Source organism: Streptomyces milbemycinicus (genome assembly GCF_002154605.1).
Classification (GTDB): Bacteria; Actinomycetota; Actinomycetes; order Streptomycetales; family Streptomycetaceae; genus Streptomyces; species Streptomyces milbemycinicus.
Genome location: NZ_MUNE01000036.1, coordinates 1 through 51,526, shown reverse-complemented (window position 1 = coordinate 51,526; position 51,526 = coordinate 1). Strand labels below are relative to the sequence as shown.

The following is a 51,526-nucleotide window of genomic DNA, read 5'->3' as shown; positions in this document are numbered from 1 at the left end:
GATCCGGGCGGGGGTGCCGCTGCTCGAACCACCTGGCTGGGCCGTGGCCCAGCGCGCCTTGTTCGACCTGCTCGACCACGCCTGGCGGCGCTTCGCCCGCGACTTCACCGGCCCGGACGGACGGCTGAACTACACGGGCCGGCTGACCACCCGTGACGGTGTGGACGACTTCTACGAGGTGTTCTTCAACTGGCCCCAGCTGTATCTCCTCGGTGGCGCCGACGATCTGCTGCCGGCCAGTGAGAAGCACTGGGAAGGCGTGACCCGGCAGCTCACCGAACTGGACATGCTGCGCGACGAGTTCGAACGCGGCTACGACTGGTTCCACCAGGGCGAGAGCCTGCTCCTGCTCTACTTCCTGTGCATGACCGCCCCCGACCGCTGGTCCGAACGCGCCCTGCGCTTCGCCGATTTGTACGTCGACCCCGCCAAGGGCAACTACGACCCCGAGCACCGCGTCATCACCCGTCCGCACAACGGCAGCGACCCCGACCGCCGGGGCCTGTTCGACGGCGACGTCTATCCCTGGCTGCCCAAGGAAGCGCAGACGTACGGATTCCCGCTCGACTGGATACCCGAGGCGGACGGCGGCCCGTACCCGCTCTCCTCGGACCCGCGGCTCGGAGCCCAGATGCGCGACCGGATGGGCGCCGGCGACACCGCCGTGAACCTCGCGGCGGCCGGTCTGGTGCTCAACGCCTGGATCCTCTCCGGCGAGGACCGCTACCGCGACTGGATCGTCGAGTACGTGGGCGCGTGGCGAGAGCGCACACAGACACACAACGATCTCATTCCGGACAACGTGGGGCCGGACGGGGTCGTCGGCAGCCTGCTGGAAGGCCGCTGGTACGGCGGCCACTACGGCTGGTCCTGGCCGCACGGCTGGCACAGCGTGGGCCACGCGGCCTGCGTGGCGGCGCTCGCGGCGGCGACCGTCACCGGGGACGACGACTACCTCTCCATGGTCGCGACCTCTCTCGACACCCTCATCGGCCACGGCAAGGTGATGCCCTTCACCGACTCGGACTCCAGTCTCCCCTCCAAGTGGGTGGCCGAACTCGGCCCGGACATCCACACGCCCACCCTCCACCTTCCGTTCCGCCACAACGACTCGGGCTGGTTCGACTACAACCCGGTCACCCCGCCCGTACCGGTGGCGCTGTGGCACCACACGGCCTCCGCCGCCGACCGCACCCGGCTGGAGCGGCTGCGCGAAGCCGACGGCATCGACTGGCGCACGGTCCGGCCGTTCCGGGCCAAGGAGGAGTCCGGACACGAAAAGGCGTGGTTCGCCTTCCTCGCCGGTGACGACCCCGGCTATCCCGAGCGAATCCTCGCCGCCGCCCAGGCCCAGGTCCGCCACCGCCTGCGCCGCATCGACCGCTACCGCGACCTGGACGTGCCGGAGGCCGACATCCACGTGTGGCAGCAGTGCAACCCCGTGGTCACCGAAGCCCTCGTCCAGCTGACCTGGGGCGGGCCCCAGGTGCTGTACAACGGCGGCCTCCAGCAGGCCCGGCTGCGCTACCACGATGCCGACGCCCGCCGCGCCGGACTGCCGCCGGATGTGGCCGCGCTGGTCACCTCCATCGACCCCGAGGCGACGACGGTCGAACTGGTGAACCTTTCCCCCGAGGCAGACCGCACGGTGATCGTTCAGGCCGGCGCCTTCGCCGAGCACACCATCACCACCGTCCGTTACACGGTCTGCGAGGACGACGGCTGGATCGGGGACATGTACGACTACGGCCACACCGAGCCGGCCGCCACAGAGACGGAGGAGTCCTGCGACAGCGTCTTCCTGACGGTCCGGCTGCCCGCGTCCACCCGTATTCGGCTCACCCTCCGCCTCCAGCTGCGCACCAACGCCCCCAGCTACCGCACACCGTTCGACACCCCGGCCCAGGGAGCCGCCGCATGAACGCCTGCCCGACCGCCCGAACCAGCACGAGGAACAGCCGATGAAGCCAGTCACCTCCACCGTCCGCACGTTGTCGGCAGCGCTTGCGATGACGGTCGCCGCTGTGCCGCTGACATCCCTCACGGCACCGACCCCGGCCTCGGCCGCGACTCAGGCGACGTACTACGTCGCCCCCGACGGTGACGACGCCAACCCCGGCACGATCACGGCGCCGTTCAAGACCCTGCGGCACGCGCGGGACGTCGTGCGCACGGTCAACAACAACATGAACGGAGACATCCACGTATATCTCCGCGGCGGAAACTACCCGGTGAGCAGCACGATCAACTTCACACCGGCCGATTCCGGAACCAACGGCCACCGTGTCGTGTACGCCGCCTACCGGGGCGAGAAGCCGGTCCTGAACGGAGGCGTTCAGGTGACCGGCTGGACTCAGCACAGCGGGAACATCTGGCAGGCTCGGCTGAACCGCGACGACAAGCTCCGCGCGCTCTACGTCAACGGCAAGCGGGCCCACATGGCTTCGAAGACGGTCAGCTCGGCCGGATGCTACGGCACCTACACCGTCACGGCCGGCCAGGCTCCCTGGGCCTGGGAGTCCGGTTCGCAGTGCGACGGAGCCAAGTACAGCCTCTCGGATCTGCCTGCCGTCGCCCTCAACCAGGACGACGTCGAAATCAAGTCCGCGACGACCTGGACCACGGCCATCGTGGGAGTCCGCAAGATCACCACGAGCTCGGACGGCGCCAATCGCGTGGCTCTCTTCCAGCAGCCGGGCGCGGCCATCGCCCAGGGCCCGCCGAACGGCCACTTCAAAGCCGACGGCACCCACACCTTCATGAACGCGTACGAGTTCCTGGACCAGCCGGGCGAGTTCTACTTCGACAAGACGAATCACCGGCTGTACTACTACAAGTCCGACTCCGAGGACATGACGACCGCGCAGGTCTTCTCGCCGAACAAGCTGTCCACTCTCATCAGGATCGCAGGAACGTCCACCACCGACCACGCGCGGAACATCACCTTCTCCGGGCTCACCGTCGAGCACTCCGACTGGAACCTGGTCAACGTGGCGGGCTCCGTGTTCAGACAGGGCCAGCAGGGAAACGCGAGCTCACTCGTGTACGCGAAGGAGAACTTCCACGCCTACTCCTACCGCAACGTCGACCTGCCGCCGGGGATCATACAGATCGAGAACGCCGACGGGATCATCCTGCGACGCAACACGGTGCAGCACACCGGCGCTGACGGAATCAACATGGTCAACGACGTGACGGACACGCAGTTGATCGGCAACCACACCAACGACATAGCCGGATCCGCCGTCACCGTGGGGCATCCCCAGCATGTGTACATCGGGGACCACACCTCGGCAAACGGCGAGAAGTACCCGGCAAACGTCGAGGGAGTCTGCAAGAACATCTCGATAACGGACAACTACCTCTACGACAGTGCGGTGCTGTTCCAGGGGTCCAGCGCCGTATCGGCATACTTCGCCGATTCCCTGTCCGTGCGGCACAACCAGATCGAGAAGACACCCTGGGCGGGCATCACGCTCGGCTGGGGATGGTGGAACTTCGACGGTTCGGCAAACTCGGTCCGCCCCGGCGTGCCGACCACCACGTCGAAGAACAACACCATCAGCCACAACCAGATCATCGACACGATGCAGGTGCTCGGCGACTCCGCTCCCATCTACACGTTGGGCAGCCAGCCGGGAACCGAGATCAACAACAACTACATCCAGGGCGTTCCGGCCGGCCACAAGTACGGACTCCACCCCGATGAAGGCTCCGCCTACATCAATTACCACGACAACGTGCTCCACCTGGACCCGAATGTCAACTACGCCATCAACTCCGGCACGTGGGGCCGGCAGCACGACCTGAGCATCACCAACACCTACGGCACGATCAACAAGATCGCCGACAAGAACGTCCCGAACAGCACCATCCAGGACGTGCGCGCGTACGCGGACAACGTGTGGCCGTCACAGGCGTACAGCATCGCCGTGAACGCAGGCCTGGAGGACGCCTACAAGGACATCGTCCCCCGGAGCAGACTGGCCCTGCAGGACTACGTCCTGCCGGCCAGCACGTTTGTCGGCAAGGGCGTGTCGTCCATTCCCGTCCGAAGCGCCGGTGACGGGAGCAAAACTCTCTGGCTGGCTCCTTCCGGTACGACGACGTTCGCCGTCGGCCCCACCATGACCAAGGCGAGGGGAACCGCGACGACCATCAAGGTTCCGCCATCGGTCGGTGACTATCACCTCTACATCGTGGACGCGCAGGGACACGCCTCCGCCGAGTCGAAGTCGCTCGTACGGCAGCGATGAACCCACGTCGACGGCGCCCTCGCCCAGTCGGGTATCGATGCACATGCCTCGACGGTGACGTGAGGCGGACAGGCTGAGAGCGGCGAGGGACCTGCGGGACGGCGCCGGCGGCGGGAGCCGGCGCCGTCCCGCGGCCGTCCCGGGCGGGTGATGACCATGTGATGAACGTCGAACTCCTCGTCAGTGAGCTCATCGGAAACGTGGTGCGCCACGCGCGGGGTCCCGTCTCGCTGCGCCTGCAGCTCGGGAGCAACCTGACTGTGACGCAGCGCCGCCCCACACGGACCCGGGCCGGCCCCGAGTCGGCGAGCACCGTCTGCCCGGCGGCGGGCCGCGCGGACCCGGACGCACGGCCCCCTCCCTCTTGCGGATTTCGCGAACATGACATATCGCGCGAAGCCGAGCTGCAACAAGTGCCCAGCGGATGCCGCGAGGCACAGAAATCAAGGCGTTCGACATCTCGAACCAAGACCGAACTATCGGACAACGATGGATGGTAGAGCAGCACTGAAGAGTGTCAATACCTCGCACCGGACTCGCGTAGCAATCGCGACGAAACCGCCGACCGGAGTTGCTCCCACAGGGCGGACTCGTCAACGTGATGTGATGTTTGACCTCCTCTGCCGCCGCCACACCGCAGGATTGTTGTCCCGAATGACGCGACAAACCCCTGCATCACTCGACGTCAAGCCCCTTGACAGCTTCCAAGGTCCCATGGGACCCCTAGAGAGGTCATGGGATGTATCGGCGCCTCTTGCCGCCCTCCCGTTTTTGCGCTCCCCGCCCCAACATGCCGTCGGAAGGTCATGTCATGACGATCAACAGGCGCGTCTTCCCGGCCGGCCACGCCTCGCCGACCGCGCGATATTTCGTTTACCAGGTCACCGGGCCGGGGGCCGGATTGGGCGCGCCAAGGTATTGACGCTCCCTGGAGGCCACCTGTCACCGCTTCCTGTCTGAATATCGAGTACCCCCTGCAGATCGCCCACGACAGCACCCGCACCATCCGTACCGGTAAGGCCCCCACGCGTTGCCGCCATGCTGGTTTCCGAGGACACACGCGACATTCATGTGACGGGCCTCCGGCCGACCCCATGGAGCTTTCATGCATCCAGGACGCCGACCGCGCTCGCGATACGTTCGCGCTGCCGTAACTCTGCTGCTCGGGCTGGCGATGGCGCTGTTCGCCTCCCCTTCCGGAGCCACCCCCGCTTCCGGAGCCACCCCCGCATCGCGGACCCCCGCAGCCGGCATTCAGGCGCTACCCAACAGTTTCCAGTGGTCCTCCAGCGGCCAGTTGATCGCCCCCAAGCCCGACGCGAGCCATAACGTCGTCGCGGTCAAGGACCCGTCGGTGGTGTACGCGAACAGCAAGTGGCACGTCTTCATGACGACCGCGAACAAATCGGGTGGCTGGAGTATGGCCTACACGAGCTTCTCCGACTGGTCGCAGGCTTCCTCGGCGCCGCTCACCTACCTTGACACCAACCCCAATATCGGCACCGGCTACCGCGCCGCACCGCAGGTGTTCTACTTCGCGCCGAAGAACCAGTGGTATCTCGTCTACCAGACCGGCCGCCCGTCGTACTCCACCAGCAACGACCCAGGAAACCCGTGGAGTTGGTCCGCATCCAAGGACTTCCAGACCAGCGACTTCGGCGGTGGGCTCGACTACTGGGTCATCTGCGACAACAGCATGTGCTACCTGTTCTCCTCGGGCGACGACGGCAAGCTGTACCGGTCGGAGACCACCGTCGGCAACTTCCCGAACGGCTTCGGCAACAACAAGGTCGTCCTACAGGACTCGCAGTTCGCCCTGTTCGAGGGTGAAGCCGTCTACCGCGTACAGGACACCAACACCTACCTGCTGATGATGGAAGCCATCGGCAGCGACGGAAACCGCTACTACCGCTCCTTCACCGCAGGCGGCCTCAACGGCCAGTGGCAGCCGCTCGCGGCCGGCGAATCCAATCCCTTCGCCCGTGCCAACAACGTGACCTTCCCCTCCGGCGTCTGGACCAAGGACATCAGCCACGGAGAACTGATCCGCACCGGCAACGACCAGACCATGACCATCAACGGGTGCCGCCTGCAGTTCCTCTACCAGGGCAGGGATCCCTCTTCGAGCGGCGACTACTCCCAGCTCCCCTATCGCCTGGGCCTGCTCACCCAGACCAACAACAGCTGCTGAGCGTCCCGGCCCCTCTTTCATGGGGCCGGGGACCGAGCTGACGGCCCGGCCCCATGAAAACAACACCGCGGGACCCACCACGCTGATGCACCGCGTCTGTGCGGCCCGCCTCACCCCCACAGCAACAAGGAGTCATCAATGTCAGTGCGACGGCGTACCTTACTGGGCCTCGGCGCGGCAGCGGCGACGGGCGTGGGCATGTCCCTGCTCGGCAGCAGCGCGGCCGCCGGCACCCTGCTGACACCCCGGATGTCCTCACCGCGGCAAGGGCCCACCGCGCAGTTCGCCATCGGCGTGCGCCAGTTCAACTGGTCCCGCGGCGGACGCCAGCTCCTCACCAAGATCTTCTACCCGGCCGCCACCGGCAACCCGGGCGGCAACCCCATCCCGAACGCGCCCATCGCAGGCGGCGTCTTCCCCATCGCCGAGTGGAGCCACGGCATGGGGTGCAACTCCGACTGCTACTCCTCGCAGACCCACGACCTGGCCGCCGCTGGCTTCATCTGCCCCGCTCCCTCGTTCTCCGACAACACCAACATCGGCAGCGTCTACAACGGCAACTGGTCGAAAGACGTCTCCGAGGTCCTCACCCGGACACTGGCGCTGAACAACACCACGGGCGACCCGTTCGCCGGGCACATCGACACCCGAGCCGGTGTCGGCGTATCCGGCCACTCGATGGGCGGTATGACCACCCACGGCCTGCTCACCGCCTGGCCGGACAACCGCATCGTCGCCGCCGTTCCGGTCGCCTGCGTGGACATGGGCAACCCGGCAGGCCTGGCCGCCAAGGTGCTGTTCATCCACGGCAGCAACGACGGGACCTGCGACATCAACTCGGCGCGCGCGGCGTACAACGAACTCCGCGCGCCGAAGGCGTTCCTCACTCACGTCGGGGCGGACCACGGCCAGTACCTGGTCCCGGACTACCGGTACTACGCCCAGACGAAGAACACCTTCCTGGACTGGTTCCGCTGGAGCCTGTACGGCGACACCGCCGCTCGCGACCGCCTGCAAAGCGACGCCACTAGCAACGGCACCTCCTGGCAAGCGGCCCTCACCTAGGCGATTTCGCCTTGGACCAGTCATTCGTCGGTCCGGGGGGTGCGGTTGCTCCCGGACCGGAGGCCGAAGCGGGGCGGCCGGTGGCGGGACCACCGGCAGATGATCCACGCTGATGGCCCAGGCGGATGCCGTGCCGACAAGGGCAGGGCCCCGGTCGTGGCCCCGGCGATCCGTGCCGCGACCGGGGCCCGACCACTCCGGCTACTCGCTCGCGTCGGCTCCAGGGTCGGCCGGCGGCACGGCTTCCTCGACGCACACCCGCACGTCCCACGGGCCCAGAGGCAAGGTGTCGCCGGCCGCGTACCGCCGGCCGGTGAGGACATCGCGGACCGGGCTCGGCAGCGGGAAGGCGGTCTGGTCCCATGACCAGTTGTGCACGAAGCGCAGCCGGCTGCCGTCCCTGGCGGTGGCCCCGGTGGAGGTGATCGACGGGTGGCCGGGGCGCCACGGGTCCGTGCCGGTGGCGGCCCACTGGAACAGCGCGCGGGCCAGGCTCTGGTCCGGGACGGTGCCCACGCAGGTGATCCGCCCGGCTCCGTAACGGTGGGTGGTCACCGCGGGCCACCGGGCGAAGTGCGGGTGTTCGTAAGCGGCCAGTACCTCGGCCTCGGTGGGGGACAACGCGTCGGCCCAGGCCGTCGCGCGCGCGGCCGACGGCAGCGGCATCGCATCCGTACCGGTGACCGGCAGCGCCGACGCCAGGTTGGAGAACTCCTCGTAAGCAACGCCGGCCGCTGCGGCCAGGCGTGCGGGCTGGACGTCGGTACGCGCCCTGGCCTCGTGGTCGGCGTAGCCGGTGCGCGGACCGAGCAGGAGATGGCCGCCGGCTTGCGCGTACGCCAGCAGCCGGTCCAGGACCTGATCCTCGGCGATGTAGTAGCCGGACGCGACCAGCAGCGGCGGCAGGTCGGCGGTCTCCAGCTGGTCCGGGTGGACGATGCGTGCCTGCAGCCCCGCGTCGAAGGCGCCGCGGTAGAAGGCGCCGAACAGGCGCCCGTAGGAGCCGGTGTCGGGACCGCCGTCGGGGGTGGAAAGCGGCGGCTGGTGCTGCAGCGCCCACATGCTGGGGTGGTCGAAGAGGAAGGCCGCGTCGGCGTCCGGGCGCAGGCCCGCGACGAGACCGCCGGCCGTCTCCAGCTCCTCCCCCAGCCGGGCCAGTTCCCGGTAGCTGCGGCCCGGGCGGCCGCTGTGCGGGAGGATCCCGCCCCAGAAGGTCTCGGTGCCGAAGTGCAGGGTGTGCCAGTGCCAGTACTCGATCATGGACGCGCCGCGGGAGATCAGTGCCCACGCCGCCTGGCGCCACTGGCCGTCGTAGGCCGGGTAGTTCATCTCCGGGCCGCCGATGGCCTGGGCGTCGGTCTCGGTGACCAGGAACGGCTCCTGCCGGGAGGCGTACATCCGATCGGCGCTCTGGTACAGGGCCCAGGTCCCGCGGCTCGCCCACCCCTGGGGGGCGGTGTCCCGGTCCGGCAGCGCCAGACCGTCCTGCATGGCGTAGTACGGGTTCCCGGCAGTGACATCCAGCGCCTTCGTCAGTTCGGCGTCCTCGGCCGCCACCCGGTCGTAGGAGATGCATGTGGTGACGAACTGCCCCGGCCTGGCGTACTCCCGTACGAGGTCGGCCTGCCAGGCGATGAATTCGGTGGTCTGGCGGGCCTGGAAGCGCCGCCACGCCAGGTCGTACTGCGGCTGTGCGTTGCCGTCGGGGCGCCACAGGTCAGCCCAGTCACTGAGCCGGTGCGACCAGTAGACCAGGCCCCACTCCCGGTTGAGCGTCTCGACATCCTGGTAGCGGTGGCGCAGGTCGTCGACGAACCTCTGGAAGACCCCGTGGTTGTGCAGAAGCGCCACGCCCGGCTCATTGTCGACCTGGAAGCCGACGACCGCGGGGTGGTCGGCGTAGTGCTCCACGATCTTGCGGATGACTCGCTCGGCGTGGAAGCGGAACGCCGGGTGGGTGAAGTCGACCTCCTGCCGGTGGCCCCACGGGATCCGCTCCCCGGTGCGCCGCTCCCCCGCGATCTCGGGGTACTGCCTGGCCAGCCACGGCGGAACCGCATAGGTGGGAGTGCCGATGATCACCCCTATCCCACGCTCGTGCGCGCCGTCCAGCACCGGGCGCAGCCACTCCAGCGCGAACCGGCCGTTCTCCGGTTCCCAGGTCGACCACACGGACTCCCCGACCCGGATCACCGAGAACCGGGCCTCGGCCATCAGGTCCAGGTCCTCCTTGAGCCGGTCGTGCGGCTGGTACTCGTGGTAATAAGCGGCGCCGAAAAGGACCCGCTCGGCGGGCTCGTACATGTGTTTCTCCACTTCTGTCCGTATGGGGGCCACAGGACGAAGACCGCGACGGTCGGCAGGACGGCGAGCACGGAACCGGCCATCACCAGGTCGTACTGGCGGCGGTGAAGACCGGCGGCGAGGCGAGTCCGGGCGCTTGCGTTCCCGCGGTGCTTCTAGGGCGGGGACGCCTCGAAGGGGGCCGAACTCCTCGTCCTGCGCCACGAAAACGCCGTGCTACGACACCGATGCAAGGGCCGCCATGAAGAAGTTCATGGCGGCCCGAGCACGGTGGCCGGGGGTGGCGATCTCGACCGTCGGGTCCAACCGCACCGCTTCCGGAGTGAGAGGTCCCGTAGTCGGGTCTGTGGTGCTCTTGGGTGGTCGGTGCCGTCACCAGCCCATCGACAGACCGGCGATGAACGACGTGAGCCGGTCGGAGATGAGTCGGTCGTCGTGCGCCGAGTAGTGCCAGTCGCAGCCCAGGAAGTCCAGCCCTGAGTCGTCGAGGAACCAGTAGCGTACCCGGCTGTCACCTGCGTCGTTGCGTGCCTTGACCACCTGCTGGACATGGCCGGCGAACTGGCCGGTGCCGACCGCCACGATGGTGGTCGTGGCCCCGTAGCGCGTCCGCAGCTTCTGGAGGAAGTCGCCGTAGGCGGTGCGGTAGGCGGCCGCCAGGCTGTCGGGCGTCCACGGCTCACCAGGGTTGATGGCGGTCGAGAAGTCGTTGGTGCCAAGGTTGACCACCACGAGCTGAGGGCGCCAGGTGCCCGGGTTCTGCCAGACGTCGCCGGACACGTTCAACAGGGCACGGTCGTAGAAGGTCCGGTAGGTGACGTCCGGAGAGCCTCCGTTGTAGTTGCGCACCATGCCGAGGCCCGAATAGCCGTTGATCTGGTAGTCGGCGTTCAGTTGCCGGGCGGTCAGGGCGCCGTAGCTCACGTCGGCGTTGGTGGTCCGCCTGACCCGGTCCCAGGTGCAGTCGCGCGAGGTCGAGAGGTTGCCGTAGCCCACCGTGAGGGAATCCCCGATGAACTCGATCTGGCGGTTGCGGGCCGCCGGTTTGCTCAGCACGGCACCGCCCGGCGCGGCGACGAAGCCTCCGAACGTGCTGGTGTCCCCTGGGCTGTCGTTGCGCTTGACGAGCCGGACGGTGTGCGCGCGGTCCTGCAGACCGTTGATCCAGTGCGTGGTCCGGCCGGGCGTGACGAGCGTGGCGACGGTGGCTCCGTCGACCTGGACGTCGTAGTCGGCGGCCGAATCGTTGAGCACGATGCCCACGCCGGTGCCCCTGACGGTGCCCTCGAAGTACACGCCGGGCCAGCTGTACTGCACCGTGTTTCCGGCGTCCTTCACCCGCCCGGCGGTGTGCACCTGAGCCAGCACTCCCGTCGTGGGGACCAGTTGCCACTGCTGGTTGGCCCCGCCCCAGTCAGTGAACTGCACGACCTTGGCGCCGTCAGCGGTGGAGGCGTTGTCGACCTCGACGGCCTTGCCGCTGTTGCGGTTGATCAGCCGGACGTAACCATCCGGCGAGTCGGCCAGCCGGAACTGCTGGTTGGTGCCGCCCGCGTCGCTCCACTGCACGATATCCGCGTGGTCGGCGGTGGAGTAGTTCAGGACGTCCAGCACCTTGCCGGAGTGCTGCGCCTTCAGCCGGTAGTAGCCGTTGCCCGAGTCGACGAACTGGAACCGCTGGTTGGCGCTGTCGGTGCGGGTCCACTGCGAGAGGCTCGCCCCGTCGGAGGTGCTCGCACCCGACACGTCGAGCGCCTCGCCGCTGCCACGGTTGACCAGCACGTACCACGCGTTCGGATCCACGGTGGCCGCCCGTGCCGTCGCGGCGGCGCCCAATCCGGCCAGGAGCGCCACCCAAAGGGCGGTCACCACGGTGAGCACCGTCGTTCGCGTCAGAGCCGTCGTCCGCCCGATGGGTGTCCCGGGCGGACGGCCCCGGCCGTCCTCGCTACGCCGGGCTGGAAAGTTTCGTTGATGAACCAGCTCTTGAGCACTGTCCGGTCCACGACGAGCGAGGCGTCGTCCTTGAGACCGAGGTAGCAGCCTGTGTCGGCGTCGCGGGGCCGGATCACGGAACGGCAGCCGGACGGCAGCGGAAGGGAACGGAGTGGCCACGAATCAGATCCCTCTGCAGGCGAATATGGATGACGGCTTGAGCGTGAGTTTGTCGAAGCGCATCGACGCTGCCAGTGCTCGCACGGGCTGTCAATGGACCGGAAAGAGAAACTTTCTTTCCACTTGAGCTCTTGTTTCGTACGAAACAAGCCCGCTAACTTCCAGTGCCAAGTGAAGCGCTTCGACAGCTCCAGGGGAAGGGCCCCGACCATGACGCACGCGTTGAACCGCGATGGCGGACAGCAGAAGACAGGCACCGATCCCGGGTTCAAGGACGCCGGCACACCATCATGGTGACCATCGCCGACGTGGCGAGACACGCGGGTGTCTCGCCCAGCACGGTCAGCTACGTCCTGAACGGCTCCCACCAGATCTCCGAGACGACCCGCGGCCGTGTCCTGCGCTCCGTGGCGGAACTCGGCTTCCACCCCAACGCCGGAGCCAGGACGCTGGCCGGCCGCCGCTCGCGCATCATCGCGCTGGTGATGCCGCTGCGGACGGACATGTACGTCCCGGTCATGATGGAGATCGCCATCTCGGTCACGACCGAGGCACGGCGGCACGGGTACGACGTCCTGCTCGTCACCGACGAGGAGGGCCCCGAGGGCGTGCGGCGCGTCGCGGCGAGCGGGCTGGCCGACGGCGTGATCCTCATGGACGTCGAACTGGGCGACCCCCGCATCCCCGCGCTGCGCGCCCGGGGCACGCAGGCCGTGCTGATCGGCCTACCGGACGACCCGCACCAACTGTCCTGCGTCGACCACGACTTCACCGCCGCCGGCGCCCTGTGCGCGGACCACCTGGCGGACCTCGGTCACCGGGACGTGGGCTTCATCGGCTACGGCTCCGGCGTCTACAAGCGGCACGCCGGATACGCCGAACGAACCCTCGCCGGATTCCGCGAACGGGCGGAGCAGCGGAGGGTGCGCTTCCTGCACCGGCCCTGCGAGGGCACGTACGAATCCACCGCCTGGACCCTGACCCGGATCCTCGCCGACCGACCCGGCACCACGGGCTTCGTGGTGCAGAACGAGGCGGCGATCGGCCCGCTGCTAGGCCTGCTGAAGGCCGCTGGACGGTCCGTTCCCGAGGACACCTCGGTGGTCGCCCTCTGCCCGGAGCAGCTGGCCGAGCAGCACACACCCGCCCTCACCACCGTGTCCGGCCCCGGACAGGAACTGGGCCGCGTGGCGGTCGGCCAGATGATCCGGCGGCTGACCGCCGCACAGCGGGGCGAGCCGCCGACAGACGAACGGGTCCTTCTGCAGCCGACTCTGACCGTCCGCCAGAGCACTAATGGCCAACCCTCTCCGCCCAAAGAGCCGTCATGACAGCAGTGCGCATCAAGGCCCGACCGACCGAGAAGGACGACGTATGAAGGACATACGGCACCCCGCGCACTACCGCAGTCGGGGCCCGGGACGCCTGGCGGCCCTGCTGCTGACGCTGGTCGTCATGCTGGGGCTGACCGGCGGCACGGCACTGGCCTCGCCCAACGGCACGAGGGAAGCGTCACCGTCGGCGGTCAGGGTCCCGGCTTCCGCCATGGACGCCGTCGCGGCGATGCAGCCCAGCTGGAACCTGGGCAACACCCTGGACGCCATTCCCGACGAGACGTCCTGGGGCAACCCGCTGACCACCAGAAAGCTGCTCGCCACCATCCGCGCGCAGGGCTTCCGCAGCGTCCGCATCCCGGTGACCTGGACCGACCACCACTCGGCCACCGCCCCCTACGCCATCGACGCCGCGTACATGAACCGCGTCGAGCAGGTTGTCGACTGGGCGCTCGCCGAGGGCCTGTACGTCGTGATCAACATCCACCACGACTCATGGCAGTGGATCTCGAAGATGTCCACCGACCATGACGAGGTACTGGCCCGCTTCAACTCCCTGTGGACCCAGATAGCCGAGAGATTCCGGGACGCGCCGCGCGCACTGCTCTTCGAGAGCGTCAACGAACCGGTCTTCGACAACGCCACGGACACCCAGAAGACCCAGCTCCTGAACGAGCTCAACACCTCCTTCCACAAGGTCGTCCGCTCCTCCGGCGGCGGGAACACCGACCGTCTGCTCGTCCTGCCCACGGTGGGCTGCACGCCCTCCCAGACCCTCATGGACGACCTGTCCACCACCATCGGCGCACTGCACGACAGCAACCTCATCGCCACCGTGCACTACTACAGCTGGTACCCGTTCAGCGTGAACATCGCGGGCGGCACCCACTACGACGACAACGCCCAGAAGGACCTCGACGACGCCTTCGCCCGTATGCACGACACGTTCGTCGCCAAGGGCATCCCCGTCTACCTCGGCGAGTACGGCCTGCTCAGCTGGCCGGACCACAACCATCCGGACCGCGTCGAGCGCGGCGAGGCGCTGAAGTACTTCGAACACCTCGGATACAAGGCGCGTGTCGCCGACGTCACCACGGCGCTGTGGGACCCCTTCGCCTACCTGAACCGCGACACCCTGCAATGGCGGGACCCCGCCCTGTTCGCCTGGATCAAGTCCAGCTGGACCACCCGCTCGGGAACCACCTCCTTCGACAAGATCTTCCTGCCGAAGTCCAGCCCCATCACCGCCCAGTCGCTCACCCTGAACCGGAACGGCACCAGCTTCCGCGGCCTGTGGCACGGCCGCACCAAGCTGGTCGCGGGACGCGACTACACCGTCTCCGGAAACCGGCTCGCCCTCACGGCCAAGGCCCTGACCCGGCTCGCCGGCGATCGTGCCTACGGGGTCAACGCAACGCTCCGAGCGCGGTTCTCCCGCGGGCTGCCGTGGCAGATCGACGTGGTCACCCACGACACGCCGGTCCTGACGGACGCCACCGGGACGACGAGCTCGTTCACCATCCCCACGCAGTACCGGGGTGACGTACTGGCGACCATGCACGCCACGTACGCCGACGGCAGCAACGCCGGCCAGACCAGCTGGACTCCGTACCAGGAGTTCAACAAGGCCTTCTCACCGGACTACTCGGGCGGCAAGATCATCCTGACCCCCGAATTCCTGAACGCACTCCGCGACACCGAGCCGGTGACGCTGACCTTCCACTTCTACAGCGGAGCCACCGTCACCTACCACGTCACCAAGTCCGGACCCTCGGTCACCGGCACGGCCTCCTGACCGACCCCTCCTCGCTCCCTGGCCGCCCGCTCCCCCGGGCGGCCAGGACACAGCGGTCGTTCCCCTCGGGCTCACTCCTCCTTCGGCACAGCCGTGCTCTCCCGGACCGTGAGGGTGGTCACGATCTCCAGCCCCACCTGGGGCACCGCCTCACCCCGGCCGAGCGCGAGGGCCAGCTCGGTGGCGGCCGTCGCCATCTCGGCCAGCGGCTGATGGACAGTGGTCAGAGGCGGATCCATCCAGGCCACGGCCGGCACGTCGTCGAAACCCACCACGCTCAGGTCATGCGGGATACCCAGGCCCAGCTCCCGCGCGGCCTGATAGACACCGAGCGCCTGCATGTCGTTGGCGGTGAACACGGCGGTGGGACGATCGGGTCGGGACAGCAGCCCCCGCGCCGCCACGTACCCGTGTTCACGCGAGAGCTGCGTCTTCACCACCAGACCGGGGTCCGTCGGCAGGCCCGCCTCCGCGAGGGCGGAGACGTAACCGGAGAGCCGAGCGCGGCAGAAGTCGTGGTCCGGCCCGCTGATCATGGCGATGCGCCGGTGCCCCAATTCGACCAGATGCCGGGTCGCCGCCTGACCACCTCTCCAGTTCGTCGCTCCCACGAACGGCACTCCGTCCGGCAACTCGTCGATCGGGTCAAAGACAACGAAGGGGATGCCCTTGGCGGTCAGTTGCTCCCGCTCCGTCTCAAGGAGCTGGGCCACCGACAGTACGGCCTGCGGTCGCCGCCCCACCGTGTCGCCGATGGTCCTTCCGTCCGCGTCCGACAGCCCGAACTCCGACACCAGCAACCCGACCCCGTTCCTGCGGGCCACGCGCTCGACTCCGCGGATGATCTCCACGGACCACATGTGCTCCAGCTCGCGGAACACCAGCTCCACCAGATTGCTCCGGCTCTGGGGAGGTTTGCGGTAACCGTACTCATGGATCAGCTGCTCGACCCGGGCCCGGGTCTCGTCCGACACTCCGGACCTGCCGTTGAGCACTTTCGACACGGTGGGAATCGAGACGCCCGCGGACTCGGCGATGTACGCGATCGTCACCGACGCGGGTCCCGCGCCACGCTCCCTGTGTTCGTCCGCCGAAGGTCTTCCCGATCGGTTGTCCGGCACGGTCGCCTTTCCCCATCCCCTCGACTGCTGCAACCGCCATTCTGACACCTTCGATCAGCCCTGCGTCCCGCCTCGCCTGCCCGTTGCACCCCGGCGCCGGCTCCGGCGTCGAGTCGGCTTCCCGCGCCCGAGGCTCCGCCACGCTGCTTCCCTTCCTGCCCCTCGTCACAAGGACCACCATGGCTCTGTCTGATCAAAATCCTGACGACCTCCTCGCCTACCGGCCGGAGGTGTCCGTGCCGGAGGACTTCGATGCCTTCTGGCAGCGGACCCTGGCCGAAGCCCGCGCCCGAGGCGGAGCGGTGAAGGCTGAGCGGGTCACCGACCGCCACCTGCTGAGCACGGTCGAGGTGGACGACGTACGCTTCCCCGGCTGGAACGGCGAACCCGTGGCCGCCTGGCTGCTGCGCCCGCGCGGCGCCGAGGAGCCGCTGCCGGTCGTCGTCACCTACATCGGGTACTCCGGCGGCCGCGGGCTGCCCACCGACCACCTGCTGTGGTCCGCGGCCGGTTACGCCCAACTCGTCGTCGACAGCCGCGGACAGGGCCACGACACCCCGGACCACGGCGAGGGCGACGGTACGCAATGGGCCGAAGGCTTCATGACCCGCGGCGTCGACTCACCTGACAACTACTACTATCGCCGCCTCATGACGGACTGTGTACGCGCCGTGGACGCGATCGTCGAACTGCCCGGACTGGATGCCGGGCGGGTGGTTGTGGCGGGCGGCAGCCAGGGTGGCGGCCTGGCTCTCGCGGTCGCCGGACTCGCCCCGGACCGGGTGGCGGCAGTGGTTCCGGACCTCCCGTTTCTGTGCCACTTCCGCCAGGCGGCGCAGATCAGCGGGGAGGGCCCGTACCTGGAACTCACCAGATATCTGCGCTGGCACAGTCCGCATCGCGTCGAGACGACCTTCGCCACACTCGACTACTTCGACGGTGTCCACTTCGCCCGTCGGGCGACCGCCCCGGCACTGTTCAGCGTCGGCCTCATGGACCCGATCTGCCCGCCCTCCACCGTCTACGCCGCCTTCAACCACTACGCGGGGGCGGACCGGACCATGACCGTCTGGCCCTTCGCCGACCACGGCGGCGGCTTCGGCCGGAACACCGCGGTGCAGCTGAAATGGCTGCGCCAACGCGGTCTGGCCCCGCAGCAGTAGGCGAAGGCGTCCGGGCCACAGCCGTCAGGCGCTGAAGCGGATGACCAGGCGGGTGGGCAGGATCAGCGGGGTGGGGTCCTGTCCGCTGATGAGCGCGACGAGCATGCGCGCCATCTCCCGTCCCAAAGCCGCTATGGGCTGATGGACGGTGGTGAGCGGCGGATCGGCGATCTGGGCGACGGCCAGGTCGTCGAAGCCGACCACTGCGACATCGGCGGGGACCAGTCGGCCGGCCTCGCGCAACGTGCGCAGCGCTCCCGCACCCATGTTGTCGTTGGCGGCGAACACCCCGTCCAGGTCGGGGTGGTTCACCAGCAGTGCGGCCATGGCGGCGGCTCCGCTGGGCTCGGTGAAGTCCCCCTCCTGCGGCGGGAACGGATCGAGGCGGGCGGCCAGCATGGCGTCCCGGTAGCCGCGGTACCGGGCGCGTCCGGCCTCGGTGTCCAGTCGCCCGCAGATCGCGGCTACGCGCGTCCGGCCGCGCGAGACCAGGAACTCGGTCGCCTCGCGCGCTCCACCGACGTTGTCGACGTCCACGTACCACCGGGGAGCCGAACCGACCGGGCGTCCGCCGAACACGACGGGCATCACCGCCTCCTCGGCCATACGGGCCAGCGGATCGTTCTCACGCAGCGCCATCAGCATGACGCCGTCGGCGCCCTTGGAGCGAAGGAGCTCCTCCACCCGCTTGCGGCCCCGGTCGGAAGCGGCCAGGCACAGCATCAGATGCAGGTCGGCCTCCTCCAGTGCGGCCGACGCCCCCACGATCACCTGGGCGAAGAACGGATCCGCGAAGATCGACGGATCCTCTCCCGAGACGACCAGGGCGGCCGCTCCTGTCTGGCGGGTGGCCAGAGCGCGGGCGGTCGGATTGGGTACGTAACCGAGTTGCCGGACGGCCCGCTCGACCGCCTCGCGTTTGGCGCGGCTGACGTGCGGTGCGTTGTTGAGGGCGCGGGAAGCCACGGAGCGGGAGACGCCGGCGAGTTCGGTCACCTCGTCGAGCGTCGGCTGCCGACGCGGCGCATCTTCTGCCATGAGCCTATGAGCCTTTCCCGCTCGGCCGGACGGGAAGCGTCTCACCCCGGCCCATGCCGCCGCCACCGCCCGGTTGGGAGACAGGACAGGTACGGAGCCTCAGGGACCGGAGGGGGCTGGGAGCGCTTCCAGTTGTGGACTGTAGAGCCTCGTCCTCGCCATGTGAAGGGCGGGTTGTTACGTCGACCCTTGACAGCTTGACCAGCCCGCAACACGATACCGACCACACCCCAAAGGCCTCGGCGCTGTTGGGACCGCTCCCAATGGGAGCGCTCCCAGTGCTCTCTGCCGACCTTCGGAGATGTCGTCCCTGCTGGAGAGTCGCCAGCACAACGGGACGCCGTACCACCGCACTTCCTCAGCAGGTCGCACGCTCGGGACCAGAGCGTGCGACGCATCCCTGTCAGGAAACCGAGGTACAGTCATGCGCCGCAGACTCCGCGTCCTGGTGGCAGCGCTCTTCACGCTGCCGCTTGCACTCGCCGTCGCACCGTCCGCCCACGCGGCCGACCCGACCACCATGACCAACGGGTTCTACGCGGACCCCGACTCCAGCGCGAAGAGGTGGGTCGCCGCCAACCCCGGCGACGGCCGGGCGCCCGCGATCAACGCCTCCCTCGCCAATACCCCGATGGCCCGCTGGTTCGGCTCCTGGAGCGGCACCATCGGCACCGCCACCGGCGCGTACGCGGGCGCCGCGGACTCCAGGGACAAACTGCCCATCCTCGTCGCCTACAACGTCTACAACCGCGACTACTGCGGCGGGCACTCCGCGGGCGGAGCCGCTTCGCCGTCCGCCTACGCGACCTGGATCGCCCAGTTCGCCGGGGGGATCGCCAACCGCCCGGCCGTCGTCATCCTCGAACCGGACTCGCTCGGGGACTACGGTTGCATGACCCAGGCTCAGATCGACGAACGCGAGGGCATGCTCACCGGCGCCCTCACCCAGTTCAGCCGCCAGGCCCCCAACACCTGGGTCTACCTCGACGCCGGCAACCCCGGTTGGGCGGACGCGGCGACCATGGCCCGGCGCCTCCACGAAGCCGGCCTCCGCCAGGCCCACGGCTTCTCCCTCAACGTCTCCAACTACTTCACCACGGCCGAGAACACCGCCTACGGCAACGCCGTCAACAGTGAACTCAACGCCCGCTACGGCTACACCAAGCCGTTCGTCGTGGACACCAGCCGCAACGGCAACGGCTCCAACGGCCAGTGGTGCAACCCCTCAGGCCGCCGTATCGGCACCCCCACCCAGCTGGGCGGAGGCGCCGAGATGCTCTTGTGGATCAAGGCCCCGGGCGAGTCCGACGGCAACTGCGGCGTCGGAGGCGGCTCCTCGGCCGGACAGTTCCTCCCCGAGGTCGCCTACAAGATGATCTACGGCTACTGATTCACATCCATCCAGCGACCAGGAGCAGCCATGCCACCACGCAGCCCACGGCGCCGCGCGGCCGCTGTGAGCGCGGCACTCACCGCGTGCGCCGCCCTCACCGCGACGCAGGCGCAGGCGCAGGCCACACCCGCGCAGGATGTGATCACCCCGGCCACGAAGTTCTACGTGGACCCGCACAGCAAGGCCGCGAAGCAGGCGCTCGTGGACCTCGGGAACGGTGACATCGAGAACGCCACGAACATGGCCAGGCTCGCGAGCTGGCCGCAGGCCGAGTGGTTCACCAAAGGCACGCCCGACGAGCTGCGCCCCGAGGTGAACAAGCTCGTCCACCGGGCCAGGGCCGTCAACCGGACCCCTGTCCTGGTCGCTTACAACGTCCCGGGCCGGGACTGCACCCGGTGAGTCCGACGGCAACTGCACGCGCAACACCGGCGGCACGATCGGCCCCGAGTACGGCATCGTCGACCCGCCCGCCGGCACCTGGTGGCCCGACCAGGCTCACACACTGGCCCGCAACGCGGCACCGCGCCTGACGTTCAACCGCTGAGCTCTGCCGGGCACCCTGGACATGTCCAGCCACGAGTTGCCGTTCACCCGTGGCTGGACGCTTCCGGCCGGGCCGCTCGGGTGCGGTTTCCGTACCGGGTCAAGCGCGGGAGCTTTCCTCCAGCTTCTCGAAGAAGAACTCGTGCTTGAGAAAGGAGACGTCGTACTCGTGGCCGGACTGCGGCGGCAGCAGTTGGGAGGCCTGGAAGAGGCGCCACCCGTCGTGCAGCGCGGCAAGCCCGGTGGGGTAGGGCGGCTCGTCGCTGTCACCGGTTGTCGGATGGGTTCGGCCGGTCCCGTCGTATCGGGACCAGCCCACGACGTCGGAGTCGAGCGCCGACGTCGCGAGGTAGAGGACCAGAATGTGCTGTCTCATGAGTGGCTCCCCAAGGTCGGCCGGTTGCTGACGCGCGTGACCCAGTAATCGATGTCGAACGAGTGGTCGCCGGTCAGGGCCCGCCACAGGAGGACCCGGTTGTAGATCTCCAGTCGGGCGGTGGCCTGCTCGTACCAGGGGAAGTACGTGTTGAGTTCCGCGGTCACGGCCGGGTCGTGCAGGTCGGAGGTGTCCCACAGGCGCACCTGCGGCACGGTCGGATTGAGACGGAGTTTGTACATGTGGCGACGGCGCGCGGTGTCGTTGCGGCGGCCACCGTGCCAGATGCCGTGGTGGACGAGGACGACCGTGCCTGCCGGGCAGGTCAGCCGCGTCTGTCCCCTGAGGTTCTGGACGCGGCCGACGTCCGTCTCGTTGATCCTTCGCAGATGGCTTCCGGGCACGCTGAGCGTGCCGCCCATCTCGGTGGTCACCTCGTGCGGGTAGTACATGAGCTGGATGTCGAACGCGTCCGGCCGCACGTCGATGATCGCGTCTCCGTGGAGCGGCTGTGCCTGTCCCTCGTGCGGCTCGCGCACATGCACCGCATGGTGGTCCACGGTCGGCTCAGGGCCGACCAGGCTCTCCACGGCGCCGGCGATGACCGGCAGAGCGAGCAGCTCGTGGACAAAGGTGTTCTGCGCGAACGCCTTGCCCAGCGGAGTGCCATAGGGCACATCTGGTATGCCCTCGGTCAATGTTGCGACGGCCCGTTCATTGATCTCCTGCGGCACCACTCCGTCCAAGCGCAGAAATCCCTGCGCCACGAAGCGTGCCACCTGAACCGACGTCAGGAGTTGCTTGCTGGTTGACATGCGACGAACGTACGTGCTCCGTCCGGCTGAGTGGTGGCCTGAAATCCTCCACTGCTGGTAAATTTCCGTCCTCGTGAAGCTCGTAACACTACGGCTCGAGGAGCCGCCCACCGTGGTCGATGCCGGCATCGGGGTACACGGCGTCTCCACCGCGCACGACGTCTTCCGGCTGCCCGACCTGTGGCAGCTGCACCTGTACAACTACGCGGGCGAGCTCTCCCTCGGGCAGTCGGTCCACGCCATCCGGCCCGGTCATGTCAGCCTGGTACCGCCGAACACGGAGGTGCATTTTCACTACCGGGGCAGATCGGAGCATTTCTACGTTCATCTACGGCTTCACGATGGCGGAACCGCGCGGGTGGTACCGGTGATGCAGGACGCCGCGGCCGAGAGCACGCGCCTGGCCGATCTGCTCCGACACGCCGTGACGGCCATACCGGCTTCTCCCTCCCGGGCCTCCGCCGGGGTCTGGGCCGCCCTGTGGCGCATCGCCGAGTTGCCGAGGAGCGATGGAGCCGGGCGCCACCACCCCTTCGTCGCCGCCGCACAGGCCTACATCGAGGAGCACCTGGCCGGCCCGCTGTCCGTACCGGACGTGGCTCGCACCGTCGGAATCTCCCACACGCACCTGACGCGCGTGTTCCGTGCCGAGACCGGCCTCACGGTCGTGTCGTACATCCGGCGCCGACGCCTGCAACGCGCCCGCCACCTCCTGTTGTCGTCCACCCTGTCCATCACCGCCATCGCCGGGGCCGTGGGCATTGCCGACCTCCAGGCCTTCAACAAGGCCTGCCGCCGCGAGCTCGGAGCGAGCCCTCGTCACATACGTGCGGCCGGACACGAGAGAGCCGGCGACGAGGTACTCGCAACCTCCGTCGAATGAGCCACCACCGACGGCGCGCTGCGGACCGAGGTCGAGCCGCGCCTGGAAAGGACGCGGACCGACCTCGGCCCGGATGTTCAATCAGCCACCGTTGATGGTCAGGTTGTTGGTGTTGAAGTTGAGTCCGCCGGACGACGAGGTGATCTCATAGCCGAACTGGACGTCGCCGATGGTCTCGTTGCCAGGCATCCAGCCCTTGGTGTACGCGATCCAGTTGAGGATCGGCTTGACGTCCACGGTGCCGGAGTTGGAGTTGGACGTTCGCAGGAACGAGAACACCTGGTTCGACCCGTTGGTGCCCTTGTAGACGTTCCAGTTGTGGCCGCCGAGGGTGACGTTGGCCTGCCAGGTGCCGATCGGGCCGACGGATCCGTTGTGGTTGACCCAGAGCATGATCTCGTACTGGTGGTCGGTGTCCCAGATGTCGTACGACGTGTTGTACGCGCCGGACGACGGGACGCTGACGTTGTAGTCGCTGGTGAGCCAGCCGAGGGAGTCGATCGTCTTGTTGATCGTCTTGGTTGAGTTGGGGTAGGACTTGATGCCGCCGGTGTTGGGGTGGTCGGCCCACACGCCCCAGCCGGTCCCGGAGTTGGCCCAGGTGCACTGGCTGCCCGCGCCGGAGCCCCAGATGTTGTTGAAGAGCTTGTAGCCGTCGAGGCTGGTGCTGCCCCACTGGTCGCAGGAGTTCCAGACTGCCGCAGCCGAAGCGGGGGCGGAGGCGAGGCCGACGGTGGCGCCGAGAGCCATCGTCGGCGCAAGCACCGCCATGGTGATCTTGCGTGTTCTGCTTTTAACCATGGTGTCCCTTCCACGGGTGGGGGGATTTGTGGGGGGGTGCTACCACGCCCCCATGCTGAGGGCGTGGTCCTCTCCGGCGACGAGATCGATCAGCTCCGCGTCGCCGGAAGGAGTTCTGACTTCGATTCGGACGGTGCGAGTCGGCCTCAGGACCGCCGTCGCCCCGTCGGGCCCCCAGGTCAGTTCGGCCTCGGCGCCGAATCGCGTGCGCACCCCCGTGAGTCGGCCCGCCGGGAGAGCGGGCGGCAGCGCGGGCAGGAGGGCCAGTCGGTGGGGGGTCGACTGGAGCAACATCTCGATCAGTACGGCGGGCAGGGTGTGCGCGGCGTCCGCGTTGTAGACGTGGCGGTTCGGGTAGTGGGCGCTCATCAGGGAGGCGTGGAAGAAGTCGCCGTCCAGGACCTGGCCGAGGGCGTGGGCGACGCGTTCGCCGTCCCGGAGCCGGACGGCGATGAGCGCGTGGTGGAGGTGGCCGTGCGCGGAGTCGTTCTCGGCGCCGCGCAGCTCGAGGGCGCGGTGGGCGGCGGCCGCGAGGTCGGGGGTGTCGTAGGGGGTGATCTCGTCGAGCGGCCAGACGCCGTAGAGGTGGCTGAGGTGACGGTGGTCGTAGGAGTCCAGGAGGCCGGGCCAGGCCCATTCGGCGAGGGCGCCGTCCTCGTTGATCCGATGCGGCGGGAGCCGCTCGGCGAGAGCTTGCCAGCGGTCGGCCTCCGGGGTGTCCGGGTGGTAGTCGGCCGCGGTGAGCAGGGCGTGGCGGGCCGCTGAGAGGTCCATGGCGGCGTTGATCGTGCCCCAGCTCGCGTTGGCGGGGCGATTCTCGGGTGAGTAGGAGGGAACGACGACGAGGTGGCCGTCGTCATCGGTGCGGGTGAGGAAGTCCTCGTAGAACAAGGCGACTTCGGCGAGGGCGGACGCGGTGCGCGGGTCGCGGGTTCCGTGGGTCTCGTCGTGGTCGACGAGCGGCTTGAGCAGCCAGTCGGCGCCCGCGGTCCACAGGTGCAGGGGGTACTCGCGGTTGAAGTGGTACGAGTGGCCCGACTCGCCGTCGGTGTGGGCGGGGGCGACTACGCCCCGGGCGCCGAAGACCGCGCGGGCGTTGTCGCGCCAGTCGGGGAGCTGGCGGTGAATCAGCGCGGCATGGGCCTCGGTGACCTCGGGGAGGGCGGCGGCCGCGGCGGAGGCGGTCTGGAGGTTGAGGTTGGCGTCGTTGGTGAACGCGCCCGACCAGGCGGTGTTCCAGTCGCCGGTCCACAGGCCGGTCAGGCGGGGCGGGAAGAGGCCGCCGGCAGACAGCAGGTGGTAGCGGCCGGCCGCGAAGAGGCGCTCCAGCAGGGCGGCGTCCCGCGGTCTCTTCAGCAACTCCGAACCTGGCAGGGCCCGTGCGGCCGCACCGGCGGCGAGATCGAGGGTGACTCGCTGGTAGGCGGTGCGGTGGAGGGCGACGTGGCGTTCGAGGAGCTCGTCGTACACCGTCGGCAGGTCGCGCAGGGCCCGGCCTTCCACGGTCACGTCGAGTTCGCCGGTGTGCCGCCGAACCCGGGTGAGGAGCAGTACGGACCGGGCGCCCTCGACGTGCGCGTGAGGCGGGGCGAGGGTCGTCGTGCCGCCGGTGACGACGACCAGGGTGACGCCGGTGAAGGCGCGGTCACTGTCGGGGTAGCGGGCGCGCAGGCTCAGCAGAGCGCCCTCGGGGATGACGACGGCTCCGTGGCCGACAGCCAGGTGGGCGGGGGCGCCGGGGAGGCGGTGGTCCAGGGAGATGTCGAGGGCGAGGCCGGGCGCCGTGATGTGCTGGACGATCACGTCGTCGGCGCGGGAGACGAAGACCCGGCTTCTCCAGCCGGCGCAGGTCGCCCGTACGACGCCCGTCGTGAAGTCGACGTCGCGGCGGTAGTCGTGGCAGCCGGCGACGGGGCGGGCCAGACGGACCTGGAAGGCGGGGTGGAAGGGCCGTACCCACTGCATCGGACGGCCGTCGGTGAAGCCCTCCGCGGCGGTGCGGTCGCCGGCCAGGAGGCGGTCCTGCAGTGCGGGCAGTTCGGCGGCGAGCCGGGGAGGACGGCGGTGCTCGCCGTCGCCGCCCGGCCGTACCAGGGTGTGATGCGTGACGACGACCCGCTCGGCGTCCGGTTCCCCGAACACAAGGGCGCCGTGATGGCCGTTGCCGCTCAGGAAGCCGTCCTCCCAGCGGGCGGCCGGGTGCGGCTCCCAGGTGCCGTGGACGGGTCCGTTGATCGCAGTCATGGCCGGAGCACCGCCACGCCATAGCGGCCGAGGGTCACCCGGTCGGTGGCGGCCTCCCCCGTCAGCAGGTCGTGGTGGGTGCCGGGCACCTCGACGGTCACCGGCTCGCGGCCGTGGTTGAGCACGAACAGCACCTCGCCCCGGCGTACGCACTCGACCTGCTCGGGGAGGCCGTCGAGGACCGGCCGGACGCCTGCGCCGGAGGCGATCCGGGCCAGCAGGTCGCGCAGCGCCTCCGGCTCCGGGAGCGTGGAGACGTACCAGGCCCGGCCCTTGCGCAGGACGGCGGGCAGTCCGTCGAGTTCACCGCCTTTGTACGGCACGCTCTCCTCGGCGGTGCCGTCGGCCTCCAGCTCCTCGGACCACAGGGACGCCCGGAAGCCCTCGCAGCTGACGGTCTCCCCGGCGCCCAGCGGCCACCACTCGTGCAGGGTCCGGATGCCGAACAGCTCGCGCAGCCGGGCGTCCATGCCGCCGCGGCGGACCCGGTCGTCCTCGTCGGCGACGCCGGTCTGGAAACCGCACACGAGGGTGCCGCCGCCGCGGACGTAGGCGAGGAGGTTGTCGATCGCCGCGTCGGTGAGCGCGTACAGCTGCGCCGCGACGACCACCGGGTACGGCGTCAGGTCGTGCTCGGGGTGGGCGAAGTCGGTGGTGAGGTGCGCCTGCCAGAGGGCTCGGTGCCAGGCGCGCAGGACGTCCGGGTAGTCCGCCTGGGTGGACAGGCGGCCGTCCTGGGCGCCGGCCCACCAGGAGTTCCAGTCGTGCAGGACGGCGACGTCGGCGGTGCCGTGCAGGCCCGAGACGTCCGGGGCGATCCGCGCGAGGTCCGCGCCGAGCTGCTTGACCTCCTGGTAGGTCCGGCCGTCCTCCCCGGCGTGGCTGACCATGCCGGAGTGGAACTTCTCCGCGCCCTGCCGGGACTGCCGCCACTGGAAGTAGCAGACGGCGTCGGCGCCCCGGGCCACGGCCTGGAGGGACCAGAGCCGGTTGAGGCCGCGTGGCTTGGGGTGGTTCACACCCCGCCAGTTGACGGGCCCGGCCGCCTGTTCCATGAGCATCCACGGCCCGCGTGCCTGGGAGCGGGTCATGTCCTGGACGAGGGCGCCGTTCTGGGCGCCCAGCGGGTCGCGCGGGTCGGGGTAGATGTCGACGGAGACGACGTCCTCCTCCTCCGCCCAGCGCCAGGCGTCCTGGCCGAACCACAGCGGCATGAAGTTGCTGGTGACCGGCAGGTGCGGGGTGTGGCGGCGGACGATGTCCCGCTCGGCGACGTAGCACTCCAGGAGCATGTCGGAGGTGAAGCGCCTGAAGTCCAGCACCTGGCCGGGGTTGCGCATGTAGTGCGGCAGGCGGGGCGGCAGGATACCGTCCCAGGTGTCGTAGCCCTGGCTCCAGAAGGCGGTGCCCCAGGCCTCGTTGAGGGCGTCGAGCGAGCCGTACTTCTCGCGCAGCCAGCGGCGGAAGGCGGCCGCGGCCTGGTCGCCGTAGTCGAAGGTGCAGTACTCGTTGTTGATGTGCCACATGGTGAGGGCGGGGTGGTCGCCGTAGCGGGCGGCGAGGTCCTCGGTGATGGCGGCGGCGTAGCGCCGGTAGGTGGCGCTGGAGTGCGAGAAGTGCTGTCGGCCGCCCCACCACTCGGTGCGGCCGTCCTCGGTGACGGGCAGGGTGTCCGGGTGCAGCCGGCCCATCCAGGGCGGGGGTGAGGAGGTGGGAGTGGCGAGGACGACGCCGATGCCGTTGTCGTGCATCAGGTCCATCAGCGTGTCCAGCCAGCCGAACTCCCGGGCCCCGGGCTCCGGTTCCAGCGTCGACCAGGAGAAGACGCCGAGGGTGACCGAGTTGACCCCGGCCGCCTTCATCAGCCGGACGTCCTCGTGCCAGGTCTCCTCGGGCCACTGCTCGGGGTTGTAGTCGCCGCCGAAGAGCAGGCGGCCTCGTGTCACGTCACTCAGGTCGGGCATCAGGCGGGCTCCCCGTACTGCCCGCCGCGCTCGTTGGTGGCGAGGTACTCCCGGTTCGGGTGGACCGGGTCGACGGCCATGGCCTCGACGCCGAGGAGGTTCCAGTCGTCCCAGCCGAGGTGGTCGGTCAGCGGGGTCCAGCGGTCGGCCCGGTCGTCCCAGCGGTAGGCGCCCCCGATGTCGGTCCGGGCGTAGGCGAGCCCGCGCACGGACGGGTGGAACAACACCCCGGTGACGAACCCGGTGCCGCCCATGACGGCGTTGCGCCACCGGTAGCCGCTCTTCGCGACGGCCGCCGATGCAGCCGCCTGCGCCTGCCCCGAAGCCGTAGGCAGGGAGCCGACCGCGGCGGCGGCAGCGGAACCGGCAGGAACGGAACGTCTGCTGAGACAAAACGTGCTCATGACATACCTCGGTCGTGACGAAAGGGGAGGTTGAGCAAGGGCCAGGGGCTCCGGGACCTGCGCGACCAGCCACGGCAGAGCCGCGGGCGGCACACGACGGCCGGACCTACGGCGGGACTTTGAGCCCGGGGGGCTCAGCCCTTGATGGCCCCGGTGAGCATGCCCTTCTTGAAGTGCCGCTGGACGAAGGGGGAGGCGACCGCGACGGGGATCAGCGCGAGGACCATGACGGCCATCTGCAGCCCCAGAGAGGAGAGTTGTCCGGTGTGGACCGCCTGCTGGAGGCCGGTCGGGGCCTGGGTGTTCTTCTGGACCAGCTGGATGAGCACGTTCTGGAGCGGCATCATCTGTTGGTCGGTGAGGTAGATGGAGGCGTTGAACCAGGCGCTCCAGTAGCCGACCGCGTAGAACAGGGAGATGACGGCCAGCACCGCGCGCGACAGCGGCAAGATGATGGTCAGCAGGATGCGCAGGTCACTGGCCCCGTCGATGCGGGCGGACTCGGTGAGCTCGGGGGAGATCCCCATGAAGAAGGCCCGCAGGACGAGGATGTTGAAGACACTGACCGCGCTCGGCAGGACCAGCGACAGATAGCTGTCGGTGAGACCCAGCGACTGCACCAGAAGGTACGTCGGAATGAGCCCGGCTCCGAAGAACATGGTCGCCATCATGGTCATCAGGAAGAACCGGTGCCCCAGACTGCCCGGCCGGGACAGGCCGTAGGCCGCGAACACCGACACCGTCATCGAGAACAGCGTGCCGAAGAGCGTGACACCGACCGAGACCATGATCGCGCGGCTGACCTGGCCGCCGCTGAGCAGTTCGGTGTAGTTGATGAAGGTGATGCCCTGGGGGATCACGACGAGGCCGCCGACCCGGTCGATCACGGGTTTGGGAGAGAGACTGGTGACGATCACGATCCACAGCGGACCGAGCACCCCCAGGCAGCAGAGCAGGAGGAAGCCGCCCTTGGCGGTGAGTCCGACCTTGCTCGGCGGCTCCTCCCACGCGGGGCGGGCGGGAGCCTTCAGGCTGCGGATGAGCTGCGTGTTGACACTCACTTCTTGTACACCCCCTGCTCGCCGAGCAGGTGCGCGACCTTGTTCGCGCCCAGGACGAGACACACTCCGATGACTCCCTTGGCGAGGCCGACCGCGGCCGCATAGCTGAAGTCGCCGTTCTGGATACCCATGTTCCACACATACGTGTCGAGGACCTCGCTGGCCCCCGCGCCGACCGCGTACCGCTGGAGCAGAAACTGCTCGAATCCCACGCTCAGCGCGTCACCCACCCGCAGGACCAGCAGCAGCGCGATCACCGGGCGCAGTGCGGGCAGCGTGACATGCCACATGCGTCGCCAGCGCCCCGCGCCGTCCATGGCGGCGGCCTCGTACAGATCGGTGCTGACGGCGGACAGGGCCGCGAGGAAGACGATGATCCCCCAGCCGGCGTCCTTCCACACGGCCTGCCCGATGACCAGATACTTGAAGAGGTCCGCGTTGGTCATCAGGTCGAAGCCGCTCCACCCGTGCTTCTCCAGGGTCTGCGCGATGATGCCCGCGCCACCGAGGATCTGCTGGAACACGGTGATCACGAGGACCCACGAGAAGAAGTGCGGCAGATACATGATCGCCTGCGCCACGGCCCGCACCCGGGGCCGGACCACGCTGTTGATGACCAGCGCGAGGACGATGGGGACCGGGAAGAACAGCACCAGTTGGAGCACGAACAGGACGATGGTGTTCTTCGTGGCGCTCCAGAACAGCGGGTCGTCGAGCATCCGCGAGAACTGCTCCACGCCCACCCAGGGGCTGTGGAAGATCGCCGTGATGCCGTTGCTGGAGACGTACGGGTCGTATTCCTGGAAGGCGACGACGTTGCCCAGCAGGGGGACGTAGTTGAAGAGGAGGAGCAGGACGATGACGGGCAAGGTCATCAGGATGAGCGCGCGGTCGCGGCGCAGCCGGATCCGCCAGGGGACCTTGCCCGCCTTGCCGGCCTTGCTCGTCCGGCGTGGCGCCCGGTCCTTCGCCGCCGCGGTGGCGACCGCGGCCGTCGGCTCCTCGACGGCCGCGGAGGGACGGGTCCCGTCGGGCCTGCTACCGGCCGTGATGGACATCAGTTGCCGCTGCCGTTCTTGTCGAGGAGCTTCTTGTACCAGTCGCGCAGCTTGTCGCCACCGGAGGACCTCCAGGTGGAGATGGCCTGCTGCACATCGGACAGCTTCTTGTGGCCCCGCACGTAGTCGATCTGCAGTTGCTCGAACTGGCTGGTGAGGCTGGCGTAGCGGGTCGGCTCGACGATGTTCATGCCGTACGTGGACGTCTTCTTCATGAAGGCCCCCATCCGCTGCTGCCACTCGGCCTGCTTGCGGGCGACCTCGGGGAAGTCGGGGTGGGCGAAGTAGGGAGCCGGGGCCGCCAGCATCACCCAGGCGTTGATCACCTCGGAGTTGCCCCGGTCGTTCTTGACCGGGACGCCGTCCTTGACCGTGTAGTGGGTGCCCTCGACGCCGTAGTCGACGAGCATCCGCTCCTTGGTGCCGTAGGGCGCTGCCGCGAAGTTGGCGGCGGCCAACGCGTTCTCCACGGTCTCCTTGGAGGCGCCCTTGCGGATCATCGACCAGATGGTGGCGGGCGGGGAGGCGTACAGCGTCGGGTTGCCACCGTCGGCGCCGAAGTAGTCCATGGCCTCGATCTGGAAGTCCGGGTTGGCCTTGGCCTGTTCGGCGGTCTTGACGTACCAGGCGGAGGCGTCGCTGGCGTAGACCAGGATCTCTCCGGCGGTGAACCGCTGGCCCTGGTCGCCGGTGCGCGCCTTGTCGTCGGGATGGACCACGCCGGCATCGAAGAGCTTGCGGGTCCACTCCAGGGCCTCAAGGTATTCGGGCCGCTCGATGCCGTACCTCAGCTTGCCGTCGTCATCGATGTTCCAGCCGGGGGCGGCGCCGAAGATGCTCCCCGAGAGCCAGGCTATGTCGCCGCAGGCGTACACCTTGGCCTTGGCGCTGGTGGCGTCCTTGGCCCAGCTGAGGAACTCGTCGGCCGACTTGGGTACGGTGTAGCCCTTCTTGTCGAAGATGTCCTTGCGGTAGTAGGGCATGATGGACGCTGCGGGGGCGGAGGGCATCGGAATGCCGCGCAACGCGCCGCCGAAGATGGACATGCGCCAGGAGTCGGAGGGGATGGCGGCCAGGTTCGGGTACTTCTTGACCTTGTCGCCCGCAAGGTAGGGGCCGAGGTCCATGAACTTCGCGGTCACCGCGTTCGGGATCTTGTTGCCGACCATCTCCCAGCTGGGCACGACCACCATGTCGGGTATGGAGCTGGAAGCGAGGACGGCGCCGAGCTTCTCGCCGTAGGTGGTGCCGTCCTGGTTCTGCCAGGTGACCTTGGTGCCCGCCGCCGCGTCGACTCCCTTGTAGTACGCACACCCGGGCTTCGGAGGGGTGCCCCAGAACGGGGACATGATCTTGATGGGAGCGCCGGTACCGAGCTTGTCCGGGACCGAGGTGGCAAGGGCCGCGAGGTCGACCTTGCTGGTGTAGCCGGCCGACGAACCGTTCTTCGACGGCAGGTCCGGCTTGGCGACCGTGCTGGCGACGTACGTCGGGATCAGCTTGTCTGCGGCCTTGCCCGACGTGGCACCCTCTCGCGAACCGTTGTCCGAACCACCGCAGGCGGTGAGCAGCGGCATCCCACCGGCCACCGCTGCGGTGGCGACCGCTGTGGAGGCGAGGAAGCTTCTCCGGCTGGGTCCTGAGGAGGTGGAGGCGGCATTCGGCGTCATTGGCGTCAACCCTTCATGGCGCACCTGGACACCCGGCGGTGGCCGTCGGTTGTAGTGTCCTCGGTGGAACTGGCTGAGCTGAAGCAGTCCTCCGACCACTTACCGAGGCACACCCACCCCACAGGTGGGCGGCCTCGCAGTCGAAGCGCTTCGATGTTGCTGCGAGGTTAAGTGAAGGCATGAGGGCGCACAAGACTCGATTCCAAGATTCCTCCGAGGTGTGGAGGACCCGACCGCACTCAGATCTCACCTGAATAACGGTCAGGAGTCGGAGATATTGCGCCGAGGTGTCTTGACACCCACCCCCGGGTCGGCTGAGCATCGAAGCGCTTCGAAAGCGCCTCACCGCTCCACCGCAAAGGGATCCCCAAGTGACCGCACACACGCCGCCAACTCCGCCTTTCCGTGATCGGCAACTGCCGTTCGCGAAGCGCATCGACGACCTTCTGTCGCGGCTCACCCTCGACGAAAAGATCGGATTCCTGCACCAGTTCGCGCCCGCCGTGGAGCGGCTCGGCGTCGCCGCGTTCCGCACCGGCCAGGAGGCCCTGCACGGCGTGGCCTGGATGGGTCCGGCCACCGTCTTCCCGCAGGCGGTGGGCCTGGGCGCGACCTGGAACACGGATCTCGTACGACGGGTCGGCGAGGCGGTGTCCAAGGAGGTCCGGGCGATGCGCGCCCGCGACGACCGCGTCGGGTTGAACGTCTGGTCCCCGACCGTGAACCTGCTGCGCCACCCTCTGTGGGGCCGGAACGAGGAGGGCTACTCGGAGGACGCGAAGCTCACCTCGGCCATCGCCACCGCCTACACGCACGGCCTGCGCGGCGAGCACCCGACGTACTGGCGCACCGCGCCCGTCCTCAAGCACTGGCTGGCCCACAACAACGAGACGGGCCGCGACGTCACGTCCTCCTCAGTCCGCCCGCGCGTCCTGCACGAATACGACCTGCGCGCCTTCCGCGAAACGGTCGAGGCGGGCGCCGTGGCCGGTGTGATGCCGGCGTACAACCTGGTCAACGGCCGCCCGAACCATGTCTCGCCATATCTGCGCGAGCATCTGCGCACCTGGACCGACGAGGACCTGCTGGTCTGCTCGGACGCGGGCGCGCCCTCCAATCTGGTCGACTCCGAGCACTACTTCGACACCCACGAGGAGGCGACGGCCGCCGCTCTGCGGGCCGGCGTCGACAGCTTCACCGACCACGGCACCGACAGTTCGCAGATCACCGGACGGGTCCGCGGCGCCCTGGAGCAGGGCCTGCTCACCGAGTCGGACATCGACGCGGCGGTCCGCCGCCAGCTCTCGGTCCGCTTCCGCCTCGGCGAGTTCGACCCGGAGCACGACCCGCACGCGCTCACCGCGGACTTCGACACCCCGGCCCACCGCACCCTCGCCCAGGAGGCCGCCGAGCAGGCGGTCGTGCTGCTCAAGAACGACGGCGGCCTGCTGCCGCTCGCCCCGGACACCCGGCTCGCCGTGGTCGGCCTGCTCGCCGACGAGTGCAAGCTCGACTGGTACAGCGGCACGCTCCTGCACCGCAGCACGCCGTTGGCGGGCCTGCGCGAGCGGTTCGGCTCGGAGCGCGTGCAGTTCGCGGAGGGCGTGGACCGGATTCTGCTGAAGACCTCGGCCGGAACCTTCCTGCACGTGCCCGAGGCGGACGCCGAGGACGCGGTTCGCGGCGCCGAAGGCGCCCTCGACCCGGCCCTGCTCGCGGGCCGGACGGACCTGCCCCCGCTCACCACCGACGCGACCGGCACCGAACTCTCCCTCATCGACTGGGGCGAGGGCGTGCTGACCCTGCGCGCCCCCGACGGTCGCTATCTCTCCGTCGCCGAGGACGGTCATGTCCGAGCCTCCGCGGACCAGCCCGGAGGCTGGGTCGTCCAGGAGACGTTCCGCCTGGAACCGCACGACAACGGGCACCTTCTTCGGCACATCGCTACGGGTCGCCCCGTCTCCGTCGCCGCCGACGGCCTCAAGGTCGCCGACGGGAACGGGGAGATCTTCGAGGTCGTCGTCGTCGAAAGCGGCGAGGACGCGGTGAGCCAAGTCGCCTCGCAGGCGGACGTGGTCCTGGTGGTGGCGGGTAACGATCCGCACATCAACGGACGCGAGACCGAGGACCGTACGACCCTGGCCCTCCCCGGCCACCAGGAGCGCCTTCTGCGCGCGGCCCGCACGGCCAACCCGAACACGGTGCTGGCGCTGGTGTCGGCGTACCCGTACGCGGTCGACCACGCGGAGTTGCCGGCGCTGCTGTGGACGGCCCACGGCGGCCAGGCGGCCGGCAGCGCCCTGGCCCGGATCCTGGCCGGCGACGTCTCCCCCGCCGGCCGCCTCCCGCAGACCTGGTACGCCGACGACTCCGACCTGCCCGACCTCCTCGACTACGACGTGATCGGCGGCCGCCAGACGTACCTCTACTTCGAGGGCACGCCTCTCTTCCCGTTCGGCCACGGCCTGTCGTACGCGTCCTTCTCCTACGAAGGCCTCACGACTCGCGTCGAGGACGGGACACTGCACGTGTCCTTCACGGTCGGCAACACCGGTGACGTCACCGCGGACGAGGTCGCCCAGCTCTACACCCGGGCCATGGAGCCGTCGGTGCCGCGGCCCCGCAGGGAACTGGCCGCGCACCAGCGTGTGACGCTCGCGCCCGGCGAGGTCACGGAGATTGCCTTCCGGGTGCCGGTGTCGGAGTTCGCGTTCTGGGACGTGGCGCAGGGACGTCAGCGGGTGGCACCGGGCCTCCACGAGATCCTCGTCGGAGCGTCCAGCGAGGACATCCGCCTGGTCCAGACCGTCGACCTCGACGGCGAGCCGTCCGTCCCCCGGCCGGTCATGGTGGGCGGCCTGGACGCGGTGGACTTTGACGACCAGAGCGACACGGAGATCGTGGACCGCGCGAAGACGTCCGGTGACTCCGTCGCCCCTGTGGCCGGCGTGGCGGGCGAGCTGGTGTTCCGTGACTGTGATTTCGGAGAGGGGGCTGCCGGAATCGCGGTGGAGGCCGCGGGTGAGGGCACGGTCGAACTCTCGCTGGGTGACGGTCCGGTACTGGCAGTGCTCACGCTGTCCCCGGGTACGGCCGGGCCCTACGACTACTCCACGGTGAGCGTCCCCGTCGTCGTGGCGGCCGGTGTGCACGACGTCCGCCTCGGACTGCGTGGCCCAGTGCGGCTCGCGCGCGTCACCTTCTCCGTCTGAGGTCCGCATCGACCCCATGTGCACAGGAGTCGCTGCACAGGAGTCCGGCACCGGAAGGCTCGGTGCCGGACTCGGCTTCTCCAGACCTGCGTTCGACCTGGACTTCGTCGCCCAGACCGTTCGGGCGCAGGGACCACCGGCTCTCCAGCGCACACCATCGCGACGATCGACTACGACACCCTGAACCGCGCCCCCAAGGACCGCTACCACTGGTACCGGGGGCTGATCACCGCGCACCGCGCGCGGACGGAGGAACCTGCCCGATGAAGTTCACAGACGGCTACTGGCTGATGCGTCCGGGCTGCACCGCCCGCTATGCCACCGAGGTCGCCGACATCCGCGCCGATGACCACCGGATGACGCTGTACGCACCCGTGAAACACGTGAGCCGACGCGGGCAGACCCTCAACAGCCCGCTGCTGACGGTGGAGTGCTGGTCCCCGGCCGAGGGAATCATCGGCGTGCGGACCACCCACCATGCCGGATCGGTGCGCCGGGGACCGGAGTTCGCGTTGCCCGGCGCCGGTGCGGACGCCGGCAAGGTACGCCGGGACGGAGCGGTGCTGGAGCTGTCCTCCGGCGAACTGACGCTGCGGGTGGATACGGAACAGCCGTGGCTGCTGGAGTTCACCGCCGACGGACGCGTGCTGACCTCCGCCGGCGAGCGCGGCACCGGTTTCGTCACCGACGCCGAGGGCCGCCACTACATGCTCGGCCAGCTCTCATTGGACGTCGGAGAGCTGGTCTACGGCCTGGGGGAGCGTTTCACCCCGTTCGCCAAGAACGGGCAGGCCGTGGACATCTGGCAGGCCGACGGCGGAACCAGCAGCGAACAGGCCTACAAGAACATCCCGTTCCATCTGACGAACCGTGGATACGGCGTCTTCGTGAACCATCCCGGCAAGGTCAGCTACGAGGTCGGCTCCGAGTCGGTCGGCCAGGTCCAGTTCAGCGTCGAGGACCAGTCGCTGGAGTACTTCGTCGTCCACGGCCCGACCCCGAAGCAGGTCCTGGAACGCTACACCGCGCTCACCGGCCGCCCGGCCCTGCCGCCTGCCTGGGCACTGGGCCTGTGGCTGACCACGTCCTTCACCACCGACTACGACGAGGCCACGGTCGGCCGCTTCATCGACGGCATGGCCGAGCGCGGCATCCCGCTGAGCGTCTTCCACTTCGACTGCTTCTGGATGCGCGCCTACCAGTGGTGCGACTTCGCATGGGACGCAGAGACCTTCCCCGACCCGGCCGGCATGCTGAGCAGGCTCAAGCAGCAGGGGCTGCGGATCTCCGCCTGGATCAACCCGTACATCGCGCAGAAGTCGGCGATGTTCGAGGAGGGCATGCGCGAGGGCTACCTGGTGCGGCGCCCGGACGGCAGCGTGTGGCAGTGGGACCTGTGGCAGCCCGGCATGGCCCTGGTGGACTTCACCAACCCGGCTGCGCGCGACTGGTACACCGGCAAACTGAAGACGCTGCTCGACCAAGGCGTGGACTGCTTCAAGACCGACTTCGGCGAGCGCATCCCCACCGATGTCGTCTGGCACGACGGCTCCGACCCCGAGCGGATGCACAACTACTACACCCACCTCTACAACCAGGCCGTCTTCGAACTGCTGCGCGCCGAGCGAGGCGAGGGCGAGGCGCTGCTGTTCGCCCGCTCCGCCACGGCGGGCGGCCAGCAGTACCCGGTCCACTGGGGCGGCGACTGCGAGTCCCACTTCAACGCCATGGCCGAGTCGCTGCGCGGCGGACTCTCCCTCGGCCTGTCCGGCTTCGGTTTCTGGAGCCATGACATCGGCGGCTTCGAGGGCACCCCGACCCCGGCCGTGTTCAAGCGCTGGGTGCAGTTCGGGCTGCTCTCCTCGCACAGCCGCCTGCACGGCAGCAAGTCGTACCGCGTGCCGTGGGACTACGGCGAGGAGGCCGTCGACGTCACCCGCGAGTTCACCCTGCTCAAGCACCGCCTCGCCCCGTACCTCCAGCGCGCCGCGCAGCAGGCGCACACCACCGGTGTCCCGGTGATGCGCGCCATGGTGCTGGAGTTCCCCGACGACCCGGCCGCCGCCACCCTCGACCGGCAGTACATGCTCGGCGACGACCTGCTTGTCGCCCCGGTCTTCACCGACGACGGCACAGTCGAGTACTACGTGCCGGAAGGCACCTGGACCAATGTGCTGACGGGTGCCCAGGTCACCGGTCCGCGCTGGGCCCGTGAGCAGCACGGCTTCCACACCCTGCCGCTGCTGGCCCGCCCGGACTCGGTCATCGCGCTGGCCGCCGACGACCAGCACCCGGTCTCCGCCTGGGCGGACGGCGTCGAACTGCGGGTGCACGCCTTCGCCGACGGCGCCGAGCGCACCGTGGTGATTCCCAGCACCGACGGCCCCGGTGAGACGGCCCGCTTCCACCTGCGCCGCCGGGCCGGCCACCTGCATGTGACCACCGACAGCCCGCACCCGTGGCAGCTGCGGATCGGCGGCCCGAACGCAACCGTGCACACCCGGCCCGCCGGCACCGCGGAGGCCGACCTGCCGTACCCGGCCTGAACCCGACAGCCAGGGCGGGGTCCCCGCGGCTCGGACTGTCTGATGGCCCCGAGGCTTGCCGAGGTGTCCCGGGTCGCGCCGATGTGCTACCCGCGGGGCGAGTTCCGTATGGGTGTGGGGGGACCGCGGGGGAGGCTTCGTGGCACCTACTCGCCGTCGGCGGCGCGCTGTCCGGCTGTCGTCACCAGCCGCACCTCGGCGAAGATGCCGCGACCGCGCAATCCTCTCCGGCCTGCTCCACCGTCCCTCGGCCAAGCCGCTCCGCTGCGGCCACTCCCCCACCCGATCAACGAACCTGGGAAGACCAGACACTTGGAGGTCCGCCGCCGATACCGACTCGGCGGAACCCTCCGCGAGTACCAACATGCAGCGCGACCAGCGCGGACAAGATTCTTGGCGCCTACACCGTTCAGACGGTGAACCCGTTCCGAAACGCTACGAGAGGCCGGGGCGAGGGATTGCACCAACGACAAGGCAGCGCAAAAATGAGCAGAGTATTACATGACCATGTCAGTGCCACGGACGTATCCGCTTTCCTTGATCATGGAAAGGGTGCACATTGTCCTCCTCCGTCAGTCGACGTCGCCTGCTGCAGGCAGCCGGGGCCACGGCCGTGGCCTCCGCCGCTGAATCCGTCGTCGGATCCTCGCCCGCCCGAGCCGCAAGCGCCCCTGTCCGGGCCGGGATCGGGGTGTCCGCCAATCCTTTCGAACTCGGTCAGGTCCGGTTGACCGCGAGCCGATGGCTGGACAACGAGAACCGCACGCGGAACTACCTGCGGTTCGTCGATGCCGACCGGTTGCTGTACAACTTCCGGGCCAACCACCGGTTGCCCACCAATGGCGCCGCCTCCAACGGCGGCTGGGACGGGCCGACATTCCCCTTCCGCACCCACGTGCAGGGGCACTTCCTCACCGCGTGGGCGCAGGTGTATGCCGTGACGGGGGACACCACCTGCCGGGACAAGGCTGCCTACATGGTGGCAGAGTTGGCCAAGTGCCAGGCCAACAATGGCGCCGCTGGGTTCAACGGCGGGTACCTGTCCGGCTTCCCCGAGTCCGACTTCAGCGCTCTCGAGGCCGGAACCCTGTCCAACGGCAACGTGCCGTACTACGTCATCCACAAGATCCTGGCCGGCCTGCTGGATGTGTGGCGCCATATGGGCAGCACGCAGGCCCGTGACATGCTGTTGAGCCTGGCCGGATGGGTCGACTGGCGCACCGGTCGGCTGAGCGGCCAGCAGATGCAGTCCACGCTGGGAACCGAGTTCGGTGGCATGAACGCCGTGCTGTCCGACCTCTACCTCCAGACCAGTGACTCGCGATGGCTCACCACCGCGCAACGGTTCGACCACGGCGCGGTGTTCGACCCGCTGGCATCCAATCAGGACCGGCTGAACGGACTGCACGCCAACACCCAGGTGCCCAAGTGGATCGGCGCCGCCCGGGAATACAAGGCCACCGGCACCACCCGCTACCGGGACATCGCCACCAACGCCTGGAACATCTGCGTCAACGCGCACACCTACGTCATCGGCGGCAACAGCCAGGCGGAACACTTCCGCCCCCCGAACGCCATCGCCGCTTACCTGAACCAGGACGCGTGCGAAAGCTGCAACACGTACAACATGCTCACGCTCACCCGGGAGCTGTTCACGCTGGACCCGGACCGGGTCGCGTTGTTCGACTACTACGAACGGGCGTGGCTGAACCAGATGATCGGCCAGCAGAACCCGGCCGACAACCACGGCCACGTCACCTACTTCACCCCGCTCAACCCGGGGGGCCGACGTGGGGTGGGTCCGGCGTGGGGCGGTGGCACCTGGAGCACCGACTACGACAGCTTCTGGTGCTGCCAGGGCACGGGGCTGGAGATGCACACCAAGCTGATGGACTCCGTCTACTTCTCCAGCGACACCACGCTGATCGTGAACCTGTTCGTGCCCTCGGTGCTCAACTGGTCACAGCGGGGGATCACAGTCACCCAGACCACGTCGTACCCCGTCAGTGACACCACGACCCTCCAGGTCACCGGCAACCTCAGCGGCACCTGGGCCATGCGCATCCGCATCCCGAGCTGGACCGCCGGGGCCACCATCAGCGTCAACGGCACGACGCAGAACATCACCACAACGCCCGGCAGCTACGCCACCTTGACCCGTTCCTGGACCTCCGGCGACACGGTCACCGTCCGCCTCCCCATGCGGATCATCATGCGGGCGGCCAACGACAACGCGAACGTCGCCGCGGTCACCTACGGCCCGGTGGTGCTGTCCGGCAACTACGGCAACACCTCGCTCAACTCCCTCCCGACGCTGAACACGTCCTCGATCACACGGACCAGCAGCACCTCGCTCGCCTTCACCGCCACCGCCAACGGCTCCACCGTCAACCTGGGCCCGTTCCACGACGCGCACGGCCACAACTACACCGTCTACTGGAACGCCAACGGCCAGGGCGGAGGCAACAATGCCACCGTCCGCCTTGTCAACGTGAGCAGCGGCTTCGTGCTGGGCATCCAGGACATGTCCACGGCCGATGGTGGCCGCGCCCTGCAGTGGCACGATTCGGGCACCGCGGATCACAACTGGGAAATGATCGACGAAGGAAACGCGGTCAGGTTCCGCAATGCCAACAGCGGCAAGGTGCTCGGCGTTCAGGACATGTCCACGGCCGACAACGCTCTTGTTCTGCAGTGGTCGGACAACGGCACCGCCGACCACAGGTGGACACTGCTCGATCAGGGAGACGGGACGTACAAAATCCGTAACGTGAACAGCGGCAAGGTGCTCGGCATCCAGAACAACTCCACCGCCGTCGGCGCGTTCGCGGTCCAGGATTCGGATAACGGTACTGCCGACAACCGGTGGCGAATCGTGAGCAACAGCTACTGAGCTTTTCAGCTCGGAGACGACATCAGGTGTGCCCACCCGTTCTCGGTCAGATTGATGTCGGGCGCGTAAGCGGGAAGCGGAAGACGAACCCGTGGGCGCCGGGAATGACCGGCACCCACAGGCCCCGCCACCGCTTCCGGTGCCCAGAGCGCCCGCCCCGCTGCGGGGGTGAAGATCAGGACCGTCATCGCAAGGGCCTGTGCGGTGACGAAGGCGGCCATCGACCTCATGCGCCCGAAACGCCGTGCGGTCGCGGGTGTGGGTGCCGAAAAGTCCATCCGCGCAGGTGAAAGAACGGATCACGTTGTCTTGCCGACGACGGGTGGGCGGTGTTCCGGCACGTCGGCGTTGACCGACATAATGATCAATTGTGTTACTGCGCCTGGCCTATCTGACGGTAACGAACGCCTTCGCCGCACTACGGCTGCTGCCGCTGAGCGACCGGGACAAGGACGTGGACATCCTGGCGCTGCGGCACCAACTCGCCGTGCTGGAGCGGCAGCTCGGCGGAGCCCGCCCCCGGTTCGCGCCCGAGGACCGCACTTTCCTCGCTGCCTTGCTCCATCGCTTTCCCAAGCAGCGCCTCCGTCGGCTTCGACTGCTGGTGACGCCGGACACCGTGCTTCGCTGGCACCGCGACCTGCTGCGCCGCAGGCACGCCGTGCGGTCACGCCCGAATCGCACGGGTCGGCCGAGAACGGTCCGGTCCATCCGGCTACTCGTGATCCGGCTGGCGAAGGAGAACCCGACCTGGGGGTATCGCCGGATACACGGCGAGCTCACAGTGCTCGGGATCAAGGTCGCAGCCTCGACGGTCTGGGAGATCCTGCGCGCCGCAGGAATCGACCCGGCGCCGCAGCGCACGGACACGACATGGGCCGCTTTCTTGCGCTCACAGGCCGACGCCCTGCTGGCGTGCGACTTCTTCGAGACCATCACACTCACCGGCGCGAGACTATACGTGCTGACGGTGATCGAGCAGGCCAGCCGTCGCATTCGGGTCCTGGGCGCGACCACGCACCCGACTGCGGCATGGGTTGCCCAGGCGGCGCGCAATCTGGTCATGGACCTGGAGGACGCCAGGTGCCGGGCACGTTTCCTGATCCGCGATCGGGACGGGAAGTACCCGCAGGTGTTCCACGCCATCCTCGCCGATGCCGGGATCCAGACCGTGCTCACCGGCGTAATGATGCCGCGGATGAACGCGGTGATGGAACGCTGGGTAGCGACCTGCCGACGCGAACTCCTCAACCGGACGCTGATCTGGAACCAGCGCCATCTCATCAACGCGCTACGCGAGTTCGAGATTCATTACAACACCCATCGCCCGCACCGCGCCCTCGGCCAGGGCTCACCTCTGGCATCACGGCCCACGCCGATCAACGATCCGGGTTACCCGCAGCGATGCCGCGAAGGACGCGGAGCTGCTCGTACTCCGCCATGAGAATGCGGTCCTGCGCCGACAGCTGACCCGACCAGTCAGCTGTGAGCCAGCGGACCGGTTCTGGTACGCAGCCCTGTCCGGACTCATACCCCGGCTGCGCCGGCGCGAGGTCTTCCCGGTCACCCCCAGGACCCTGCTCGGCTGGCACCGCAGGTTCAGGGCGAGCTGGCTCGGACACCGGATCGCAGCCTCGACGGTGTGGCAGATCCTGCACGCAGCGGGCATCGACCCGGCGCCGCGTCGCTCCGGTCCGACCTGGCGTGAGTTCCTCAGCGCGCAAGCCGAGGGCACCATCGCCGCGGACTTCTTCCACATCGACACCGCGCTCGGCAGGCGGCTGTACGCGCCGGCCTTCCTCGAGCACGGCACCCGGCGCCCGCACATCACCGGCGTCACCACCAACCCGACGCGGGGACGGACCGTGCAGCAGGCAAGGAATCTCACCGCAGACCTCGGCATGCGCATGGAGTCCCTGCGGTTCCTGCTGCGCGATCGGGACGGCAAGTACGGCGAGCCGTTCGACGCCGTCTTCAAGGCCGAGGAACTGAACGTGATCAACAGCGCGCCACGAGCACCTCGGATGAACGCCCCCTGCGAACGCGTCATCGGCAGCATCCGCCGCGAGGTCCTCGACCACGTCCTCATTCTGGGCGAAGCACATGCCCAACAGGTCCTTGCTGTCTACCAGAGTCACCACAACGAGCACCGGCCCCACCAGGCCCGCACCCAACTACCACCCGATGCCCAGAATCAGCCTGCCGCAACGGACACCCGCGCTCACCGACTGCTGCGAACCCGCATCCTCGGCGGCCTCATCAGCGAGTACCGATACGCCGCGTGACGTGCAGCGACGACTTTCCGAGCGGCACAGGTTCGCGGAGCTGACGAACAAGCAGATACGGCGAGGCGTCCACAAGACCGTCCACGCGCTGGAGAAGGACATCCGCATCTGGATCGCCGCATGGAACACCGATCCCAAGCCCTACGTCTGGACGAAGACCGCGGACGAGATCCTCGAACGTCTCGCCAGCTATCTGAATAGAATTCCTGACTCAGAAGACTAGCCACCAAGTGTTCGATACGAGTTGCCATCACGGCATCACCACCAAGCGCTGCATATGACCGTGGTGCATCTGCTCGAAAGCTTTCTCCACATCGTCCAGGGGAATCGTCTCGGTGACCAACGCCTCCAGGTCAAGCCATTCTTGCAGGTAGAGATCAACCAGCATCGGGCGGTCGCTCGAGGGCAGGCAGTCACCGTCCCAGGACGACTTCAACACCCTTCCGTGTCCGAACATGTCTACAAGCAGCAGTTCCAGCTTCATCGGCGGAGCTGGTACGCCCACGAGCACCACCCTGCCGGCCAGGTTGCGGGCGTAGAACGCCTGCTCGTAGGTCTCCGAGCGGCCGACCGCATCGATGACGACGTCGAGGTCGAAGCCGCAGGCATTGATCGTTGCACCGATGCCCGCCATCACGTCGCAGCCCAGCAGACTGGCCACGGCCGGGGAGGCAGCCGGGTCGACCTTGATGCACTGACCTGCCGCCACCAAAGTCTTCTCCACGAACGCGCCAATGCCCAGCGCCGGCGACAGCCTGGTGCCATCCAACAGGGTCATCTTCTGCACGGCATTGCGCGTGTCGAAGCAGTACCAAGGACGCCCGCGCAGACACGCCCGGCACTGGCCGCACACCGCCCGCCAGTTCAATATCACAAAGTCTCCGGGCGCCACGTCTGTGACACCCTCGCCGACGGTTTCCACCACACCCGCCGCCTCATGCCCCAGGAGGAAAGGGAAGTCGTCGCTGATGCCGCCCTCGCGGTAGTGCATGTCGGTGCGGCAGACCCCGCAGGCCTGGATCTTCACAACGGCCTCACCCGGCCCCGGATCCGGCACTACGACCGTCTCGACCGAAACCGCCTTCCCCTTCCTGCGAGCAACCACACCTCGTACCTGCTCAGCCATCTTCGGGATCCTCTTTCACTGCAATGCATATGACTGTCGCTCAATCGGTTCGGCTCGTCAGATCGCTGGTGCGATGCAAGCTCGGTCAATTAGCCGCGCTGTTCACTGAGAGGTCACGCAGATAGGCGCGGTGACGGCACCCCGATAGCAGGACAGGCTCAAGCCTTGATGATCAGGGAGCTGCCACACTCTGTGATCACCGGGGGGGGGAATGACCTGTGCCTGTCCTGCCGTCATGGCTGACCGAACCGCTCCGGGATCAATCTGCGGCGCTGCTGCCTGAGCGAACGGGTACCACCCGGACCATCCGCTGGGCTGTCACCAAGGGGCTCGACGGCGCACCCGTCGAGCACTGGCCGTCCCCCGGCCGAGTCGAGGGCCACCGCAGCGTGCTGCTTGGACGCCGCCGACATTGTGGCTTCGGGCGGCGGCGCAGCACTGGCCACGCGGTCGGCGCTGCCCGTCCTGGCGGCGGACAGCGCCGGCCGGGCCGAGGGATCACCGCGCTGGGGAAGGCGGGCGTCTGGGGGTTCACCGTCGGCACCGCCGTACGGGACGGCAGTCGCCACATCGATGCCGCCCCGTCCCCGCGTCGACGACCTGCTGAGCGCCGTGCTCGACGAATGCCGCCGGACCACCAGGTCGTGGACCCGGGCGTCCCGGGTCCGGCACACCCCGGCCCACAGCGGCCACCGCCAGCGCTCCGGGCCGTCCAGGGTCCGGAGCACCTGATGGGCCAGCGCAGAGGCGTGCGGCTGGGAGGCGTCAGGTGTCCTCCCGCTCCGAAGGTCACCAGATTTGCGTCCATAGCTGGAACTCCTCCCGCATTGACACGCTGTCTGAACAGCGATAGTTCACCCGCTGGCACAATCAAGCCGCACAAACTTTTGGGGCTTGTTCTCCCAGCCCTGTCCGGTGTAGCCAAGAATGAGGCGGCCGTTTGCCCAGGTGCCGCGTACGGTGATTTCCTCATCCGTAATGTGGCTGCGCGTGGTGAAGGAGACGCGTGAGCCTCGCTGTTCGTAGTGCGCCCTGTGCACTCCTGGTGGCGGGGATCCGGGGTGTAGCTCGTGTGAAGGACTCGGCGTTCTCAGGTTGTGGTGCGGGGCCCACGAGCGCGTCGAGAACGGTTCCGTCACGATAGAAGCGGAATACCTGTGTGTCTACGGCGAAGGTCCCGTGCAAGGGTGTGAGATTTCGGCGCTACTACCGAAGGCCTCTGATGCAGGAGGCTTGCGGTGCGGCGTCAGCAGGCTATGGAGCCAATCGGGCACATGCTCCTCGTCGCGGGGGAGTACTGCAGGTCCTGCACAAAACTTGCGATATTCAAAGGAGGTACAAAGGTGGGTTCCGAGTCGTAGCCGAAATCAACACTATATGCACGGGATCGGTGAATCATGCGTTCTGCCGTGTACCATGTGCCGGCGCCCACTCGGTACATGGTTTTTCGTAGATCGCGCATCACCTGCCATAACCGCCAGGGGAGGAGAGATCCGCTCGGCATCCTTCCCTTTGTAATTAACAAACAACCGCGTGCGATCCGTTCTGATCGTGGACAGCATGATGTACTCGAGCTCCGCCCATCCCCGTGGTGCGTAGCCTGCAAGCATGCGTAAGACCTGGTCTATGTAGTCATTCGCCGCGAGACTGATGCCTTCTCTCGTCATTTCCTTTCCCATACTCTTCGACTATTCCCCTGCTTGGTGGAACCGGAGCACATGATGTCAACCCCTGCATGACATCAGCACACAGGGTGCCGGAACCGGGGACGTCGATGTCGACCATTCACGCACCCAGAATCGTCAATTCCCGTACGAAGGCACTCCGTCCGCGCGCCAACGGCGGCGGGTACCCGTCAGGTGTGCCAGTCACCCGGGAGAAAGGCATTCCGCCCCGGATCAGCGGCGACTCTCCCCACCTGTCGAGGGCGGCAGCGACAAGGTCACCGAATATCTCTGCGACGCCGACGGCAACCACCTGATCGGCCGCACCTCCACCGAGGCCACCCTCTACCTGGGCAACACCGAAATCACTTGGCCCAAGAGCTCCACCACGCCGAGAGCCACTCGATACATCGACCTCGGCGGCGGCCACCAAGCCGTCCAGGAAGACGACGGAAGCGTCTCCCCCACCCTCGCCGACCACCACGGCACTGCACAACTCGCCATCGACACCGCCACACAGAAGCCCACCCAGCGCCGCACGCTGCCCTTCGCTGACATACGCGGCGACCAGCCCACCGACTGGCCCGGCACCAAGGGCTTCGTCGGAGGAACCGACGACACCAAAACCACCGGCCTCACTCACCTGGGCGCGCGCGACTACGACCCCACCACCGGCCGGTTCCTCTCGGTCGACCCGGTCATGGACCTGACCGACCCGCAGCAAGTGAACGGCTACACCCTGGTGTCCGGCCCGTACTCGACGATCAGCCGTGCCTCGGCAGCGCCTCCCTGAGCCGTTGCATGGCTGCCTCAAGGTCACTGGAGGACGCCGGGGTGAAGCTCCACGGGTGGAGGATCCGGAAGTACTTGTCCGGGTCCTTGCCGGAACACTCCGTCACTGTCGCGCGACTGTCGGACGTCTTCCCCTTGACACCTATCAGGTCGTAGAGACCGCTGGAAACACCTTCCACCTTGTCTGCGGCGTCACTCGACGTGCTCGTGCCGGCGGAGGGGATGTCGGAGCCGTTGTCAGTCATGCTGCATCCGGTGAGAGTGAGGAGGACGAGGGGTGCGGCGAGCACGCGTGCGCTCAGCTTGGTCTTCACGCCAGGGAACTTCTCCTACTTCACGCCAATAACGCTGGCGGCAGCTTCGGTTGCACATTGTATCCCTTTCCGACAACGACCAGCCCCTGGTTCAATAGGCTCTTGGAGCCAGGGTCCCAGTAGCCGCCGTGCCCTTCTGTGTCCGTGGTCATCTGGTTGGCACCGAAGTCCGGGTCGCTGGGGATGATGAACCAATCCCCGCCATACGCCCAGCGGCCGATGTCCGGGACGATGTCTCCGTCGTGTGGGGCTCGGTTATTCATCGCTGCTGGTCAAACGCCCCGCCCCGGCGCGCAGAGAGCTGCGACCATGATGGAATGATCGTGTCCCTTCTGTACCAGGTGACTCGACGTCTTCTCTCTGTGCCCGCAGTGCTTCTGCGGCGGGACACCGCGAAGGAGGCTGAACTTGTTGTCTTGCGTCACGAAAACGCCGTTCTGCGAAGCCAGCTGCAGGGGCGAGTACGGTACGAGCCTGCGGACCGCTTGTGGTTCACGGCCCTGTCCTCACTGATCCCCCGCCGCCGCTGGGCCAAGGTCTTCCCGGTCACACCGAGCACGCGGCTGGCCTGGCACCGCAAGCTCGTCGCCCGCCGATGGGACTACTCCCGACGACGCCGAGGTCCCGGACGGCCGCCCACACAGACCGCCATCAAGAACCTCGTGCTGCGCCTCGCCCACGAGAACAGCCGATGGGGCCACCGCCGGATTCAAGGTGAACTGGCCCGGCTCGGACACCCGATCGCCGCCTCCACCGACTGGCAGATACTCCACACCGCAGGAATCGACCCCGCACCACGCCGCACCGGCCCAACCTGGCCCGAGTTCCTCTCAGCACAGGCCACCAGTCTGATCGCCTGCGACTTCCTCCACATCGACACCATCAGCCTGCAACGCCTGTACGCCCTGGTCTTCCTCGAGCACCACACCCGGCGCCTGCACATAACCGGCGTCACCGCACACCCAACCGCTGCCTGGGCCACCCAACAAGCCCGCAACCTCGCCACCGACCTCGGGGCGCGCATGGACTCGCTGCGCTTCCTCATCCGGGACCGCGACAGCAAGTACACCGACGCCTTCGACGCCGTATTCCAGGCCGAGGATATCGAGATCATCAAGACGCCGGTCCGCGCACCCAAAGCCAACGCCCACTGCGAACGAGTGATCGGCACCCTCCGCCGAGAACCCCTCGACCACATACTCATCCTCGACGAAGCTCACGCCCACCACATCCTGGCCGGAAACCAGCCAGCCGACGAGTCCTGCGCACCCGCATCCTCGGCGGCGTGATCAACGAGTACAGATATGCCTCTTGACCAGAAGCGACGATTATTCGAGCCCCACAGGTCCAGAGGCCGGTCGGGTGTCGCATGACGCCGGCGATGTGCACCTGTGCCGCTCGAAAAGTCCGTCGCTGCAAGTGGCGGAGGTGACGGGTCGTCGACCGGAAGCATGACCGGATGTTCGTACGCCTGCTGTACAAGATGACCCGCAAGTTGATCTCCCTCCCATCGACGTTACTCCGCAGCGATGCCGCGAAAGACGCGGAGCGCGCGTACTCCGCCACGAGAATGCGGTCCTGCGCCGACAGCTGACCCGACCAGTCAGCTACGACCCAACGGACCGGTTCTGGTTCGCAGCCCTGTCCGGACACATACCCCGCCTGCGCCGGCGCGAGGTCTTCCCGGTCACCCCCAGTACCCTGCTCGGCCGGCACCGCAGGTTCATCGCCGCGAAGTGGGACTACAGCGCGCGCAGACGCACCGGTCGACCGCCCACCGCCATGGCGACCAAGAACCTCGTCCTGCGACTGGCCGACGAGAATCCACGCTGGGGCCACCGGCGGATCCAGGGCGAGTTGGCCCGGATTGTGACGCCCTTCTCGGCCGCGCGGCCCTGTCTCATCCTGCCTTCTGCGGCCTTGATCGTGCACATCTCGGCGATTTGATCGAGGAGCTGGCCGGTCCCTGGACGGCGCGGTGCGAGTCGGTTCTGCGGGAACGGCGAGGCCGCAACCGTCGGCGTGCGGCTGGCGCTGGACCGGATCACCAGCTTGTCTTCGTCGACCGGGTGCTGGTCACTCTGGTCTACCTGCGGCTGCAGCCCATCCCCTTGGATCGAGTTGGGCGAGATCCCACCCGGCGAGCGCCACCAGGGCCGCGCCCCGGGCGAGGGTGGGCGGCATCAGCGTGCGGGCCGGGGTCATCCCCAACCGCCGGTCGGGTCCAGCTCCTCGCCGTCGTCTTCGTCGTCCTCGTCGAAGGGATTGGCGAAGATCGACGACAGCGTTTCTTCGACCGGGTTGCCGACCTCGTCCTCAGTGAGGAGGATCCGGCGGAGCATGTTCAGCGGGTACAGGTAGCTTTCCGGGTCATCGGGGGCGCCGACGCAGGGGTGATCGAGCGCAGAGGTCTCCCCGGCCGCATTGAAGAACGGCTCAAGCTCCCCGCTGACGATGTCGGGGATGTACTTCCACACCATCTTTTGGTGGCGGCAGAACACCTCTCCCACGTACCAGATCGCGCCCTGGATGAAGGGCGTCATGCGCTGATCGGTGACCTCCTCCATGCTGTTCGCGGTTTCCCGGATCAGTTCGTCCAGGATCCCCAAGGAGGCCGGGGTGAAGTCCAGCACGCCCGCGAAGGAGGTCTGTTCGGCCCACCTTTCGTGGGCGTCCTGGCGCTCACCCATCCACCTGAGCAGGTCGGGGTGCCGGGTCGGGTCGTACGTCTCGTCAGGTTCGGTCATGCGTCGACGGTAGTAGATACCACTGACACCACCATTGCAGTGCCGCCAAGTCGACACCCGACACGCCCAACAACCCTCCGCACCCGAGGCGTTGGGAGCCCCTAGTGTGTTGGCTGGCGGTCGGCGAAAGACTGACACGGGGCCCCAACCAGCCGCCCGCCCGCACCACCGAAGTCCCGTGGCCCCCCACGACCAGGGACACGCATGAGAACACAGATACCCATCCGTACCCGGCTCCGGCGACGCCTGGCTTCCTGCCTCGCGGTCGCCTCGGCGGCCGGGATGATGCTCGTCGGCCTCCCCGCCACCGCGAACGCAGCCCCCGGCGACTACGCCAAGGTCACGTCCGGCGGACGCTGCGACAAAATGCACCTCGGCAAGACGTTCCCCCGCACCCCGAACAACTCCGGAGCCCCCACCGGCCAGCACCATTGGACCAAGGGCGGTCCGGACGAGGAGTACTACTTCAACCTTGAGTTCAAGGGCTTCGAAGACGTTCCCGCGCCTACCCGCGCCGACCTGAACAGCGTCGGCAACACCGACGCCGACGTCAAGAAGTGGGATGCCGCCTACCGGGCGTCGAAGAACCCCGAGGACATGAAGCGCGCCATCTGGGCCCGCTACGCCCGCTACATCCAGGGCAAGCCGTCCCCGAAGACGTTCAAAAAGTGGGTGCCACAGAACCTGATCGGCGCCCAGCACTCCCGGGAGAAGGGCGGCGTCTTCGAGCGGAAGACCGTCCAGAACTTCAACCTCGTCGGCCCGGACTGGCTGTGCGAAGTGAAGGTCGAGATCTTCGACAAGGACGGCAACAAGATCGCCTCCCGGCGTTACGACGCCTACAACCAGCGCACCGGCGACCTGGGCGAGTTCAAGGCCGACGGCAAGCGGAAGACCGGCCAGTTCAAGAACGACAAGATCATCCTTCGCCACAAGGACGCGAAGTACGACTTCACGAAGTCGAAGTTCACCATGTTCGCCGGGGAGAAGCCCAACGGGGCCACCACCAAGGAGTACAAGGCGGAGAACGCCAAGCTCCGCGCCGAACGAGGGTCGGGCAACAACCCGATCCGGATCGCGGAGCGGCGGGCGACGGCGAAGGGGCTGTGGCCGCAGACGAAGTACACCAAGTCCTACCCGGTGTTCAATCCGCGGCCGAACACCGGCGCCCAGGGCCCGATCAACTCCATCGCCTACGGCTCCGGGAAGAACCCGGCGCAGGCGCGGCAGATCCAGAACCAGCACAACCAGATGAACACCCGCGGTGTCCTCGGCCGCGGCCCCGGCGGCGTCGACTTCTCCACCTTGGAGCTCCAGTACGTCGGCAGCCCCGTCAAGGGCAAGGGGCTGGACTACAGCATGAAGGCCGACTTCATGCCCGACGAGGACAACAATCCCGGCTGGGGTGGGCAAGCGAAACTTGAGCTGGCCTCGGACGCCCTGTTCACGTGGCTGGCCCTCACCCCCGACAGGCAGTGGGTGAACCTGAATCCGGATCAGCCGGACAAGATCATGGATAAGGGGTTCGGGGAGACCGACGCCGGACGCGTCCTCCTCGAAGCCGACATGGAGATGAAGCGGGACTTCTCCCGCGCCATGGACCCCAAGAAGTCCCCCGGCAAAGAGTTCATGAACGCCACCCCCAAGGTTGACGGGGTGCCGTGCTGGGGATCCGGCCGCAACTGGATCGTTCCCGGCCGTGCGAAGGTCCGCGAGCAGGACGGCGGCATCTACATCCTCGACGCCCCGCTCAAGGTCAACCACGCGGCGATGGACTTCGACACCCCCGTGCAGGGCGAGGACTGCTCGAAGAAGCTCACCAAGGCGGAGAAGGAGCGCAGCCACCGGCTGATCACCCGCTACCTCGTTCCGCACGTTGAGAAGCAGATCAACACCGAGAAGAAGTACGCCGACCTGCGCCGCGTCTACAAGTCCCGTGTAGCCGCCGAGTGGATCCGGCAGCAGGACGCCAAGAAGGCCACCGACTTCCGGCCCATCATCAACAGCAACAATCTCAAGCGGTGGCCGCTGCGGGGTGAGAACGCCGACTGGGACAAGCGCACCGTATGGAAGGAGATGGTGAAGTCCTTCACCAAGGGCGACTTCACGTACGAATGGCCCCTCGGCGACGGACGCGTCTACACCTTCTTCGTCGGCGGCGTCGACTTCTCCAAGGCCCCCAAGCGCAACATCACCCCCGTGGAATTCCAGCTCCAACACCGGCGCCTTCCCCAGACCACGAAGGACAGCGTGCGGGCGCAGACCTCCGCGCGGGATGCCGATGTGACGTTCCTCGGTGGGAACGGGGCCGCGAAGACCGACGACGGCAAGCCCGACCCCACCCCCACGC

34 protein-coding genes and 2 pseudogenes are annotated in these 51,526 nt (G+C 68.0%); 20 read left to right on the top strand and 16 right to left on the bottom strand.

Annotated elements, in window-relative coordinates; translation table 11 throughout:
• Position 1: 1 nt before the first annotated feature.
• From CCN51_RS03150 to CCN51_RS03135, 4 genes are all read left to right on the top strand, one after another.
• Positions 2-1,921 carry a DUF8034 domain-containing protein gene (locus tag CCN51_RS03150; protein ID WP_086859234.1) on the top strand — a complete coding sequence of 640 codons (1,920 nt, stop codon included), beginning with the start codon at positions 2-4 and terminating at the stop codon, positions 1,919-1,921.
• A gap of 40 nt (positions 1,922-1,961) precedes the next feature.
• Positions 1,962-4,256 carry a right-handed parallel beta-helix repeat-containing protein gene (locus CCN51_RS03145; RefSeq protein ID WP_014182520.1) on the top strand — a complete coding sequence of 765 codons (2,295 nt, stop codon included), beginning with the start codon at positions 1,962-1,964 and terminating at the stop codon, positions 4,254-4,256.
• A 1,105-nt stretch (positions 4,257-5,361) separates the two neighbouring features.
• The gene (locus tag CCN51_RS03140; protein ID WP_078610829.1) at positions 5,362-6,447 is read left to right on the top strand and encodes a glycoside hydrolase family 62 protein; all 1,086 of its coding nucleotides are present in this window, start codon (positions 5,362-5,364) and stop codon (positions 6,445-6,447) included.
• Positions 6,448-6,585: 138 nt separating this feature from the next.
• Complete coding sequence (locus CCN51_RS03135) at positions 6,586-7,512, top strand: alpha/beta hydrolase family protein (RefSeq protein ID WP_014182523.1); 927 nt, start codon at positions 6,586-6,588, stop codon at positions 7,510-7,512.
• 201 nt (positions 7,513-7,713) lie between these two features.
• Here CCN51_RS03135 and CCN51_RS03130 read toward each other — a convergent pair whose 3' ends face one another.
• Complete coding sequence (locus CCN51_RS03130) at positions 7,714-9,816, bottom strand: beta-galactosidase (RefSeq protein ID WP_014182524.1); 2,103 nt, start codon at positions 9,814-9,816, stop codon at positions 7,714-7,716.
• A gap of 372 nt (positions 9,817-10,188) precedes the next feature.
• A complete protein-coding gene (locus CCN51_RS03125; RefSeq protein WP_106436789.1) occupies positions 10,189-11,688 on the bottom strand; it encodes an RICIN domain-containing protein in 1,500 nt (499 codons plus the stop codon).
• A gap of 533 nt (positions 11,689-12,221) precedes the next feature.
• Here CCN51_RS03125 and CCN51_RS03120 point away from each other — a divergent pair.
• The gene (locus CCN51_RS03120) at positions 12,222-13,262 is read left to right on the top strand and encodes a LacI family DNA-binding transcriptional regulator (protein ID WP_014182527.1); all 1,041 of its coding nucleotides are present in this window, start codon (positions 12,222-12,224) and stop codon (positions 13,260-13,262) included.
• Between the two features lie 43 nt (positions 13,263-13,305).
• On the top strand, positions 13,306-15,060 hold the full coding sequence (locus CCN51_RS03115; RefSeq protein WP_014182528.1) for a cellulase family glycosylhydrolase: 1,755 nt from the start codon (positions 13,306-13,308) through the stop codon (positions 15,058-15,060).
• Between the two features lie 71 nt (positions 15,061-15,131).
• On the opposite strand, the gene CCN51_RS03110 is transcribed toward CCN51_RS03115, so the two are convergent.
• Positions 15,132-16,112, bottom strand: coding sequence for a LacI family DNA-binding transcriptional regulator (locus tag CCN51_RS03110; RefSeq protein WP_014182529.1), 981 nt, complete (start codon positions 16,110-16,112; stop codon positions 15,132-15,134).
• Between the two features lie 248 nt (positions 16,113-16,360).
• On the opposite strand from CCN51_RS03110, the gene CCN51_RS03105 reads away from it, so the two are divergent.
• Positions 16,361-17,344 carry an acetylxylan esterase gene (locus CCN51_RS03105; RefSeq protein WP_014182530.1) on the top strand — a complete coding sequence of 328 codons (984 nt, stop codon included), beginning with the start codon at positions 16,361-16,363 and terminating at the stop codon, positions 17,342-17,344.
• 24 nt (positions 17,345-17,368) lie between these two features.
• Here the strand turns inward: CCN51_RS03105 and CCN51_RS03100 are convergent, their stop codons facing one another.
• Positions 17,369-18,382 (bottom strand): LacI family DNA-binding transcriptional regulator, encoded by a 1,014-nt coding sequence (locus CCN51_RS03100; RefSeq protein WP_014182531.1) that lies wholly within the window; start codon positions 18,380-18,382, stop codon positions 17,369-17,371.
• Positions 18,383-18,806: 424 nt separating this feature from the next.
• Here CCN51_RS03100 and CCN51_RS03095 point away from each other — a divergent pair, with 424 nt between their 5' ends.
• Together CCN51_RS03095 and CCN51_RS03090 are read left to right on the top strand one after the other, a co-directional pair.
• A complete protein-coding gene (locus CCN51_RS03095) occupies positions 18,807-19,772 on the top strand; it encodes a glycoside hydrolase family 6 protein (RefSeq protein WP_014182532.1) in 966 nt (321 codons plus the stop codon).
• Positions 19,773-19,802: 30 nt separating this feature from the next.
• A complete protein-coding gene (locus tag CCN51_RS03090) occupies positions 19,803-20,177 on the top strand; it encodes a glycoside hydrolase family 6 protein (protein WP_014182533.1) in 375 nt (124 codons plus the stop codon).
• A gap of 244 nt (positions 20,178-20,421) precedes the next feature.
• Here the strand turns inward: CCN51_RS03090 and CCN51_RS03085 are convergent, their stop codons facing one another.
• Positions 20,422-20,697 (bottom strand): hypothetical protein, encoded by a 276-nt coding sequence (locus tag CCN51_RS03085; RefSeq protein ID WP_014182534.1) that lies wholly within the window; start codon positions 20,695-20,697, stop codon positions 20,422-20,424.
• Positions 20,694-21,512 carry a phytanoyl-CoA dioxygenase family protein gene (locus tag CCN51_RS03080; RefSeq protein ID WP_014182535.1) on the bottom strand — a complete coding sequence of 273 codons (819 nt, stop codon included), beginning with the start codon at positions 21,510-21,512 and terminating at the stop codon, positions 20,694-20,696. Before CCN51_RS03080 ends, CCN51_RS03085 begins: the two co-directional genes overlap by 4 nt.
• 112 nt (positions 21,513-21,624) lie before the next feature.
• Between CCN51_RS03080 and CCN51_RS03075 the strand changes: the two genes are divergently transcribed.
• Entirely contained in the window at positions 21,625-22,395 is a 771-nt protein-coding gene (locus CCN51_RS03075; RefSeq protein WP_014182536.1) for an AraC family transcriptional regulator, read from the top strand.
• A gap of 81 nt (positions 22,396-22,476) precedes the next feature.
• Here the strand turns inward: CCN51_RS03075 and CCN51_RS03070 are convergent, their stop codons facing one another.
• The 7 genes and pseudogenes from CCN51_RS03070 to CCN51_RS03040 form a co-directional block, all read right to left on the bottom strand.
• Positions 22,477-23,196, bottom strand: coding sequence for a glycoside hydrolase family 12 protein (locus tag CCN51_RS03070; RefSeq protein WP_043488402.1), 720 nt, complete (start codon positions 23,194-23,196; stop codon positions 22,477-22,479).
• Between the two features lie 39 nt (positions 23,197-23,235).
• Complete coding sequence (locus CCN51_RS03065) at positions 23,236-25,440, bottom strand: glycosyl hydrolase family 95 catalytic domain-containing protein (protein ID WP_014182538.1); 2,205 nt, start codon at positions 25,438-25,440, stop codon at positions 23,236-23,238.
• The gene (locus tag CCN51_RS03060) at positions 25,437-27,404 is read right to left on the bottom strand and encodes a beta-galactosidase (RefSeq protein WP_014182539.1); all 1,968 of its coding nucleotides are present in this window, start codon (positions 27,402-27,404) and stop codon (positions 25,437-25,439) included. The genes CCN51_RS03065 and CCN51_RS03060 overlap by 4 nt, the downstream gene beginning before the upstream one ends.
• 38 nt (positions 27,405-27,442) lie before the next feature.
• Positions 27,443-27,808, bottom strand: a pseudogene (locus CCN51_RS03055) (1,4-beta-glucanase); the annotation flags it as partial.
• Between the two features lie 134 nt (positions 27,809-27,942).
• Positions 27,943-28,869 carry a carbohydrate ABC transporter permease gene (locus tag CCN51_RS03050; protein ID WP_014182541.1) on the bottom strand — a complete coding sequence of 309 codons (927 nt, stop codon included), beginning with the start codon at positions 28,867-28,869 and terminating at the stop codon, positions 27,943-27,945.
• Entirely contained in the window at positions 28,866-29,927 is a 1,062-nt protein-coding gene (locus CCN51_RS03045) for an ABC transporter permease (RefSeq protein ID WP_014182542.1), read from the bottom strand. The genes CCN51_RS03050 and CCN51_RS03045 overlap by 4 nt, the downstream gene beginning before the upstream one ends.
• A complete protein-coding gene (locus CCN51_RS03040; RefSeq protein WP_014182543.1) occupies positions 29,927-31,597 on the bottom strand; it encodes a type 2 periplasmic-binding domain-containing protein in 1,671 nt (556 codons plus the stop codon). The genes CCN51_RS03045 and CCN51_RS03040 overlap by 1 nt, the downstream gene beginning before the upstream one ends.
• 371 nt (positions 31,598-31,968) lie before the next feature.
• Here CCN51_RS03040 and CCN51_RS03030 point away from each other — a divergent pair, with 371 nt between their 5' ends.
• The 6 genes and pseudogenes from CCN51_RS03030 to CCN51_RS03000 all read left to right on the top strand — a co-directional run.
• Positions 31,969-34,809, top strand: coding sequence for a glycoside hydrolase family 3 C-terminal domain-containing protein (locus CCN51_RS03030; protein WP_014182544.1), 2,841 nt, complete (start codon positions 31,969-31,971; stop codon positions 34,807-34,809).
• Positions 34,810-35,072: 263 nt separating this feature from the next.
• Positions 35,073-37,355 carry an alpha-xylosidase gene (gene yicI, locus CCN51_RS03025; RefSeq protein WP_014182545.1) on the top strand — a complete coding sequence of 761 codons (2,283 nt, stop codon included), beginning with the start codon at positions 35,073-35,075 and terminating at the stop codon, positions 37,353-37,355.
• Between the two features lie 559 nt (positions 37,356-37,914).
• Positions 37,915-40,248, top strand: coding sequence for a beta-L-arabinofuranosidase domain-containing protein (locus CCN51_RS03015; protein WP_043488405.1), 2,334 nt, complete (start codon positions 37,915-37,917; stop codon positions 40,246-40,248).
• Between the two features lie 370 nt (positions 40,249-40,618).
• Complete coding sequence (locus tag CCN51_RS03010) at positions 40,619-41,692, top strand: integrase core domain-containing protein (RefSeq protein WP_014182548.1); 1,074 nt, start codon at positions 40,619-40,621, stop codon at positions 41,690-41,692.
• On the top strand, positions 41,634-42,533 hold the full coding sequence (locus CCN51_RS03005) for an integrase core domain-containing protein (RefSeq protein ID WP_055414086.1): 900 nt from the start codon (positions 41,634-41,636) through the stop codon (positions 42,531-42,533). Before CCN51_RS03010 ends, CCN51_RS03005 begins: the two co-directional genes overlap by 59 nt.
• Positions 42,534-42,564: 31 nt before the next feature.
• Positions 42,565-42,756, top strand: a pseudogene (locus CCN51_RS03000) (IS630 family transposase); the annotation flags it as partial.
• Between the two features lie 27 nt (positions 42,757-42,783).
• Here the strand turns inward: CCN51_RS03000 and CCN51_RS02995 are convergent.
• Positions 42,784-43,659 carry an alcohol dehydrogenase catalytic domain-containing protein gene (locus CCN51_RS02995; RefSeq protein ID WP_014182551.1) on the bottom strand — a complete coding sequence of 292 codons (876 nt, stop codon included), beginning with the start codon at positions 43,657-43,659 and terminating at the stop codon, positions 42,784-42,786.
• Positions 43,660-45,390: 1,731 nt separating this feature from the next.
• Here CCN51_RS02995 and CCN51_RS02990 point away from each other — a divergent pair.
• Complete coding sequence (locus CCN51_RS02990; protein WP_107425899.1) at positions 45,391-46,116, top strand: RHS repeat-associated core domain-containing protein; 726 nt, start codon at positions 45,391-45,393, stop codon at positions 46,114-46,116.
• On the opposite strand, the gene CCN51_RS52950 is transcribed toward CCN51_RS02990, so the two are convergent.
• Positions 46,088-46,429: a hypothetical protein gene (locus CCN51_RS52950; RefSeq protein WP_014182552.1), complete on the bottom strand. Its 342-nt coding sequence runs from the start codon at positions 46,427-46,429 to the stop codon at positions 46,088-46,090. The two genes, CCN51_RS02990 and CCN51_RS52950, sit on opposite strands and share 29 nt — an antisense overlap.
• 485 nt (positions 46,430-46,914) lie before the next feature.
• Here CCN51_RS52950 and CCN51_RS02975 point away from each other — a divergent pair, with 485 nt between their 5' ends.
• Both CCN51_RS02975 and CCN51_RS59810 read left to right on the top strand, forming a co-directional pair.
• Positions 46,915-47,718, top strand: coding sequence for a DDE-type integrase/transposase/recombinase (locus CCN51_RS02975; RefSeq protein ID WP_014182553.1), 804 nt, complete (start codon positions 46,915-46,917; stop codon positions 47,716-47,718).
• Positions 47,719-48,211: 493 nt separating this feature from the next.
• On the top strand, positions 48,212-48,376 hold the full coding sequence (locus CCN51_RS59810; RefSeq protein WP_014182555.1) for a hypothetical protein: 165 nt from the start codon (positions 48,212-48,214) through the stop codon (positions 48,374-48,376).
• 254 nt (positions 48,377-48,630) lie between these two features.
• Here the strand turns inward: CCN51_RS59810 and CCN51_RS02965 are convergent, their stop codons facing one another.
• Entirely contained in the window at positions 48,631-49,176 is a 546-nt protein-coding gene (locus CCN51_RS02965) for a hypothetical protein (protein WP_014182556.1), read from the bottom strand.
• Positions 49,177-49,380: 204 nt separating this feature from the next.
• On the opposite strand from CCN51_RS02965, the gene CCN51_RS02960 reads away from it, so the two are divergent.
• Positions 49,381-51,526 (top strand): hypothetical protein (locus CCN51_RS02960; RefSeq protein WP_143675714.1); only part of this gene is annotated, 2,146 nt, incomplete at its 3' end.

What these genes read in the sequence shown, in the direction of transcription:
- CCN51_RS03080 (WP_014182535.1), bottom strand. Translation starts at nt 21,512, where the DNA reads ATGTCAACCAGCAAGCAACTCCTGACGTCGGTTCAGGTGGCACGCTTC.
- CCN51_RS02965 (WP_014182556.1), bottom strand. Translation starts at nt 49,176, where the DNA reads ATGACCGAACCTGACGAGACGTACGACCCGACCCGGCACCCCGACCTG.
- CCN51_RS03115 (WP_014182528.1), top strand. Translation starts at nt 13,306, where the DNA reads ATGAAGGACATACGGCACCCCGCGCACTACCGCAGTCGGGGCCCGGGA.
- CCN51_RS03135 (WP_014182523.1), top strand. Translation starts at nt 6,586, where the DNA reads ATGTCAGTGCGACGGCGTACCTTACTGGGCCTCGGCGCGGCAGCGGCG.
- CCN51_RS03130 (WP_014182524.1), bottom strand. Translation starts at nt 9,816, where the DNA reads ATGTACGAGCCCGCCGAGCGGGTCCTTTTCGGCGCCGCTTATTACCAC.
- CCN51_RS03145 (WP_014182520.1), top strand. Translation starts at nt 1,962, where the DNA reads ATGAAGCCAGTCACCTCCACCGTCCGCACGTTGTCGGCAGCGCTTGCG.
- CCN51_RS03105 (WP_014182530.1), top strand. Translation starts at nt 16,361, where the DNA reads ATGGCTCTGTCTGATCAAAATCCTGACGACCTCCTCGCCTACCGGCCG.
- CCN51_RS03120 (WP_014182527.1), top strand. Translation starts at nt 12,222, where the DNA reads ATGGTGACCATCGCCGACGTGGCGAGACACGCGGGTGTCTCGCCCAGC.
- CCN51_RS59810 (WP_014182555.1), top strand. Translation starts at nt 48,212, where the DNA reads ATGGCGACCAAGAACCTCGTCCTGCGACTGGCCGACGAGAATCCACGC.
- CCN51_RS03060 (WP_014182539.1), bottom strand. Translation starts at nt 27,404, where the DNA reads ATGCCCGACCTGAGTGACGTGACACGAGGCCGCCTGCTCTTCGGCGGC.
- CCN51_RS03095 (WP_014182532.1), top strand. Translation starts at nt 18,807, where the DNA reads ATGCGCCGCAGACTCCGCGTCCTGGTGGCAGCGCTCTTCACGCTGCCG.
- CCN51_RS03040 (WP_014182543.1), bottom strand. Translation starts at nt 31,597, where the DNA reads ATGACGCCGAATGCCGCCTCCACCTCCTCAGGACCCAGCCGGAGAAGC.
- CCN51_RS03070 (WP_043488402.1), bottom strand. Translation starts at nt 23,196, where the DNA reads ATGGTTAAAAGCAGAACACGCAAGATCACCATGGCGGTGCTTGCGCCG.
- CCN51_RS03045 (WP_014182542.1), bottom strand. Translation starts at nt 29,927, where the DNA reads ATGTCCATCACGGCCGGTAGCAGGCCCGACGGGACCCGTCCCTCCGCG.
- CCN51_RS03085 (WP_014182534.1), bottom strand. Translation starts at nt 20,697, where the DNA reads ATGAGACAGCACATTCTGGTCCTCTACCTCGCGACGTCGGCGCTCGAC.
- CCN51_RS03140 (WP_078610829.1), top strand. Translation starts at nt 5,362, where the DNA reads ATGCATCCAGGACGCCGACCGCGCTCGCGATACGTTCGCGCTGCCGTA.
- CCN51_RS03065 (WP_014182538.1), bottom strand. Translation starts at nt 25,440, where the DNA reads ATGACTGCGATCAACGGACCCGTCCACGGCACCTGGGAGCCGCACCCG.
- CCN51_RS03100 (WP_014182531.1), bottom strand. Translation starts at nt 18,382, where the DNA reads ATGGCAGAAGATGCGCCGCGTCGGCAGCCGACGCTCGACGAGGTGACC.
- CCN51_RS03090 (WP_014182533.1), top strand. Translation starts at nt 19,803, where the DNA reads ATGCCACCACGCAGCCCACGGCGCCGCGCGGCCGCTGTGAGCGCGGCA.
- yicI (WP_014182545.1), top strand. Translation starts at nt 35,073, where the DNA reads ATGAAGTTCACAGACGGCTACTGGCTGATGCGTCCGGGCTGCACCGCC.
- CCN51_RS02995 (WP_014182551.1), bottom strand. Translation starts at nt 43,659, where the DNA reads ATGGCTGAGCAGGTACGAGGTGTGGTTGCTCGCAGGAAGGGGAAGGCG.